At 48.8% G+C, this 57671-nt stretch carries 53 protein-coding genes and 2 pseudogenes (1 of these 55 running past the window's edge); 28 read left to right on the top strand and 27 right to left on the bottom strand.

From position 1 onward, the window contains the following. The 3 genes in view from BZJ17_RS00270 to BZJ17_RS00260 are tightly spaced (at most 60 nt apart) and all read right to left on the bottom strand, a layout consistent with a single transcriptional unit that may run on beyond the window. Positions 1-397, bottom strand: the 5' portion of a protein-coding gene (locus BZJ17_RS00270; protein WP_077639403.1) for an arylamine N-acetyltransferase. The gene continues 419 nt to the left of window position 1, outside the view; 397 of the gene's 816 nt are visible here — the first part of the coding sequence; it begins with the start codon at positions 395-397; the stop codon falls past the left edge of the window. Between the two features lie 60 nt (positions 398-457). Further along, a complete protein-coding gene (locus BZJ17_RS00265) occupies positions 458-1099 on the bottom strand; it encodes a LysE family translocator (protein WP_077639402.1) in 642 nt (213 codons plus the stop codon). Between the two features lie 27 nt (positions 1100-1126). Further along, positions 1127-1591 carry a GNAT family N-acetyltransferase gene (locus tag BZJ17_RS00260; RefSeq protein WP_077639401.1) on the bottom strand — a complete coding sequence of 155 codons (465 nt, stop codon included), beginning with the start codon at positions 1589-1591 and terminating at the stop codon, positions 1127-1129. Positions 1592-2075: 484 nt separating this feature from the next. Here BZJ17_RS00260 and BZJ17_RS17330 point away from each other — a divergent pair. Next, positions 2076-2183, top strand: a pseudogene (locus BZJ17_RS17330) (IS110 family transposase); the annotation flags it as partial. A gap of 279 nt (positions 2184-2462) precedes the next feature. Here the strand turns inward: BZJ17_RS17330 and BZJ17_RS00250 are convergent. From BZJ17_RS00250 to BZJ17_RS00240, 3 genes are read right to left on the bottom strand one after another with little or no spacing between them, the layout of a single operon-like run. Next, positions 2463-3374, bottom strand: a complete 912-nt coding sequence (locus tag BZJ17_RS00250) for a hypothetical protein (RefSeq protein WP_241836729.1) — start codon at positions 3372-3374, stop codon at positions 2463-2465. A 28-nt stretch (positions 3375-3402) separates the two neighbouring features. After that, positions 3403-4941, bottom strand: coding sequence for a hypothetical protein (locus BZJ17_RS00245; protein ID WP_077639399.1), 1539 nt, complete (start codon positions 4939-4941; stop codon positions 3403-3405). Positions 4942-4997: 56 nt separating this feature from the next. Beyond that, positions 4998-6272 carry a PIN-like domain-containing protein gene (locus tag BZJ17_RS00240; protein ID WP_077639398.1) on the bottom strand — a complete coding sequence of 425 codons (1275 nt, stop codon included), beginning with the start codon at positions 6270-6272 and terminating at the stop codon, positions 4998-5000. A gap of 637 nt (positions 6273-6909) precedes the next feature. On the opposite strand from BZJ17_RS00240, the gene BZJ17_RS00235 reads away from it, so the two are divergent. The 3 genes from BZJ17_RS00235 (at position 6910) to BZJ17_RS00225 (ending at position 10605) form a co-directional block, all read left to right on the top strand. Then, positions 6910-8589 carry an aspartate:alanine antiporter gene (locus BZJ17_RS00235; protein WP_069587238.1) on the top strand — a complete coding sequence of 560 codons (1680 nt, stop codon included), beginning with the start codon at positions 6910-6912 and terminating at the stop codon, positions 8587-8589. Positions 8590-8689: 100 nt separating this feature from the next. Further along, entirely contained in the window at positions 8690-9364 is a 675-nt protein-coding gene (locus BZJ17_RS00230; RefSeq protein WP_069587235.1) for a response regulator, read from the top strand. Positions 9365-9507: 143 nt separating this feature from the next. Continuing rightward, on the top strand, positions 9508-10605 hold the full coding sequence (locus BZJ17_RS00225) for an ATP-binding protein (protein ID WP_077639397.1): 1098 nt from the start codon (positions 9508-9510) through the stop codon (positions 10603-10605). A 144-nt stretch (positions 10606-10749) separates the two neighbouring features. Here BZJ17_RS00225 and pgsA read toward each other — a convergent pair whose 3' ends face one another. From pgsA to BZJ17_RS00205, 4 genes are all read right to left on the bottom strand, one after another. After that, positions 10750-11310 carry a CDP-diacylglycerol--glycerol-3-phosphate 3-phosphatidyltransferase gene (pgsA, locus tag BZJ17_RS00220; protein ID WP_069591012.1) on the bottom strand — a complete coding sequence of 187 codons (561 nt, stop codon included), beginning with the start codon at positions 11308-11310 and terminating at the stop codon, positions 10750-10752. Positions 11311-11359: 49 nt separating this feature from the next. After that, complete coding sequence (gene uvrC, locus BZJ17_RS00215) at positions 11360-13192, bottom strand: excinuclease ABC subunit UvrC (RefSeq protein ID WP_077639396.1); 1833 nt, start codon at positions 13190-13192, stop codon at positions 11360-11362. Continuing rightward, positions 13192-13836 (bottom strand): UvrY/SirA/GacA family response regulator transcription factor, encoded by a 645-nt coding sequence (uvrY, locus tag BZJ17_RS00210; protein WP_069591014.1) that lies wholly within the window; start codon positions 13834-13836, stop codon positions 13192-13194. The genes uvrC and uvrY overlap by 1 nt, the downstream gene beginning before the upstream one ends. Positions 13837-14141: 305 nt before the next feature. Then, entirely contained in the window at positions 14142-15590 is a 1449-nt protein-coding gene (locus BZJ17_RS00205; RefSeq protein WP_077639395.1) for an NAD-dependent succinate-semialdehyde dehydrogenase, read from the bottom strand. 214 nt (positions 15591-15804) lie between these two features. Between BZJ17_RS00205 and BZJ17_RS00200 the strand changes: the two genes are divergently transcribed. After that, positions 15805-16941, top strand: a complete 1137-nt coding sequence (locus BZJ17_RS00200) for a M14-type cytosolic carboxypeptidase (RefSeq protein WP_077479711.1) — start codon at positions 15805-15807, stop codon at positions 16939-16941. Between the two features lie 136 nt (positions 16942-17077). After that, positions 17078-17509, top strand: coding sequence for a thioredoxin TrxC (gene trxC / locus BZJ17_RS00195; RefSeq protein ID WP_069591020.1), 432 nt, complete (start codon positions 17078-17080; stop codon positions 17507-17509). Positions 17510-17550: 41 nt separating this feature from the next. Here the strand turns inward: trxC and BZJ17_RS00190 are convergent, their stop codons facing one another. Then, positions 17551-18000, bottom strand: a complete 450-nt coding sequence (locus BZJ17_RS00190; RefSeq protein WP_077479712.1) for an Lrp/AsnC family transcriptional regulator — start codon at positions 17998-18000, stop codon at positions 17551-17553. Between the two features lie 147 nt (positions 18001-18147). On the opposite strand from BZJ17_RS00190, the gene BZJ17_RS00185 reads away from it, so the two are divergent. Next, positions 18148-19071, top strand: coding sequence for a DMT family transporter (locus tag BZJ17_RS00185; protein WP_077639394.1), 924 nt, complete (start codon positions 18148-18150; stop codon positions 19069-19071). Positions 19072-19099: 28 nt separating this feature from the next. Here the strand turns inward: BZJ17_RS00185 and htpX are convergent, their stop codons facing one another. After that, positions 19100-19978: a protease HtpX gene (gene htpX, locus BZJ17_RS00180; RefSeq protein WP_077479714.1), complete on the bottom strand. Its 879-nt coding sequence runs from the start codon at positions 19976-19978 to the stop codon at positions 19100-19102. A 483-nt stretch (positions 19979-20461) separates the two neighbouring features. Between htpX and BZJ17_RS17260 the strand changes: the two genes are divergently transcribed. Then, positions 20462-20635: a hypothetical protein gene (locus tag BZJ17_RS17260; protein ID WP_167314491.1), complete on the top strand. Its 174-nt coding sequence runs from the start codon at positions 20462-20464 to the stop codon at positions 20633-20635. A 105-nt stretch (positions 20636-20740) separates the two neighbouring features. On the opposite strand, the gene bioD is transcribed toward BZJ17_RS17260, so the two are convergent. From bioD to bioB, 4 genes are read right to left on the bottom strand one after another with little or no spacing between them, the layout of a single operon-like run. Next, positions 20741-21424, bottom strand: coding sequence for a dethiobiotin synthase (gene bioD, locus BZJ17_RS00175; protein ID WP_077639393.1), 684 nt, complete (start codon positions 21422-21424; stop codon positions 20741-20743). After that, the gene (gene bioC, locus BZJ17_RS00170) at positions 21417-22211 is read right to left on the bottom strand and encodes a malonyl-ACP O-methyltransferase BioC (protein WP_077639392.1); all 795 of its coding nucleotides are present in this window, start codon (positions 22209-22211) and stop codon (positions 21417-21419) included. The genes bioD and bioC overlap by 8 nt, the downstream gene beginning before the upstream one ends. Further along, positions 22208-23422, bottom strand: a complete 1215-nt coding sequence (locus tag BZJ17_RS00165) for an 8-amino-7-oxononanoate synthase (protein ID WP_077639391.1) — start codon at positions 23420-23422, stop codon at positions 22208-22210. The genes bioC and BZJ17_RS00165 overlap by 4 nt, the downstream gene beginning before the upstream one ends. Before the next feature lie 5 nt (positions 23423-23427). Next, positions 23428-24468, bottom strand: a complete 1041-nt coding sequence (bioB, locus tag BZJ17_RS00160) for a biotin synthase BioB (protein ID WP_077639390.1) — start codon at positions 24466-24468, stop codon at positions 23428-23430. A gap of 108 nt (positions 24469-24576) precedes the next feature. Between bioB and bioA the strand changes: the two genes are divergently transcribed. The 4 genes from bioA to BZJ17_RS17325 all read left to right on the top strand — a co-directional run bounded on the left by bioA (position 24577) and on the right by BZJ17_RS17325 (position 30808). Beyond that, positions 24577-25851: an adenosylmethionine--8-amino-7-oxononanoate transaminase gene (bioA, locus tag BZJ17_RS00155; RefSeq protein WP_198534052.1), complete on the top strand. Its 1275-nt coding sequence runs from the start codon at positions 24577-24579 to the stop codon at positions 25849-25851. Between the two features lie 224 nt (positions 25852-26075). Then, positions 26076-29021 (top strand): DUF2235 domain-containing protein, encoded by a 2946-nt coding sequence (locus BZJ17_RS00150; protein WP_108743758.1) that lies wholly within the window; start codon positions 26076-26078, stop codon positions 29019-29021. After that, positions 29014-29649, top strand: a complete 636-nt coding sequence (locus BZJ17_RS00145; RefSeq protein ID WP_077639387.1) for a hypothetical protein — start codon at positions 29014-29016, stop codon at positions 29647-29649. The genes BZJ17_RS00150 and BZJ17_RS00145 overlap by 8 nt, the downstream gene beginning before the upstream one ends. 808 nt (positions 29650-30457) lie before the next feature. Further along, positions 30458-30808 carry a hypothetical protein gene (locus BZJ17_RS17325; protein WP_108743757.1) on the top strand — a complete coding sequence of 117 codons (351 nt, stop codon included), beginning with the start codon at positions 30458-30460 and terminating at the stop codon, positions 30806-30808. A gap of 85 nt (positions 30809-30893) precedes the next feature. On the opposite strand, the gene BZJ17_RS00130 is transcribed toward BZJ17_RS17325, so the two are convergent. The 4 genes from BZJ17_RS00130 to BZJ17_RS00115 all read right to left on the bottom strand — a co-directional run bounded on the left by BZJ17_RS00130 (position 30894) and on the right by BZJ17_RS00115 (position 34050). Then, positions 30894-31319 (bottom strand): VOC family protein, encoded by a 426-nt coding sequence (locus BZJ17_RS00130; RefSeq protein ID WP_241836728.1) that lies wholly within the window; start codon positions 31317-31319, stop codon positions 30894-30896. Positions 31320-31448: 129 nt separating this feature from the next. Beyond that, positions 31449-31991 carry a GNAT family N-acetyltransferase gene (locus tag BZJ17_RS00125; RefSeq protein ID WP_077639384.1) on the bottom strand — a complete coding sequence of 181 codons (543 nt, stop codon included), beginning with the start codon at positions 31989-31991 and terminating at the stop codon, positions 31449-31451. Further along, positions 31988-33202, bottom strand: a complete 1215-nt coding sequence (locus tag BZJ17_RS00120; RefSeq protein ID WP_077639383.1) for a multidrug effflux MFS transporter — start codon at positions 33200-33202, stop codon at positions 31988-31990. The genes BZJ17_RS00125 and BZJ17_RS00120 overlap by 4 nt, the downstream gene beginning before the upstream one ends. Before the next feature lie 56 nt (positions 33203-33258). Next, on the bottom strand, positions 33259-34050 hold the full coding sequence (locus BZJ17_RS00115) for a MetQ/NlpA family ABC transporter substrate-binding protein (protein ID WP_077639382.1): 792 nt from the start codon (positions 34048-34050) through the stop codon (positions 33259-33261). Positions 34051-34209: 159 nt separating this feature from the next. On the opposite strand from BZJ17_RS00115, the gene BZJ17_RS00110 reads away from it, so the two are divergent. The 4 genes and pseudogenes from BZJ17_RS00110 to sstT all read left to right on the top strand — a co-directional run bounded on the left by BZJ17_RS00110 (position 34210) and on the right by sstT (position 37531). Continuing rightward, positions 34210-34779 (top strand): LON peptidase substrate-binding domain-containing protein, encoded by a 570-nt coding sequence (locus BZJ17_RS00110; RefSeq protein ID WP_069586847.1) that lies wholly within the window; start codon positions 34210-34212, stop codon positions 34777-34779. A 127-nt stretch (positions 34780-34906) separates the two neighbouring features. Next, positions 34907-35327: pseudogene (locus tag BZJ17_RS00105) on the top strand (sigma factor). Further along, a complete protein-coding gene (locus tag BZJ17_RS00100; protein WP_069586845.1) occupies positions 35320-36006 on the top strand; it encodes a ChrR family anti-sigma-E factor in 687 nt (228 codons plus the stop codon). The pseudogene BZJ17_RS00105 and the gene BZJ17_RS00100 overlap by 8 nt, the downstream one beginning before the upstream one ends. 307 nt (positions 36007-36313) lie before the next feature. Continuing rightward, on the top strand, positions 36314-37531 hold the full coding sequence (gene sstT, locus BZJ17_RS00095; RefSeq protein ID WP_069586844.1) for a serine/threonine transporter SstT: 1218 nt from the start codon (positions 36314-36316) through the stop codon (positions 37529-37531). 112 nt (positions 37532-37643) lie between these two features. On the opposite strand, the gene BZJ17_RS00090 is transcribed toward sstT, so the two are convergent. Next, a complete protein-coding gene (locus tag BZJ17_RS00090) occupies positions 37644-38858 on the bottom strand; it encodes an ROK family protein (RefSeq protein WP_077639381.1) in 1215 nt (404 codons plus the stop codon). A gap of 264 nt (positions 38859-39122) precedes the next feature. Here BZJ17_RS00090 and queE point away from each other — a divergent pair, with 264 nt between their 5' ends. Beyond that, positions 39123-39788: a 7-carboxy-7-deazaguanine synthase QueE gene (gene queE / locus BZJ17_RS00085; protein ID WP_077639463.1), complete on the top strand. Its 666-nt coding sequence runs from the start codon at positions 39123-39125 to the stop codon at positions 39786-39788. Positions 39789-39896: 108 nt separating this feature from the next. Here the strand turns inward: queE and queD are convergent, their stop codons facing one another. Further along, positions 39897-40259, bottom strand: a complete 363-nt coding sequence (gene queD, locus BZJ17_RS00080; RefSeq protein ID WP_069587130.1) for a 6-carboxytetrahydropterin synthase QueD — start codon at positions 40257-40259, stop codon at positions 39897-39899. 249 nt (positions 40260-40508) lie between these two features. On the opposite strand from queD, the gene BZJ17_RS00075 reads away from it, so the two are divergent. The 4 genes from BZJ17_RS00075 (at position 40509) to BZJ17_RS00060 (ending at position 46699) form a co-directional block, all read left to right on the top strand. After that, a complete protein-coding gene (locus BZJ17_RS00075; protein WP_077639380.1) occupies positions 40509-42128 on the top strand; it encodes a methyl-accepting chemotaxis protein in 1620 nt (539 codons plus the stop codon). Positions 42129-42229: 101 nt separating this feature from the next. Continuing rightward, entirely contained in the window at positions 42230-43630 is a 1401-nt protein-coding gene (gene asnS, locus BZJ17_RS00070; RefSeq protein ID WP_077639379.1) for an asparagine--tRNA ligase, read from the top strand. Positions 43631-43787: 157 nt separating this feature from the next. After that, positions 43788-44981, top strand: coding sequence for an amino acid aminotransferase (locus tag BZJ17_RS00065; RefSeq protein ID WP_077639378.1), 1194 nt, complete (start codon positions 43788-43790; stop codon positions 44979-44981). Between the two features lie 164 nt (positions 44982-45145). After that, entirely contained in the window at positions 45146-46699 is a 1554-nt protein-coding gene (locus BZJ17_RS00060) for a methyl-accepting chemotaxis protein (RefSeq protein ID WP_077639377.1), read from the top strand. A gap of 121 nt (positions 46700-46820) precedes the next feature. Here BZJ17_RS00060 and folE read toward each other — a convergent pair whose 3' ends face one another. Continuing rightward, complete coding sequence (folE, locus tag BZJ17_RS00055) at positions 46821-47477, bottom strand: GTP cyclohydrolase I FolE (RefSeq protein ID WP_077639376.1); 657 nt, start codon at positions 47475-47477, stop codon at positions 46821-46823. Positions 47478-47837: 360 nt separating this feature from the next. On the opposite strand from folE, the gene BZJ17_RS00050 reads away from it, so the two are divergent. The 5 genes from BZJ17_RS00050 (at position 47838) to BZJ17_RS00035 (ending at position 51821) form a co-directional block, all read left to right on the top strand. Continuing rightward, complete coding sequence (locus tag BZJ17_RS00050) at positions 47838-48659, top strand: phosphate ABC transporter substrate-binding protein (RefSeq protein WP_077479731.1); 822 nt, start codon at positions 47838-47840, stop codon at positions 48657-48659. A 77-nt stretch (positions 48660-48736) separates the two neighbouring features. Next, positions 48737-49648 (top strand): phosphate ABC transporter permease subunit PstC, encoded by a 912-nt coding sequence (gene pstC, locus BZJ17_RS00045; protein ID WP_077639375.1) that lies wholly within the window; start codon positions 48737-48739, stop codon positions 49646-49648. Positions 49649-49651: 3 nt separating this feature from the next. Beyond that, positions 49652-50497 (top strand): phosphate ABC transporter permease PstA, encoded by an 846-nt coding sequence (pstA, locus tag BZJ17_RS17015; RefSeq protein WP_077675417.1) that lies wholly within the window; start codon positions 49652-49654, stop codon positions 50495-50497. Between the two features lie 18 nt (positions 50498-50515). Next, on the top strand, positions 50516-51271 hold the full coding sequence (gene pstB, locus BZJ17_RS17010; protein WP_108743753.1) for a phosphate ABC transporter ATP-binding protein PstB: 756 nt from the start codon (positions 50516-50518) through the stop codon (positions 51269-51271). Positions 51272-51377: 106 nt separating this feature from the next. Further along, positions 51378-51821 carry an META domain-containing protein gene (locus BZJ17_RS00035; protein ID WP_347230972.1) on the top strand — a complete coding sequence of 148 codons (444 nt, stop codon included), beginning with the start codon at positions 51378-51380 and terminating at the stop codon, positions 51819-51821. A gap of 31 nt (positions 51822-51852) precedes the next feature. Here the strand turns inward: BZJ17_RS00035 and BZJ17_RS00030 are convergent, their stop codons facing one another. From BZJ17_RS00030 to BZJ17_RS00020, 3 genes are all read right to left on the bottom strand, one after another. Then, a complete protein-coding gene (locus BZJ17_RS00030) occupies positions 51853-53409 on the bottom strand; it encodes a diguanylate cyclase (protein ID WP_198534048.1) in 1557 nt (518 codons plus the stop codon). Between the two features lie 266 nt (positions 53410-53675). Further along, positions 53676-53870: a DUF4250 domain-containing protein gene (locus BZJ17_RS00025; protein WP_069587103.1), complete on the bottom strand. Its 195-nt coding sequence runs from the start codon at positions 53868-53870 to the stop codon at positions 53676-53678. Between the two features lie 85 nt (positions 53871-53955). Then, positions 53956-54627: a hypothetical protein gene (locus BZJ17_RS00020; RefSeq protein ID WP_077639372.1), complete on the bottom strand. Its 672-nt coding sequence runs from the start codon at positions 54625-54627 to the stop codon at positions 53956-53958. A gap of 236 nt (positions 54628-54863) precedes the next feature. On the opposite strand from BZJ17_RS00020, the gene BZJ17_RS00015 reads away from it, so the two are divergent. Then, entirely contained in the window at positions 54864-56072 is a 1209-nt protein-coding gene (locus BZJ17_RS00015; protein ID WP_241836727.1) for a GGDEF domain-containing protein, read from the top strand. Between the two features lie 5 nt (positions 56073-56077). On the opposite strand, the gene BZJ17_RS00010 is transcribed toward BZJ17_RS00015, so the two are convergent. Then, the gene (locus BZJ17_RS00010; RefSeq protein WP_077639371.1) at positions 56078-57298 is read right to left on the bottom strand and encodes an MFS transporter; all 1221 of its coding nucleotides are present in this window, start codon (positions 57296-57298) and stop codon (positions 56078-56080) included. 99 nt (positions 57299-57397) lie between these two features. Here BZJ17_RS00010 and BZJ17_RS00005 point away from each other — a divergent pair. After that, positions 57398-57671, top strand: a 274-nt coding sequence (locus BZJ17_RS00005; RefSeq protein ID WP_131826783.1) for a LysR family transcriptional regulator, incomplete at its 3' end; no start/stop codon positions are given.

The following is a 57671-nucleotide window of genomic DNA, read 5'->3' as shown; positions in this document are numbered from 1 at the left end:
GTAAGCCGCGCGGGGTTTTATTGCCAAAACCAACGTCTACTAGATAAGTCTCGCCATCGAGCTCAAGCACATTCATGCGGTGGGTGCGTGGATTGGTGGGTTTACCATTAAGCATCACCCGCGCTAGCACACTGCGCACCTTAAACCCCAAATGTTTCAGGGCAAGGTAGGCAATTTTATTGTGCTCAAAGCAATAGCCGCCTTGTTGGTTCACCACCAATCGCTCAAACAAGACATCCGTCTGTAAAGAAAGCGGCTGCCCCGCCAAAGCATTCAGGCTAGAAAACGCATACCGTGCCAAGTGCTTTTCAATAAGCTCAGTGACCAGTGCCTCGCCCGTCGCCTCAGTCAACGCGAGGCGATGTAAATACTCTTCAATCATGGGTGCTGATGTCATCGTCGACTCCTTATGTGAATGGCACCAGATTAATCCCTCAAGTTAGGTTGAGGTAAAGGCTCACGCAGGATTGCGGCTAAAAGCAGAGCGCAGCAATCCTAGTCCTGCCAGCGCAAAGATCCCAGATACGACGCGCTCAACCCAATGCGCTACTTTTTGGTAGACGTTCATCACGCCGTTGATTGAAAACAAGAAGGAGTACATCCCATTCACCAAAAAGCCGACCAGCATACAAGTCAGCACAGCAGCGACAAGAAATAGCCCATCACTGCTTGAACCCATCCCAACCGACAAAGCCGCCATCCAAGCCACCACGGTTTTAGGATTAGAGGAATTTAAAACCACGCCACGAACAAACCATTTTCGGTATCCCGCTTCTTGGCTATCGTTTGTAGAGACAGTCGCGGCGGCGTTAAAGGATGATTTAAAAGAAAGATAAGCCAGCCATAGAAGATAAACGCCACCCACGATTTTTAGCAGCATGAGTAAATACACCGACCCTTGTAGCACCACCCCCAAGCCACTGGCGGCGACAATGCCCCAAAACAGCAGCCCAATGGATAACCCTGCACCGTATACAAGGCTGACTTTTCGGCCCTTACTCATGGCGACGGTTGCATTGGAGATATTCGCCGGCCCCGGGGAGACCGCAACAACAAAGAATGCGAACCCTATTGAAACGAGTGATAAAACATCAGTCATCCTTACTCCTTGTTATCGACGTTGTGTTTAGAGTGGTTTTTCCATCGGCACGCAATCCAACCGGATCCCTTTTGGGGAGTGATACGTTGATACCTTATCGCCCACAAAGCCGCATGCACGATAAAAGGGCGCTGCATTGAGCGTGGATTCGAGCGTTAGCAATCGCAAGCCCTGCTCTTTCGCTAGGTGCTCTAAAAACTGGAGCATCTTTTTCGCCGCGCCCCTGCCACTGTAATCTGGCTCTACGAAGATGGCATCGACTAGACCAGTTTGTGTGTTGAGCTTACCGCTACCGATAACCTGCCCGTCTATTTCAGAGACGTAAAACGTATCAACCACGTCGGCAATAAAACGCTCAGAGACGTTACCCTGCGTCCAAAGTGAAAGCTGCTCTTCCGTATAGTGCGCCGAACACTTAGTTAAAATAGCTCGGTTTCTTAAATCAAAAATAGCCTGTGCGTCGTTTTGGTTGGCTTTTCTAATGGTGATCAAAACGTGTCCTTGTTTGAGTGGGGCGAGTGACTATGTATTAAGTCAAGAAGATAAATAGTTTGTATTCTTGTCTGGCTAAGCGGAGTAAGTCTAGTGTCATCTTGATACCTTTGCTATGTTTGTAGCTAATTGAGGCTCCTGACCGTTTAAAAACTACGTCTACTAGATGAGACAAACTTCCTCAACTTAGATGCTGTAACACTTCAATTTGAATGCTTCGTAACAAGCTTTGAGTATGTTCTGACTGTAAATCGAGTTCGCACCAACCGTCAGTTCCCATGTATTCGGCAGAAATATATCTAATACTTTTAAGATCAATTTCATCGTTGATGACTCCAGTTAGCCTGAAAATACCTGACTTTGTATGGATTCTGCTAATTTTGAAATTTTCCATAAACCTCCGAGAACATAACGAATGACATGGACTCCCCCTCATGAAGATCTGCCACACACTTAGGTGCGGTCTTTAATACCGGAGGTAACCATGTCTACTCAATTCTTTTGTGGCGTTGATCTCTCCAAGTACCACTTTTCTCTTCACGCGGTGAATGACCACGGAAAAGCCATTCTCCATAACACGATCCTACGTTCCTGCGTGGGAATGTATATGGATTTTGAATCCTAGGTAGGGTTCGCCAAAAGATCACCGAACTGTACTTGACCTCTGTTCTAACACTAGCGGACAGCGTCAGTACCTTTAGCAAGCTAGCCACTGTAATGCCCTAGGAGGAATAATATAACACTGGTTATGGTGCTTTTTGTGTTTGAATGATAGCAAGAGCTAGATATGCATTCCCACGCAAGAGCGTGGGAACGAGAAATTCTTTTTTGGTCACGCGGAGTAAGTCCAGAATCAATCTTAAATTGCTTGTTATTTTAATGATTTTCGACCAAACCTATCATAATCGTGACAAATAGCTTCAAAAAGCTTCGACCCAATCACTCTATCTGGATTATCTATCACATACTTTTCAATTTTAGCCAACTGATCTGCAGGGATTTTTTCGTATATTTCAGATATCTTGTTCGCTGCATCTATGATGTAGTCGTCAAAGCCATCAGGAAACACATATTCTCGAGGAGAAATAATCCCACCACTAATAGCAACCCGACTAGACCTCATTTCTCTTGATTGTTTACACTTAACAATACCAAGAACGATAAATGACGGAAGCTTCGTATAGATGTAAGTGTCTTGCGAGTTACTCACAATATCCATAGCAGTCGCACGAAGGAAGTATCTATTTATATTAGTTGGTAAGTTATCAAATGAAGTCGATGCTATAACATCGAGAGGATAAATATGCTGCTCAAATTCATAGAGATTAGTAGCTTTACCCAGTAGAAAGTCTGAGATCCCCTTTTCCGCGTCTGCTAACATATCTAAATACTCTTGAGAATGAGTTTCCTCGCTATTTTTGCTCAGAACATAAGTTAGAGTACGCCAAGACAATGAAGCAGAAAACTTAGCTAGCCAGTCACCATAAGAGGTGGTCAAACTAGAATCTTCTATATATGGGTAGAATATTTTCAGAGCGAATAAACGCTCCCATGTAGAAAACAAATCTTCGCACGAGCCGCATAGCCAGTATTCTTTAGGAAGATCTTGACGTCGCTTACTAACCTGATTTCCTTCTCGTAGGTATCCGGTTATCGCTGTTTTCTTTAGCCATTTACCAATGAACTTAGGAATGAAGTGGCTTAATTCAATTTCAGCTTCTTTTTTGCACAGTTTACAAACGCCATGCATACGATACTTATCTCCATTAAGATAACGCCGCATTCACCGGCTTGTCCAGTAAAATGCATTATTACACCTCATCGTTGTCCTGTGCTACAATGTCCAACCACCTTTCGTCACCTATTGATCTTGTAACTGGGTGTACAGGAATCACAGTTATTAGATCACGATGCTCGGGAGCTATACGTAAACGTTTTACCAAAGCTCTTTTCTGAGATTCTGGTGAACCGTCTTTATCCAAACAGACCCAAACCATTGGTTTTCCAGCTTCTTCAATAAGTTTCCTGAAAAGGCCATTGATATGGCTATCGTCAATATTAAACCCATATCCCACAACAACTAAACGATCACACAAAACGTATTCATCGTATAACCCAACATACCTTCGAGACATATCTACAGACGTTAACGGCTTTAATCCGCTTTGGGTAAGAATAAAAGGAACATGTATCTGATCCTCGGGAACCTGTTCGGGATCATCTTCTGAAATTACTGAATTCTTGTATGGGTTATAGTAATCATTTACACCGCCATTCAAATGGTGCACTGCAGGTATTTCGAAATCAAGGTCCTGTGATATCTTTTCAACCAAGCTGTTATAGTTCGATGTTCCAATAGCGGAAATTTCAAGCCCAAGATCTTCACAGTTTTCAAGGTCGTGATAATAACCGCTTTCTGGAAGGTCACCAAGTTCAGCTAATTGCTTAACGATATAATCTCGGGTTGCTCTAAGGAAAATTACCATTTTAGAAAACTTTGCCCATTCTGTTCTGGGCGAAAATAGATATCTAAAATGGCTATCTATTAACGACTGATAGTCTAGAACCGTGGTAAATATATTCTCCAATACCTGCTGAGAAACAGCACATAAGACTTCAGAGATATTACCATTTTCAAGATCATAATCACGGCGTTTTTCAAGAAGTAGCTCTAAAGCTGTTAGCCCAGCCCGGCTGAACTCAAGCTTAAACATGCCTGTAACGTCATCAAAAATCGGAATATCATCTGGAGCGGCCTCAAACAGCTCTTGATTTAGCCGCTGTACTAAGTGCTGACCATGTGCCCCAACAAGTAGCTGAAGAAAAGCTCCTGCGTAACGCTGAAGATCAGCAGAATTCTGCCCATCGCTAATGACACTTAAAATTGCGGAATATGATTCACTCCCAAAAAGCCTGACTTCATTGGCGAGGATTGGGTTCATTCTTATTGCGGTTGAATACAAATGTTCGCCGAAGCCAGTATCCATCTGTTCATTAAATTTATCAATTAGAGCATCCTTTTCTATGCCCAATTGAGAAAGAGCGTGTTCGACTTCTTCATCAAAGGCATTAAGCCTGCGTATGATTTCGTTTTTTCTGTATTCAATGGAGGATTCAATTAACGCCGTAAATTCATTTTTCCCGAAGGCATGAATGCGTTGTGTGGCATAGCTATCTGGAAGCCAACTAGTTGCGTAATTGGTTCTTGGGTCAATTTGACCAAGCTGCTCACGCAGCTTTTTCTTATGCTCACTCACATCCTGTCGAAAGAGGTCGATGGCGAATTTCCCTCCACTTGGAAGTCCATAACCGATCTCAGCCCCTGCTCCGAAGAAAAATCCTACTTTCATTCAACCTCCAAGTGCTTGTATCTAATTTAGATGTAACGCAAAAATTAGCGGCGAGTTTACGAGTCCGCTGGATTGTCTTGTTCAATGATTTTCATTCGATGGGCGACTTCTTTTTCAAGCTCCATCATGTGGAGTTGAATTTCGTTACACCTCATAGATGAATCTTCAAGGTTACTTCTAACTTTCGAGTATTCTTCAGATAGAGCAGTATAGTGATCCATGAAAGGTTCAAAGTCGGGGTTATCTATACCCTCCCTTAACAGATGCTCTTGATGGTGCCGCATGTCAGTTCTTACTGACTCCAACTCTTTCATACGCTGCTGCAACATTCTGCGTTCTTCTTCATATGCCATCATTCTACTCTTACTTCGTTCTAGCTCTTGAAACAAATGGCTCATATCATTTTTTCGCCGCTTTATGAGTTCCATTTCTATCATTCGCTTTTGAGCCAGCTTGTCCCTTCTCCTAACTTCCCGAATCTCTTCAACGATTTCATCACTAACTTGCTCATCTAGATTTTCTCGAGCCAACTCAAGAAAGCGGTCAGCTTGATACATGTGAAAAGTATTATTGGCACGATCTTTGAATTCTTTTACCAACTCGGGGCGCGGCCCAACAGTCTTACCTTTAAACTTTTCCCACCAGTCTTCTTTTTTATCATCAGTTACTAAAACCACACCTTTTCCGGAAGCTGCTGCTTGATCGATTACTTGTGTCCAAACAATTAGATCTCCATACTTCCTGCACTTCTCTGCAAATATATCGCTGTCACCGGATTTAGCGCCATCCTTAAAGCCAGGCGGTATTTTTTGCTTATATCTTTCTTCTCCATCGGCAATTAATTCAACAAGCTTTTCCTTATCATATGGCTGTCCGACTCTATTCTCAAATATCTCAGAAACCGACAATTTTATTTCGTCATTTGATATTCTATTGGTATGAACCGACCGGTTCTTATCTAGCTCTTCGCAAAGCTCATCAAATACTTTGTTTACTTTAGACATGGTTCGGTTGCTGACAAAGGGATGCTGGCGTGCATTCTCAAGATCGCTTCGTAGCGACTGAATCGACTTTTTTGTCTCATCGTACGATCTTTCTTGCTGATCTATAACAGAAAGTCGATTGTTCAAATACTCATCAGCTGCTCTATGAGGAAGCCAAACTCGATCTTTAATCTTCTCCAGAATTCTTAGAAATTCTTTGCGAGTAGTATCAGAATAACGATATAGATTAAGAAGGATATTCGCATCAAAAACAAACAATGAGGTATCCCAAACTTCGCGAAGCTTTCCTTCACTTTCTTTAAAATGGCCTGGAAACAAATCCTTCATTCTATCTCCTCATTGAACACTGTATTAGCACGCACGCTAACTTCCCCAAAACCGTTGCACGCGCCTTTTTTTTCTTAACTGCCTGTTATTTAAAAACTTACAATTCTTTATGATTGTCTCACTCTCGAGAAATTGGACAAACAAGCCTACCTTTGAAGACAAGACCAGTTGCCCACGCTACCGCCCATCGATTATCCGCATCCGGTAAGCGATTCATCTCCTTGATTACTTTTTAGCCTACCAAATATCTAAATACCTTTTCATGCGCTAATGTCCAAAATGTTAGCTAGCGCTTGTTCTGTGATATTCGCTCCAAAAAATTACTTTGCGGTCGGTTACAGGAATCGCGTTTGGCGGGTGTAGGCTGGGAAAAATAGCAGGTGTAAAAGTGTCGTCTTAGCGGTGTTTGGGGGAGGCAGAACGCCACAATAGCTGGGTGCTAGCGGAGGTGACAGCAGGCGTCTAGAAACTCGGCGGTGGTGAATTCTTTGGTTTAATTTGACCAAACGCGGTTAATTGGTCCTTTTTTACGCAAAATTAATGATTATTTCACTAAATTTGTACAACAAATTGTGATTTAGGTTGGTATAATTTTCACCACTTTAACCTCCTCCGCACGCTGTTGGATATTTGTGCTGTGAATATAGACGTCAATAACCTCCTGCTCCAAAACGATATTTTGCTCCTTTTTGTGGTACTTGCCATGGGCCTTGCGGTTGGAAAGGTCAAAATTGGTAATGTGCAATTGGGTGGATCCATCGGTGTACTGTTTACCGCGATCATTTTCGGTAACGCTGGGTTCACCTTCTCGCCTGATGCGCTCAGCATCGGTTTTATGCTGTTTATCTACTGTGTAGGTATTGAGGCAGGCCCGAACTTTTTTGGCGTTTTCTTCCGCGATGGTAAATCGTATTTGCTACTGGCGCTCACCGTGCTGCTCAGTGCCATTGGCTTAACCTTGTTTTTCCAAGAGCAATTGGGGCTGGATATCAGTATTGCCACCGGCATGATGGCAGGTGCACTGACTGCCACGCCGGTACTGGTGGGCGCGAAAGATGCCCTAAATTCCGGACTCACGGGTGTTGAGGGTGAGCAACTGGGCATGATGATCGATAACCTCAGTGTCGGTTATGCCATGGCGTACTTAACCGGTTTGGTGAGCTTGATTGTGCTGGCGAAATTGATGCCGAAGTTACAGCGCCACAACTTAGAGCACTCTGCGCAGCAAATCGCGATTGAACGCGGCTTGGGGAGTGAGTCGCAGCGTAAAGTCTATTTACCCATTATTCGCGCCTATCGGGTAGGCCCTGAACTAATTCAGTGGATCGATGGCCGCAATCTGCGCGAGCTGGGCATTTATCGTCAAACTGGCTGTTACATCGAGCGCATTCGTCGTAATGGCATTTTGGCGAACCCAGATGGTGATGCGATTTTGCAAGAAGGCGATGAAATTGCACTGGTGGGCTATCCCGATAGCCATGCTCGCCTCGACCCCAGTTTCCGTAACGGGAAAGAAGTGTTTGATCGCGATCTGCTCGACTTGCGCATTGTTGAAGAAGAAATCGTGGTAAAAAATGACAGCGTCGCGCAGAAGAAGCTATCCGATCTGAATCTGTCAGAATATGGCTGTTTCTTAAACCGTGTGGTGCGCGCACAGGTGGAAATGCCGATGGACCAAGGGATTATTCTCAATAAAGGTGATGTGCTGCAGATCAGCGGTGAGAAAAGCCGTGTGAAAGGTCTGGCTGAGCGCATTGGTTTTATCTCGATTCACAGCCAAATGGCCGATCTGCTCGCGTTCTGCTGTTTCTTTATTCTCGGCCTTGGGCTGGGGATGATCACCATGACCTTCGGCCAAGTGACCTTTGGTTTGGGTAATGCCGCTGGTTTGTTGTTGGCGGGAATTAGCTTGGGCTACTTGCGCGCCAATCACCCCACGTTTGGTTATGTGCCGCAAGGGGCGCTGAACATGGTCAAAGAGCTCGGGTTGATGACATTTATGGCTGGCATTGGATTAAGCGCCGGTGGTCGCTTATTTGAATACATCGCCGATATGGGCTTTTCAGTGATCATTGCCAGTATCTTTATCAGCGTGATCCCTGTGATTATCGCCTATTTGATTGGCGCCTATGTGTTGAAAATGAACCGCGCGTTACTGTTTGGTGCCATTGTCGGTGCGCGTACCTGTGCGCCTGCAATGGATATGATTAACGAGCATGCCCGCAGCACCATTCCGGCGCTGGGTTATGCAGGCACCTATGCGATTGCCAACGTGATCCTCACCTTGGCCGGTACTCTGTTGATCATTCTGGTGTGATTTATTGGCTAACCTTCTATTCGGTCAGCAATAATTCAGCGACTATGCATATAATGAAAGCGTCCAATTTGGGCGCTTTTTTGCTCACAAGGGGTTACGCATGCAGGTGCTTATTATCGAAGATGATTCGATTCTCAGTCATCACGTGAAAACGGAGCTGACTGAGCTGGGTCATCATGTGCGCTGTGCCAGCACAGCCAGCGAGGGGCTGTATTACGCCGATCAATTTCCAAATGACATTGCAATCATTGACTTAGGCTTGCCTGATCAAGATGGTATTAGTTTAATTCGCGACATTCGTGCCAAGGGGCTGCGTTTGCCTATTTTGGTGCTAACTGCCCGGGCGAATTGGCAGGATAAAGTCACCGGGCTGGATGCCGGCGCGGACGATTATTTAGTGAAGCCGTTTCAAAAGCCTGAATTGGTGGCACGGCTGAATGCCTTGGTGCGACGAAGTGCCGGTTTTGTGAAGCCCACCATTACCGCAGGCGATATCGAGCTCGATTTGCTGGCCAAATCCGTCTCGGTAAAAGGTCAGCCTTTAGAGCTGACCGCCTTTGAGTATGATCTGTTTGAGTACTTGATTCGCCACAGCCGCGAAGTGATCTCCAAACAACGCTTACTCGATGTGCTGTATCACGACCAAGACGGCGATCCGAATACCATCGAGGTGATGATTAGCCGTTTACGCAAAAAACTGGTACAAAGCGGTCATGAAAACCCGATTTCCACCGTGCGTGGTCAAGGGTATCTTTTTGAAATTCAAGCTGAGTAATTCATGAAATTAGGCCAATTCGCTTTGTGTCGTTGCCGCACGCGGTTGCGAACTCGTGTGCTAGCTACCTCGATCGGTATTATTTTACTGTTTTCGATTGCACCGCGTGGATCCAATCGCTTGATCCATCGAGCTCGGATTATATGTCGGTACTCTGCACCCCAGAAAATCACACCTTATGGACATCTCGAGATGTCAAAGCCTTTGAGGTGGATGACATTTGTGCCCTCTTCCCCTCGCAAGCTACCACGCCACAGTATCTCTCGATTGCCGGGTTTAACGTGGTGGCCCAACGGCTATCTTCTGATAAGCAGCCAAGCGATAGTCCTAATCATTTGTATGTGCTGCGTAATGTGGGGCAAGAAAAGCAACAGCTCGCCAATTTGGAAACAGAGACATGGTTTTACATCAGTTTGCTGTTCTTTTCTGCTTCTGCGCTGGTTGTAGCGGCCTGCCATTGGAGTTTTTCGCCACTGCGCCGCTTGGCGAGAGAGCTGATTGCGATCACCGAATCGCGCCAACAAACCTTAGACAGTGATTACCCTGATGAGCTGCAAGATCTCACCCAAGCACTCAACCAGATGATCACGCAGCGGGAAAAGCAAAAAGTGCGTTATCGTCACGCTATGGACGACTTGGCACATAGCCTTAAAACACGCTTAGCAGCCACCAACGCCCTACTCGATGATAACAGCCTGAATCGCGAGCAATTGAACAAGCGTATTTTGGAGCAAGTCAGCCAAATGGATGACATGGTTCAGTACCAGCTTAAACGGGCTTTGGTGGGGCAACGCGGCCTAAAGCGTGACGACAGCTCGCTAACCATTCCTGTCGATAGTCTGACTGGCATGTTAGATAAAGCCTATCGAGATAAACCAGTGACGGTGATCCGCGGCTTTGCTGACGATGCCACCCTCCCGCTTCATCGCAGCGATCTTATGGAACTGCTGGGAAATTTACTCGAGAACGCGTACCGCTTTTGTCTGGAGCAGGTGCTGATCCGATTGGAAGATAAAGGGGATGCGTGGCAGCTTTCTATCGAGGATGACGGCCCCGGCGTGCCGGAGTGCTATCGCGAGAGTATTTTTCAGCGCGGCGTGCGTGCCGATCAGCTAAATCCGGGCACGGGGATTGGCTTGGCGGTGTGCGATGAAATTATTGCTAGCTATGATGGCACCATTCAAGTCGCCCAATCCTCATTACAAGGCGCTGCGTTTGTTCTCACCCTGCCTAAACGCTAGCTAACACCGTGTTTGATGCCAACAAAAAACGCAGCCATTTGGGCTGCGTTTTTCATTAAGCTGCATTTTTACTGGGCTGCGGGTATGTCGGACTCGGCGAGGCTGCGCATCTCCCACTCGCTAAGACCGAGACACCAACGCGAGCTAATCGCTGTCTGGGTCTGCTAACAAATCGTCCTTGGCAGCCATCATATATTGGTACATCGACCAATAGGTTAAGCCGGTTGCGGCATAGAGCGCGACATAACCCAGCCATTCAATCCAAGGCGCGGCATGCCAAAGCAGCATCGTCAGAGCAAACATTTGTGAAGCCGTTTTAAATTTCCCCACCCAAGAGACAGCAACGCTGGCGCGTTTACCAATTTCCGCCATCCACTCGCGCAGGGCGGAAATAATCACTTCTCGCGCGATCATGGTCGCAGCGGGAATCGTGACCCAAATGGAGTAGTAATGCTCGACAATCAGCACCATGGCAATTGCCACCATCACCTTATCGGCAACAGGATCGAGAAAGGCGCCAAACCGGGTCGATTGTTTTAAACGGCGAGCTAAATACCCATCCAACCAATCAGTAACACCGGCAATCACGAAAACGAGTGCCGCGGCAAACGGAGCCCATTCGTAGGGCAAATAATAGGCGATGACAAAGACCGGAATTAGCGCAAGGCGCAAAAAGGTCAAAATGGTGGGTATATTAAGGCGCATGCTCAGCTTTTTATTGTTGGATTGACTACGTTATGTTGCCCCATTGCCTCTAACCTTGCAATGAGGAATGAATTTTCTCTGCCAGTGTTCGGCTGATCCCGGGGACTTTGGCGATTTCTTCGACACTGGCGTTGCGCAACTCTTGGATCCCACCAAGATATTTCAGCAAAGCTTGGCGACGTTTTGGGCCAATACCTTCGATTTGGGTCAGCACACTTTGTTTGCGCGCTTTTCCACGTGCGGCACGGTGTCCAGCAATAGCGTGATCATGGCTTTCATCGCGGATGTGTTGAATCAGGTGCAACGCCGGTGAGTCGGCTGGCAACGAGAATTGCTCGCCAGAGACTTTGATCAGTGTCTCTAGACCCGGTTTACGGCTGGTCCCTTTGGCAACACCCAAAATAAGCGGATGAATGGGCCAATCGGCGATCAGGGGTTTCAGTACCTCCCACGCGCGATTGAGCTGCCCTTTACCCCCATCAATCACGATAATGTCGGGGATTTTTTCTGGCTCGAGCTGTTTGCTGTAACGACGGGTCAGCACTTGGGCCATTGCGGCGTAATCGTCGCCGCCGGTGATCCCTTCAATGTTGTAACGGCGATACTCTTTTTTTAGCGGGCCATCTTGGTTAAACACCACACACGACGCCACGGTTTTTTCGCCCATGGTGTGGCTGATATCAAAACATTCCATGCGCTTGACGGGGTTTAACCCTAGCGTTTCTTGCAGGACCTTGTAGCGGTGCTGGATGGTCATGCGATGGTTTATCTTGCTGGTTAACGCCGTACGCGCATTGGTGTTAGCTAGCTTTAAGAAGCGTGCCCGCGCGCCGCGTGGTTTGCTTTGCAATTGCACTCGCCGCCCGGCGATTTCACTCAAGGTATCTGACAGCCAGGTAAGATCGTCGCCGATGTCATCAGAAATCAAAATGTGGCTAGGAATGGTGCGCCCTTCTGCTTGGGCCAAATAAAACTGGCTGACAAAGCTAGACACCACCTCGGCAGGTTCTGTCTCCGCCGGCATTTTGGGGAAGTAGCTGCGGCTACCTAACACCTTACCTTGGCGTAAAAACAGCACATGAATACAGGCCACACCGTTCTCAAGTCCAAACCCGATCACATCTAGATCTTCGTCGCTATCTTGCGAGACAAACTGCTGCTCTTGCACGCGACGCAAGGCTTGGATTTGATCGCGGTATTCAGCGGCTTTTTCGAATTGAAGCTGCTGACTGGCGGTTTCCATTTTTTCCACCAGCGAATCGATCACTTGGCGATTTTTGCCCTGCAAGAATAACCGCGCAAAATTCACCTGCTCGGCGTACTCCTCATCACTGACCAATCCGGGTACACAAGGCCCCGCACACCGACCAATTTGGTACATCAAACAGGGACGACTGCGGTTGGCGTAAACGGAGTCCTCACATTGGCGAACGGGGAATATTTTCTGCAGCAGGTGCAGGCTTTGTCTTACTGCGCTCGCATCCGGAAACGGGCCGAAGTATTCGCCCTTTTTCTTTTTCGCACCGCGATGAACTGCCAAGCGAGGATGGGTATGGCCGCTTAGATAAATGTAGGGGTAGGATTTATCATCGCGCAGCAACACATTGTATTTAGGCAGGAATTGCTTGATGAGGTTGTGTTCAAGGATCAGCGCTTCCGTTTCCGTGTGAGTGACGGTGACTTCCACATTGGCGATGTTACGTACCAAGGCTTTGGTTTTTTCGCTGGAAACTTGCACACGAAAGTAGCTGGCAAGACGCTTGCTCAGATCTTTCGCCTTACCCACATAAATGATCTCACCCGAGGCGTCCATCATGCGATAAACGCCCGGTTGGTGAGGCACCGTTTTTAAAAAGCTTTTTGAATCGAATGTGTCTGGCACTACAGAGTCTCGGTATCTAACATCCCGTGACGAATGGCGAGGTGAGTCAACTCCACATCCCCGTTAATGCCTAGCTTGCTAAACAAGCGATAGCGGTAACTATTAACGGTTTTGGGGCTTAAACTGAGCTGCTCGGAAATGTCCGTGACTTTTTGCCCTTTGGTGATCATCAGCATGATCTGCAATTCACGCTCAGACAGCTCCTTGAAAGGGTTGTCAGAAGAAGCGGAGAACTGACTAAGCGCCATTTGCTGGGCAATATCCGGGGAAATGTACCGTTGGCCACTATTGACCATACGAATCGCATTCACCACTTCGTCTGCGCCCGCCCCTTTGGTGAGATAGCCCGCGGCACCCGCTTGCATCACCTTGGTTGGGAATGGGTTCTCAGTGTGAATCGTGAGTACGATGATCTTGGCATCCGGCGAGTAGCGAAGCAACTTACGTGTGGCTTCCAAACCCCCGATGCCCGGCATGTTCATGTCCATCAGGACAATATCGGCGTGATTTTGCCGACACCACTTGAGTGCGGCTTCACCGCTGTCGGCTTCCCCTACCACTTTAATTCCACGGACGTCTTCTAATAGACGTCGAATCCCTGTGCGAACCAGCTCGTGATCATCTACAAGGAAAACAGTGATCAATCTTGTATCTCCACTTGGTTTGGTTCGCCAACTTGTTGCTTCACCGCAACGGTTGGACGTGTCTTAACGCATATTACTTGAGTTTTACCACGGATGAAAAGGCAACAACAGGGGCGATGTGCCGAATCGCAAATTTTCATACACCAAGCTGTCAAAAAACAGTCAACCCGTCTAAATTATGGCCAACACGATGATATTTGCACCAAGTTGCTGACCATAAACAGAGTAACGTCATGTTGACATGTCAGCATTTTTGAACACATCGCCCCCCTGCCCGTGATTACGAGAGGGCTTAACCCCTTAGGCTATAGCGCCAAACACAGATACTTCATTTCGAGGTATTCATCCAAGCCCCATTGTGACCCTTCTCGGCCTAAGCCTGATTGTTTCACCCCACCAAAGGGCGCCACCGCGGTTGAAATAAGGCCAGTGTTAATCCCCACCATGCCGTACTCTAAGGCTTCTGCGACACGATGCACGCGGCTAATGTCTCGCGCATAAAAGTACGACGCCAGACCAAACTCGGTATCGTTCGCCATTGCGATAGCTTCAGCTTCATCATTAAAGGCAAACAAGGGCGCAACCGGACCAAAGGTTTCTTCTTTAGCAATCCGCATCGCCGGTGTCGCGTGTTTGATGACCGCAGGCTGAGTAAAGTTTTCCCCTAACTCTGGGCAATCGCCGCCAAGCAGGATCTCGCCGCCGTGTTGCTTGGCATCGTCCAAATGTGCTTTCACTTTGTCGATCGCACCACGATTAATCAGCGGGCCAATGTCCACCTTATCATCGGTGCCAAGACCGACGCGTAATTGACTAACCGCTTGTGTGAATTTTTCTGCAAAGGCGTCATAAATACTCGATTGCACATAGATTCGGTTCACACAAACGCATGTTTGTCCCGCATTGCGATATTTAGCCGCAATAGCACCTTCAACCGCTGCATCGATATCCGCATCATCAAAAACAATAAACGGCGCATTGCCCCCCAACTCCAGCGACAACTTTTTAATGCTTGGCGCGCATTTTTCCATCAGTTGTGCGCCAATTTCTGTCGAGCCGGTGAATGAAAGCTTGCGCACTCTATCATCGCTGCAAAGCGTATCGGCAATCGGCCCAGCTGTACCGGTGACGATGCTTAGTACCCCGGCAGGCACACCCGCGCGCAGTGCCAGCTCTCCAAGCGCCAACGCCGACAACGGTGTGTCACTGGCCGGCTTCACCACCATAGTACAACCTGCCGCCAGTGCTGCCGCGGCTTTGCGGGTGATCATCGCGGCTGGAAAATTCCAAGGCGTAATCGCTGCCGTTACGCCAATCGGTTGCTTGATCACAGAGATGCGTTTGTCGGCCTGCTCAGCAGGAATAGTCGCGCCATACACCCGCTTTGCTTCTTCAGCAAACCACTGTAAAAATGACGCCGCGTATTGGATCTCTCCCGCGGCTTCTTTCAGCGGTTTGCCTTGCTCAGCGGTCATGATCGCCGCTAAGTCGTCTTTGTGTTCAAGCATCAGCTCGTACCAGCGGTACAATACATCGGCACGGGCTTTCGCCGTTAGCGATCGCCACTCGGGCAAGGCCGCATCGGCGGCATCAATCGCTTGTCGTGTTTCCTCGGCGCCCATATTGGGTACGTTTGCCAAACACGCGCCATTGGCAGGATTGGTCACCGGGCGTGTTTTTTGGTTGTGGGCATCTTTCCATTGACCGTTAATCAGTGCTTGTGTCTTAAGCAGCGTCATGTCCTGCAATTGCATAATGGCTCCTTTTTTGTTCAAAGGCGTCGCGCGTTCACCCAAATCATACTGGCACCTTGCCAGCTCACGAATAGCACGGCAAGATATTCGCTGAGATCAACGACTATAAGCCAGCAAATGCACAATGTCTGCCCAAGTAGACAGCAAATAACCACAACGGCTTATAGATACCGGCGCAAACACAGCTGGCCCTTCAACAGAAAAAGGATGCTCTATGCGTATTTTTAGCCAGTTCGATAGCGGGAATATCCGCGTTCTGAATGACGACGACATCAACAATATTCAGCTTGCCATTCACCAAGACAATCAATCTGAGTTTTATCAGTGGTTCCACTTTCGCCTTGAAGCTGAGGTCAATCAGGCCCATACGCTCCATATTCAGCAGCTTGCAGGCTCAGCCTACCCTGAAGGCTGGAAAGACTACCAAGCGGTTGCCTCATACGACCGTGATACCTGGTTCCGTGTCCCTACTGAATTCGACGGCGATACCTTGACCATTAAGGTGACGCCGCAACACGGCTCGATGTACTTTGCGTATTTCGCACCGTATAGCTATGAGCGCCACTTGGATTTGATTCATCAAGCACAAACCTACCCACAGTGCCAATTAGAAACGCTTGGCCAAACCCTAGATGGTCGCGATATTAGCCTCTTGAAAATTCGCGCTGATTTAGGGGAATCCGCTCAACCGAAAACGCCCATTTGGCTAATTGCCCGCCAGCATCCCGGCGAGACCATGGCGGAATGGTTTATGGAAGGTTTACTCGACCGATTGCTTGACGACACGGACACTACCGCCCGTGCGCTGTTGGAAAAAGCGGACTTTTACATCGTTCCTAACATGAATCCCGACGGCAGCGTACGCGGCCACTTGCGCACCAATGCCGTCGGCGCCAACTTAAACCGCGAATGGGAAACACCAAGCCTTGAGCGTAGCCCTGAGGTGTATCATGTTCGTGCCCGTATGGAACAAACTGGGGTGAAAATGTGCCTTGATATTCACGGTGATGAGGCCATTCCGTATAACTTTGTTGCCGGTTGCGAGGGGATCCCATCTTACGATGAACGTATGGCTGACCTCGAAAACCGCTTCAAACGTGCGCTGCTTACCGTAACGCCGGAGTTTCAAGACGAGCATGGCTATGAAAAAGATGCGCCCGGTAAAGCCAATTTAACCGTAGGATCAAACTGGATTGGCGAGCGCTTTAAGTGTTTGTCGTACACGGTTGAAATGCCGTTTAAAGATCACAACGACCAACCGGACCCAGATTTTGGCTGGTCACCGGCGCGCAGCCAAGCCTTTGGTCGCGATATGCTCAGTGCCATCCTCGCGGTGGTGGATACACTGTAACGCACCCAATGTGCGCGAGACGCAAAAGCCGATGACGCGTCATCGGCTTTTTCTATGTCTGTCATAGATTATTTCTGTTTTCGCTCCTCGGCAAAGGCTCGTAAACTAGCCACAAATCATTCGACGAGGAACAATAATGACAACCCTAACCTCACGTTGCCCTCACTGCCAAGCGATGAACCGTATTCCAAGCGAACGCGTGAACGACGCGCCCAAGTGTGGCAAATGTCAATCAGCGCTATTAGAAGGAAAGCCCATTGAAGGCACGAGCGATAACTTTGCTGCTTTACTTAACAGCGACAAGCCCGTGGTGGTAGATTTTTGGGCCCCTTGGTGTGGACCATGCCAAAGTTTTGCGCCTGCTTTTGAGGCCGTCGCCGAGCAGGAAGAGGGGCGTGCGCTGTTTGTGAAAATTGACACTGAAGCGCAGCAAGCGCTGGCAGCACAATATCGCATTCGCAGCATTCCGACGCTAATGGTGTTTAAAAACGGCGAGCGCGTTGACATGATGAATGGCGCCCTGCCTCAAAATGCCTTTAGTGACTGGCTAAGCCAGCACCTTAGCTAATCGCTATTCGCTAACCTTCCTTTCATGATGATCACGCGGCGCTACACTTTTAGCGCCGCGCCTTGTTTGACCGCGCGGATCGCCACATTGGTATTGATGTCTTTGACCATCGCCAAAGTCTGTAACTGGCGCATAAAGGCTTCATAGTGCGGTAAATCGCGCGTCACCACTTCCAGTAAATAATCATAAGTGCCAGAAATGACGTGGCCGTTGATCACTTCATCCATTTCCACCAGCGCGTTTTCAAAGGTGACAATCGCCTCTTCTCGGTGATTGCTCAAACTCACGTTAACGAAAAAGGTCATGTTTAGCCCAATCCGCTGGCGATTTAACGTGACCTGATAGGACGCTATCACTCCATCGGCTTCCAGCTTTTTGATTCGTCTTGCACACGGTGAAAACGACAGCCCAACCGCATCAGCGATTTCCGCGGTGGTACGCCGCGCATCGTCTTGCAATAGCGCCAAAATGGCTTTGTCTTTACTGTCCAAATCGCTTCCTTGGTGATTTTCAACAACAAAAATATAATTAAAGATGATAAACGCTAACATGATGGCAAATCACTCTTTAATTTGCCACCAATCCCTCCTTTGACGATGCCACACTAACTCTATTGTTGAACAAGGAAGTGACCCACCATGCCTGCCACCTCTCAACGTGTATTAGGCCTCGCCGCTATGCTTGTCACCGTCACCATTTGGGCGAGCCTGTTTATCTCATTGCGTCAGGCCAGCCAATCGGTGTTAACCAGTGGCGATATTGCCCTACTGCGCTTTTTGCCTGCCGCCCTACTATTTGGTTGGCTGAGCCGTCATCGGATCCGTCATATTATCTCTGTGCCCAAACGTTATCTGTTTGCGATTGCCTTTGGCGCAGGCTTACCGTTTTATCTGCTCGCTGCCACAGGTATGCAGTTTGCCCCTGTCGCCGATGGCGCCTCGTTAATTCCTGGGATCTTGCCGCTGTTTGTCTCTGCGATTGCTTGGGGCGTTTATGGTGAATCGCTCTCAGTGGGACGGCGATTAGGCATTGGGCTTATCGTCACCGGCATTGGTGCGTTTTTATGGCATTCGCTGTTCTTCTCACCGTGGAGCGTCACGCAAGGCCATTTGATTTTGCTTGCAGCCAGCATCAGCTGGGCATGGTTTACCATTGGCGTACGTGTGACAGGATTGAATGCCGCAGAAGCCGGCGCGGTATTAGCGATTTCGGCCGTCTTGTTGCTACCGGTGGGCGCGATGAGCGGACTTGTCTCCTTTAACCTGCTCCAAGCCCCTCTTGGCGAGCTTGGCTACCATGTGCTGGCGCAAGGTTTAGGCGTGGGGATCATTGCCAATTACAGCTATGCATTTGCGATTCGCCGCTTAGGGGCGGAAATGAGTGCCGCAATAGGCGCATTCACGCCTGTAGTGGCTGCGCTAATCGCCATTCCTGTGTTCTCAGAAACCGTCAGTCTGCTCACCGTCGTGGCGATGGCGTTGATTGTATTCGGTGCGGTGCTCGCCAGTGAGGGGATAAAGTGGCGACGCACACAAACAAAAAGCGGCCCGCAGGCCGCTTAATTTATGACTCGACGTAAACGCTATCCGGTTATAGATAGTCGCCACGACGCAAGGCATCGATACGTTTTTCTAGCGGTGGGTGAGTCATAAACAACTCACTCAGCGTTTTCTTACCGTTGATGCCAAATGCCATCATTGAGCCTTCCAGTTTCGGCTCGTGGCTGACTTTTAAACGCTCCAGTGCTGCAATCATTTTCTGTTTGCCCACCAGCTGCGCTGAGCCTGCATCGGCGCGGAATTCGCGATGACGGCTAAACCACATGGTGAGAATGCTAGCCAAAATACCAAACACGATTTCTAGCACTGACGACACCAGGAAGTACATCATCCAGTTGCCGCCGCCTTCGCCTTCTTCGTCGTTGTTCATACCACTGACCGCGCCAGCAATGACACGAGAGATAAAGATCACGAAGGTGTTCACTACCCCTTGCATCAAGGTCATGGTGACCATGTCGCCGTTGGCAATGTGACTGACTTCATGCGCCAGTACCGCTTCCGCTTCATCACGGGTCATGTTTTGTAGTAAACCCGTTGATACCGCGACCACGGAGTCGTCACGTTTTGCGCCGGTGGCAAACGCGTTGATATCGGGCGAGTTATAGATCGCCACCGTTGGCATGCCAATGCCAGCACGCTGAGCCTGTTGACTGACCGTGTTCATCAACCAGTGTTCGGTTTCATTACGTGGATGCTCAATCACTTGCGCCCCTACAGAGCGAAGTGCCATGGATTTTGACATCAGCAACGAGATAATTGAGCCGCCAAAACCGAATACAGCCGCCAGTACCAGCAACCCAGACAAGCTGCCCGGCTGCATGCCTGTGACCGCGTAGATGATGTTCAGCACAATGCTGAATACGATCAGTACCGCGAGGTTGGTAGCAAGAAATAATCCTATGCGTTTCATCGTGTGTCTCCGTCGCTTAAACCCAGTGTTTAGCGCTTACTTGTTGTAATGGTAAAAATAGTATGGGCATTCAAGATAAAAACAATCCTTTGATGCAATTTGTTACGAATAAAATGATTGAATCCGCCCATCGATACAGACAGCCGCACCACTCCGCTGACCAGTTAGTGTGGCACGYTATTCCCATCTGATATAGATAAAATGTGAGCTAGGCCGATTGATAAAATCTCACAACCAATTCAGTAATTTAAAAATAAACCTAACACATAGAGCCAGCATTTTAGACAAATCCAAGCTACTATAGACTTTAGTCGAGTTGTAATTGCGTTAAGAGGGCGCTAATTTGGCTGCAGCTGTTTAAAACTAGATAACATTTTCTCACTCATTGTTCACATCGCGATGAAGCGTCAATGAGATGAGACAAAGTGTGAAGCCCTGAACAAGAGCCGCGTTAAAACAACGCGTTATCAATGGAGTGAAACCATGGCAGAAAAAGAAAACTACCGTGTCGCTATCGACATCTTATGCTGTCATCTCGGCATGAGCTTCGACGAAGCCTGCTCAGAACTTGGGTTAGCATCGGATGACGCCAGTGCAGCGCGACAAATTGCAGAAGTCCAGCAAGGTCTGATGGGATTACTGGACGATCAAAAGTAAGCGGTCGTTGTCAGTCATTCCTGTTACAAGGCCGATTCTACATTAGCAAAAAGCCAGTTTTCACTGGCTTTTTTTGTGTCCGGCATGACTCAATGCGCCCACCGTTTAAGGCGCTAAAAGCGCACGGATATCCAGCGTTGACGCCCGTTGTGCTGGCGAGGCATCGGCAGCAAACGGCAAGTGCCCCAGACAAGGCGCATCTAAATGCGCATCAAGATAGCGCACCATTTCGTCACTGTGCTGCGCCTTGGGATCCACGGCGTTTGCCACCCATCCAGCTAACGTAAGCCCGCGTGCACGTATGGCCTCTGCGGTGAGTAAAGCATGGTTTAAACAGCCAAGCTTTATTCCCACCACCATGATCACTGGCAGTTGATGGGCAACCACCCAATCGGCAAGCGTTTCAGTCTCACTCAGTGGCACTTGCCAGCCGCCAGCCCCTTCTACCAATACTGGGCTGGCCTGCTGTTTTAAATGCGCGAGCCCATCGCTCAACATCTGGGTATCGATGGGCTTGTTGGCTAACACGGCCGCCCAGTGCGGCGAGCATGGCGTTTCTAACAACACTGGGTTGATAGCGGCATACGGCAATGCAATCGCACTGGCGCGCTGTAAAGTGACAGCGTCACTATTGAGTTGGTAGTCTGGCGCTAAATCGGCACCAGCGGCGACAGGCTTGTAGCCCACCGCTTGATAACCTTGTTTGATAAAAGCGTGCAACAGTGCCGCCGTGGTATAGGTTTTCCCCACTTCGGTGTCGGTGCCGGTAATAAAGTAACTGTCATGCATGATGGTGAATCACTATGTAGCCAATTTGATAGGTCGCCGGCAAGGTGTTGGCGGCAAGTGCAAAACGCTGATACGCCTTTTCTACCGCACTAAACTGCGCTCTTGTCGCCAGCCCTTGCTGCCCCGCCCCTTGCGGGCGATATGTCGCGCCAATGCCTTTTAAGCTTTTCATCACCGCATGGGCATTAGCAAACGTCAGCTGTTCGCTTTCTTGCAACACGGTTACGTGCATCAGCCCGGCGTGTTGGGTCGCCTGTTGTAACTCAGATAATGTGATAAAGCGGTTCACCCGTGACGTGCCGCATGCTTGTTGCCACGCGCTGTCGAGTTCACACAAGGATCCGGTGAGCAGTGTCGAAACAAGAATTTGCCCACCGGGTTTGACGACCCGACGCAGCTCCGCCAACGGCACGTGCAAATCGTCGCACCATTGCAGCGCTAACGAACTAAACGCCAGATCGACACTGTTATCAGCCAGCGGTAAATGCTCCGCATCTGCTTGTACGCCTAGCATGGCGTCGCCGCAGCGCGCTTTTGCCGTTGCAAGCATAGGAGCGCTGAGATCCAGTCCAATCACTGTTTTAGCGTGAGTCATCCACTGCTGGGTGAAATAGCCGGTGCCACAACCGACATCTAAGACGGTACTGAGATGGATAGCTTTTTGCTCTGACTCAGCCAATGCCATTAACCGATGGCCGACACGGCGCTGCAGCGTCGCACTGTCGTCATAATGGGGCGCGGCTCGGCCAAACGCTCGAGCAATCGCTTGTTTATCGGCGACGGTCATGCTGTCACCCTACACGCTTTGTCGCCCGCTAATACCGGCTTAAGCGCCTCAATCAATGCGGTGATATCTGTTTTTTGATGCTGGGCGGACAGGCTGATCCGCAGACGTGCGGTGTTGGTAGGCACCGTCGGTGGCCGAATCGCTCCCACCCGAATATGGGCTTTCATCAAAGCGTGATTCACCTGCTGTAACGCTGCCAAATCACCGATAATCAGTGGCTTGATCGGGCTAGGCGTCGTAAGTAGTCGCGGTAAAGGCTGCCGATTACCAGCGCGCGGTTCGAAAACAGACGTCGTCTCTAACCAATCGTGGAGCCCTTGCGCTAGCTGTTCAGCATGGGCGCTGAGTGTTTCTCGCCGCCAGTGCTCTGTTCGTGCCAGCCTAATCGCATCCTCGATGAGCGCCGCTTGCGCGGGTGGCATAGCCGTCGAGTACACATAATGGCGAGCGAACTGGCGTAAATAGTCAATAATGGTGGGAGAAGCCAGCACTGCCGCGCCGGCGACGCCCAGGGCTTTTCCAAACGTCACGATTAAAATATCCGGCCGCGCGCCACGACTGATACTGCCCTCGCCTTCTTGCCCTAACACGCCAATCCCATGCGCGTCATCCAGAGCCCAGAGCGCCCCCGATTGGTTGGCAATCGCGGCAAGGCTGTCGGTTGGCGACACATCGCCATCCATGCTAAATACCCCTTCCGAGACAATCAGCGATGCGGAAGGCTGGGTTTGCTTCGCGAGCAGTTGGCGAAGGTGTGCCATGTCGTTATGACGAAAACGCCGCTGCGTGGCAGGGCTCAATAAGCCGGCCTCAATCAAGGAGGCGTGGTTGAGTTTATCTTGAAACAAGACATCGTCTTTACCTAACAGCGTAAACAGCAACGCCTGATTGGCGGCAAAACCACTGTTAAACAGTATCGCTTGCGGGTAACCCAGCCAGTCACACAGCTGATCACAAAGGGATTGATGCGCGGCGGTAAAACCAGATACCACCGGCGAGGCCGTCGCGCCCACACCCCAGCGTTCAAGATGCTGCTGCGCCTTTTTGACCAGCCGCGGGTCTTGCGCGAGGCCTAAGTAATCATTACCCGCAAAGTTGCGCCATGACTCGGCGACGGCATTGTCTCCACTTTGCCGCCATAGGTCTTGTTGCTGGCGTGCGACCAGTTCGCCTTGGTAACGACGGATAAGCGCTGATGTTGTGTCAGTCATGGTGCTTAGACACTGGCGTCGTAGAACAGATCGCCTTCTTGCGGGCGCGATGCCACTTGCTCAAGTAAGTCATGCTCAGTGACTTGATCGGGCTTTTGGCTGACCGCTTCGCGATTGATACCCAGCTTTTTAAATAGCTGCATGTCCGCGTCTTCGTCAGGGTTTGGTGTGGTCAACAGCTTACAGCCGTAGAATATCGAGTTGGCGCCCGCCATAAAGCACAAGGTTTGCATTTGCTCGTTCATGTCTTCGCGCCCAGCAGACAGCCGCACTGCCGATTTGGGCATCATGATCCGCGCCACCGCGATAATGCGGACAAAATCGAACGGATCAACGTCATCGACGTTCTCAAGCGGTGTGCCTTTTACTTTGACCAGCATGTTAATCGGCACGCTTTCTGGGTGAGCCGGCATATTGGCCAGCTCGACCAGCAAACCAGCGCGATCGCGGGCACTTTCACCCAACCCAATAATGCCACCGGAACACACCTTCATTCCCGCGTCTCGCACGTTAGATAAGGTATCAAGGCGTTCTTGATACGTCCGCGTGGTGATGATGTTGCCGTAAAACTCGGGCGAGGTATCGAGATTGTGGTTGTAGTAATCCAAACCCGCCTCCGACAAGGTCTTGGCTTGCTCCGCATCCAACATGCCCAATGTCATGCAGGTTTCCAACCCTAATCCTTTGACGCCTTGGATCATATCGAGCAAATATGGCATATCGCGTTGCTTGGGGTTTTTCCACGCCGCCCCCATGCAAAAGCGCGTCGCGCCTGAGGCTTTGGCTTTTTCCGCCGCTTCGAGCACGCGTTCCACTTCCATTAAGCGCTCTTTCTCAACATCGGTGCGATACCGCGCACTTTGCGGGCAATATTTGCAATCTTCTGGACACGCGCCGGTTTTGATCGATAACAGCGTGCTAACTTGCACTTGGTTGGCAGGATGATATTCACGATGCACCTGCTGCGCTTCAAACAGCAAATCCATGAAGGGTTTATCGAACAATGCTTGCACTTCCTGTGCGGTCCAGTTGTGTCTTATTTCCACGCGGTTTTCCCCGTTGTTGTCGTTTTAATGCTTGGCTAGTCTACCCACAGACGTTAACCTGTCAACACAACAAGATCACACTGGTTTACATCTGATTTATTTATGAGCATCAACACCCATTTTGACCGTGAACATATCTGGCATCCCTACACCTCAACGCTCGACCCTTTGCCTTGCTTACCTGTCTCACGCGCAAGCGGCGCCGAGCTACACCTTGAAGATGGCACTGTTCTGATTGATGGCATGTCGTCATGGTGGGCAGCCATTCACGGCTACAACCACCCTGCTTTGAACGCCGCGGCGCATCAGCAAATCGATAAAATGTCGCATGTGATGTTTGGCGGTCTCACCCACCAGCCCGCGGTATCGCTTTGTGAGCGCTTGGTCGCGCATTCACCTGCGCCGCTCACGCAAGTCTTTTTGGCCGATTCAGGCTCTGTATCAGTAGAAGTAGCGCTTAAAATGGCGATGCAATATTGGCAGGGACGCGGCGAGTCACGCGCACAGTTTTTGACCTTGCGTCATGGCTATCATGGCGACACGTTCGCCGCCATGTCGGTGACGGATCCTGATAATTCGATGCACAAACTCTACAAAGGGTTTCTGCCCCAGCATCATTTTGTGCCGTCGCCACAAAGCCGCTTTGACGGTGAGTGGAACCCTAACGACATACAGCCCATGCGCGAAGCACTCGCCGCGCATCACGGCCAACTGGCCGCGGTGATCTTAGAGCCGATTGTGCAAGGCGCAGGCGGTATGCGCTTTTATCATCCCGAATACCTGCGTCAAGTGCGCGCTTTGTGCGATGAATTTGATGTACTGCTGATTGTGGATGAAATTGCCACCGGATTTGGCCGCACCGGTAAACTATTTGCCTGCGACCACGCGGGGATCAGCCCAGATATACTCTGCGTCGGTAAAGCACTGACCGGCGGCTACATGACCTTGGCCGCCACGCTCACTACCCGCCATGTGGCCGATACCGTCTGCAGCGGTGATGCAGGCTGTTTTATGCACGGTCCTACCTTTATGGGCAACCCTCTCGCCTGCGCCGTGGCCTGCGCCAGCATTGATACCTTGCTAGAAAGTGACTGGCCGCAGACCATCGCGCACATCGAGCAGCAGCTGAAAACTGGCTTAGCGCCTGCTCGCGCATTGGAATGTGTGGCGGACGTGCGTGTGCTTGGCGCAATTGGCGTGATAGAGTTGACCGACCCGGTGAACCTGGCCGATATTCAGCCTTTAATGACCGCCCAAGGCATTTGGGTTCGTCCGTTCGGAAAATTGGTTTATGTGATGCCACCCTATTGCATCCGCGACGACCAACTCCACCAACTCACCCAAGGGATGATCACCGCAATTAAGCAGTTTTTTGGTGAGTAGAGAGTCCATGACGCACACACCGCCCCGTTGAAGATGGGGCGGCATCTGATCCCATGTATACTGGCACGAATTTCTTCGTTTGATTCAAGAAAACGTCAACCAAAGTTCTTGCACACACTTCACAAATTAGCCATAGCTAACGTAACCATGACAACAACCCTATCCATATTTCTGGCCTGTTGCGTAGAATGCTGCGTCATGATCATTTACTGGCGGACAGAAAGGTGACTTACAAATTAGTGCAATTGACTGAGCTTATGGCGTATGAGTTTAGTCAAGTAGAGGGCGATATCAGCTCGCTGAGCGAGCGCGATGTCAGCAGTATCATCCCTGATGGCGTGAGCTTTTCTCAGTTTAAGGAAAAGCTTGATAGCGGTGAGTATGTATTACTGACCGATGCGCCGAAGCAATCAGCGATGGTGCATGATAGCGTTAACAAGATATGGTCCGTTGCTCCGAGCACTAACACAACGCTTTCGCCACAAGCCCAATCGGCTCTTTCTGCTAGAGCGAATCAATCTGGGAATGTTGCAGCGGGAGCGACTGGTTCGGGTAGCGCGAATGACAGCTCGCAAGCTGCGACAACAAATATCGAAGATACCTATGTCCCTGAGCCAGTAAAGCCTGACCGTTCAGACGTGCCGCCAGCCTTGAAATATGAGTACTGCTTTGAGATTGCAGCCTCTGACGACACCTTTCGTAAGGCCGTAGGCTGTACTTTCCAATTAGCGAAAACTGAGCAAGAAGGCATGATTGGCCAGTGGCAAACTAAGCCTACCGAACACGGTACTAAGTACACCGCTTACGCCGCATTTGATGAGCCTAAAAAGCTAGTGGCTAAAATCTCTGCCGACACCATGGGTGTGAGTGTTCCTGACCACGTAGTGATGAAGCCTGAAGGTTCCGCTGTGGTCAGAGAAGCCTTTATTCCGGTGACGCCCTCTATTCAGTTGGGCGAACGACTCGGTTTACCCACAGAGGGATATTATTATCACTTCAACCAAAAGCGCCTTGTTCAAGAATATAAGCTGTTAGGCAATGGCAAGTGGCAGTTTTATGCCACGCGTTCTACCCATGAAAAACTCAATCATGACCAAGGCCTTAACAAGCACCAGAGTGCTATCTTGGTTTATTGGAAATTGGGTGGAAAAAACGTCGAGGACCAACACCTCGTCTATCTCAAAGAAGCAATTACCCGTGAAGAGCTCGATAATTTAGATGATGAATGGCTAGCAGAAAACGGCGTAAAGCTATCTATCAGCGATTTGCTCGCCGCCCCTAAGCAAGCCGTTGCGAATCGAGACGACTCACCGGCAGAGTCGGATAGCGATAAAACTGGTGACTCAGCGCAACCATTAACCCATACCGTTAAGTTTGATCCGACTACCCGCCAACGTGAATCATGGCCTGCTATTGCCGCTCAATATGGCTTGTCCGCTAAGCAGCTGTTGGAGTTGAACCCACAGTATCACGCTGAACCGATGTCGTTGGCCGTGGGTGATAGCCTAACGGTTAGTCAGCCGACGGAGAAAAAGCAAACTCAAACCGCTTCTTACGGCTTTCCACCCATATCGCCAGATTGGTTCAATCATCCATTAAATACGTTTTACGACTACAGCGAGCGTTGTTTACTTAATTCTGCGGTTAAAGCAATCAGCGACGAAAAAACCGTCGAAAAAGAGCTTCCAGTCGTCAACCTAAAACGCGAACGGACACTGCGTATTGGGGTTTTCTTTGATGGTACAGGGCAAAATAGCCCTAATGATGAATACAAAGAGACGTACGGCAATAAGTCGCGTACCAATATTGCTCGCCTATTTGAGGCGTACCCAGAACAAGATGGCCAATCAGCTAAAATTTATGTCTCTGGGGTAGGCACAGTGGATGATATTCCCATTATCCCCGGAGAGCGTAACCCAATCATTGATGCGGGTGGTGATGAGAAGCTCTTCCCTGGACAAGCTTTTGGCGTGTTTGATGACACCGGTGGATTGTGGAAGTGGCAAACACTGTTAAAAGAAGTTAACGGTATTATTCGCCGACTTGGAACCGAATATCATAAAATCAATCACATTCAGTTTGATGTGTTTGGATTCAGCCGCGGTGCCGCATTGGCAAGGCATTTTGTCAATGCACTAGAGGCCGGTTTTCCTGACTATAGCAATCCCGAAAGAAGCAAAAACCCGAGCGAGATTTATCCAAACTTGCTGGGCAATGAGAGCTATAAGCGGTTTGATTCCCTATCCGATGAATTTTATGCGGCAGATACACAGCGCCGTATTTCTGTTCGTTTTGTGGGCCTTTTTGATACCGTAGGCTCATTTTATATGCCCGGTAACAATGACGAAGGGGAATATAAGCTTGGCCTCAAACCAAATGCGGCAGAAAAAGTATTCCAGATTTGTGCACAGCATGAGTACCGTGAGAACTTTCCATTAACCTCGTTAGGGAAAGGCCACACCGAAGCGGTTGCCTTTAGTGACGGTATTTTCTGTCAAGAAGTATTCCCCGGCTGTCACACTGATATTGGCGGTGGCTACCCATCTAAAAACCAATATGGCAGGACAGACCTACCAGCGCGCCTCAACCAACCTGTAGACTCTACTTATCATAGAAAACTTACCCATAAAACATCACTTTATGATAAGTATCAATCTGATATTCAAAAGTTTAAATCAGCCCATGAACTTGCCGCCTATGCTCAACAGAAGCTTGCGCAAGAGAATCTAGCTTGGCAACAACAAACGCGAGAAGAGCACGACATCCATGGTGAAGTCAAGCTCGTCAACGGTGAGCTACATTACTACCATTTTGTCCCAACCAGCAATGCACTGGCAGGGCTCACTTTTGAGCGGATGAAACAGCAAGCCGAAAAGCAAGGAATTCGGTGGCTCCCAAATGTTATTGAAGCGCAGAAAAATCTCTCTTCGATTGACTACAATAACGACACGTTTATTGAAAGCCTTTGGGAGGAAATCAAAAGTATTTCAACCGGTTCTGTCAGTACTCAGTGGAGAAATAAAGAACCAAAATTACAGCAACGATACATTCATCGCCCCCATGATTCCTTGATCAATCCTGGCTACGAAAGTGTAATTGATAGGTCCGTTAACGCATTGAGCATCGACAGTAATAATCAACCAAAACGTCAGGTATTCGGCAATGATTAAATGGAAAGCCTTTTTACCACTACTCTTATCGTTGGCTATTTTTGGCTGTGAACCTGAGCCTTATACTGCTGTAGTTGGTTTTACGAATGGTAGTTCCACAGGTAGGCACTCTGTCTATAAAATGACAATTACAACCGTGTCTGGCGGTAAAGCCAACTTTGCCATGGGTGGAGTGAGCGGTTACCCCGGCGCTCACTCCTCAGGTGGGCGTATAGACGCTCCCGCATACATTGAAGGCGAATGGGAAGAAGGATGGGGGTTTGCAGACGATGACATCAGCTCTACACCTCATCACCGCATATCTGCTCCCATTCCAGATAATGCCGAAGCCAAAATGAAAACAATGGATAATTATTACCAAAATTTCGACCGTGACTATGGTTCGATGGAGGTGATTGTTGATGGCCCTAGAGTACGGGTCTTCTACTCAAAATCGTGCGTTGATATGTACGATGACTGCACGCCTAAACAGGGAGCAGACCCAAACGGATGGGTCGTTCGTTCACCTAAAAATCAGACAGATGTGGTCGTTCTCTTTGATGGCAAAGGCGAATCTTCTCCAACTCCTTTTCCTTCAGCTGACGCTGCGACATCACAACAATTGGAAAAGGCAAACTCTCCGCAATAGATCTAGCTGTCAATTGATGCCAACCCAAACGTCAGGTATTCGGCAATGATTAAATGGACAGCCTTTTATCTCTTTTACTAAGGATTCTCTTAAGCGGGTGTGAGCCTGAACCCTATACGGCTGAGGTCGGGTTTACTAATGGCTTTTGTTGTAGGTGGTGTCACTGGTGCTACTATAGGAAAGAATGTCGGTGATATTATTTATATTGCTTATCAGTGGGGGCAATAGCAACTCTAAGTCATTCAGGAAAGTTTTTGATGATCACTCTTAAATTAGTTTTAGCCTTATTGTCAATAGTCATATTTTGGTACTTTGTCATTTGGTGTGTAGTAGGTGCTATATCGGGAGCCGTATTGAGCTTAGGAGATCCTCAACGCATTGTTTTTATGGATAAACAGTTAGCAAAAGATGTTGATAAACTTCACTCTGATTATCAGAATATGATGTCTTATAATATCTTGACAAGATTCATGGTGTATTGCTTAAAGTACCCTTTTATACGTTATAGGGCGAAAGTTTATTCTTGGAAGTTTAATGCATTTATGTGGTTGAATTGCATTGGATTTTGGTTGTTTTTTTTAACATTATGTATAACGATTATAGCAAAATTATTGTAGCCCTAGGTTAATGAAAAATAGCCATGTAAATTCGGGTAGGAATGGCTTTAGCCGCCATTCCTGTAACATGAGGCTTATCGATAGCTTTGGTTGCAGAATATCCTTTATGAAAAGGTTATCGACCTTAAAGAGCTGAGTGAATACTTTGTAGAGGATTGGCTTTGAATAACTTTTTTGGGCACGCTTATACTATTATTACAGGAATATTTGCTGCATATGTGATCATATGGTCTGTTCCTGCAGTAATTATGAGCGCAATGGTCTCGCTAGGAAGCATTGAAAGAATTGTTTTCATCGATAAGCAGTTAGCCAAGAATCTAGATAAATACTATGACGAAAAAGGCTATATTAGATGGAACTATCAAATGTCCTATTCTATTGGGACTAGATTATTTGGCTACTGGCTAGCCTACCCGTTCATAAGACATCGAGTGACAACTAAATCTAAAAAGTTTAGGTTGTTTATGTGGGTCAACTGCATCGGAATCTGGGGATGGTTTCTTGTTCCTAGCCTCTCTCTTATAGAAAAAGCTATGATGTAATAAAGCTGGGATAAACACACACCGCCCCGTTGTATATGAGGCGGTGTGTTTCTATCTGGGAAAGCGAGCAGTGCAGCTTTTTGCGTTACTCGTAGAGATATCTTTCTTCCGCTTTGTCGGATGAGTAAGCGACCAATTCCCACTCAAAACCGGCTTTATCATAGAAGTACATTCGCTTGCGGTGGGTTTCGTGCGCCATTGAACCATTGGGTTGATAACCTTTTTCAAGTAGGCGTTCGCGGATGGTATCGATGTCATCAATGATCAGGCCAATATGGTTCACGCCTTGAGATTTATAGGCACTGCGTGGCTGTATGCTGGGCTCTGAACTTGGGTTGGGCTCTTGCAGTGCAAAGTAGCAGTGTTCATTGCCCACATGTACCCAACGATATCCTTTTGGCGATTGGGCATCTTGGCGAATTTTAAAATCGGGGACAGCCACCGCCAAAAACGCCAACGCCGCATCCATGTCCACCACAGTAATATTGACGTGTTCGATTGTTGTCATCATTCATTCCCTTTATCCGTGCTATCAAAACTGAGCTTGGAAAGCTAAACATCGAGAGTAAGGATAAAACCTCAAGATAACTTGAGGTCAACGAACAAAAACAAAATCAGTGGTCTGCGGGAAACACGTAAATCACACTGCGGTGTAGGTGTAGATCCAGTCGTCGTAACAAACACCGCCAATTGCAAAAGCATCAGGATCAATACGGCTGAGTTGAAACCCGACCTTTTCTAGCACGCGCGCAGAGGAAAGATTACCGGCGGTTACCGTCGCGTTGATGATTCGCGCATCACCATGATGGATGGCAAAATCGGTGACAGCCTGCAAAGACTCAGTCCCATAGCCTCGCCCGTGATAAGGCGGCAACAGTAAATAGCCGACTTCAGCGACATCCTGCTCAAGCAAAAAGCCGGTGACGCCGATTGGCGTTTGCGTCGCCGTCTCTACAATCACCAAACACAACCAGTGCTTAGCGTCAGGAGACCAGGGTGTGAGCCGTTGCTCAAATCGGGCTTCAATCTCATCCAGTGGCATAGGATCAAAACATTGCGCAATGACGGCGTTGTCGGTGTGTAGGCGGTGGAACAACGGCCAGTCTGCTTTGATCATTGGCCGCATGCTTAGGCGCGGAGTTATCAATGGAAGCATGCCCTTTTCGAATTGTGACTTTGTCATGATGCCTCACTCGGGGTACTGGCGACGTTAACTTTCGGAGCCGCAAACCCGCGAAAGATATTATGAACAGAAAGCAGCGCAAACACGCCCACCACCACACCAAGGTGCCAGGCTTCGCTAACGCCCAAACTCAATAACGCCATACTCATCAACGCGGAAATAATCATCTGTCCACCACCGGAGAGCGCAGCGACGGTGCCGGCTTGGTTAGAGTAAGGTTGCATCACCTGAGACTGAGCGCACGGCAGCGCAATCCCGTTGCCAAACACCATAAAGAACTGCCCTATCATCAGCAGTAAAGGATCCATCGGAGTCAGCCATAACCAAACCGCAGAGATGAGCTGCATCACGGGTGCCATTAGTAGCATACGCTTGGTACCCAAACGCGGCCGAATGCGCGAAACCAGCGCACTACCCAGCAATAAACCACATGTCGGAATAAGCGCCCACAGCGCATATTGATCCGAGGTCATACCGATGCGCTCTTGCATTAAAAATGGCATCAGCGACACCGTGGTAATCACCAAGGTAAAATTCACCCAGCTAATACTGGCGAAATAGAGAAAATACGGTGTTTTTAGCAATGCGCCATAGCGACCGAGGATCACCTTCACATTAGGCAACGGCGAACGAGCGAGCATGCTTTCTTTGAACAGGAAAAACAACACGCACCACACCAAGCTGGTGTACACCATTAACAAAATAAAAATCGCCAGCCAGCCTAGATTGTGGTTAACGAACCCGCCAATCACAGGAGCCACAATAGGCGTAAATGAGGCGACCATGATTAGATATGACATGGCTTGCGGAAGCTGATCCCCCGAATACGAGTCACGGGTAAAGGCACGTGAGAGCACAGCGCAGCAACCGGTGCCCATTCCTTGAATGCAGCGGCCAATGACCAAACCGGTGAAACTGGCGCTAAAGCTCACCATCACGGTTAAACCAATCAAGGAGAGCAATACCCCAGCCAATAACACGCGGCGACGGCCAAGTGCATCCGAGATCGGCCCGTAGATAAACTGTGATGGCCCAAAGCCGAGTAGATAGGCAGAGATCAGCAGCTGGACATCATCCATACTGAGGCTAAAGTCTCGGGCTATCCACGGCAAAGACGGGAAGACCAATCCCATACTGAACTGCCCAATGCTGACGGTTAAGCATGCCAGCAATACGGGCGACCAATTAAATGGACGAGTAGCCGATTGCATCCAATTTCCTACGGTTTCACGAATCGGGCATCTTAATTATTGAGCGCGACGCGCATTTAAAAAGCGGGTTCAATCGTGCCTTTAAATGTCTTTTCAAGAAAGTCACGGGTTTGTTGAGACTGAAACAGCGCTACCAAACGTTGTAGGTCGGGGTTGTCTTTATCTTCTTCGCGGGCGGCCACAACCATCACCGCCAAGGGAGCATTTTTCGACTCCAAGAAAATACCTTGCTCACTCGGGCTTAATCCCGATGACATCACATAGTTCATGGTGATCGCCGCCGCATCGACATCCTGCAAGCTGCGTGGCAGTTGTGCCGCCTCAACCTCAACAAATTCGAGTTGTTTAGGATTGGCGATGATATCTTGCAAGGTAGCTTTAAAGCCGACACTGTCGGCTAAGGTAATTAACCCCGCCTCTTGCAGCAATAGCAATGCGCGTCCCGCGTTGGTAGGATCGTTGGGAATCGCAATTTGTGCGCCATTCGGCAGCGCATCAACATGCTCAACGCGATCAGAGTAGATCCCCATCCGCATCAAAATGGAACGTCCCATCGATACCAACTGGCTACCGTTGTTTTGGTTATAGTTATCCAAAAACGGCTGATGTTGGTAACTGTTTAGATCTAAGCTGCCATCCGCCAAGCCAGCATTGGGGGAAATATAGTCGGAAAATTCGACTACCTCGACCGCAATCCCCTCAGCTTTTGCTTGCTCAGCAACCGCTTCAACCACCTGTGCATGCGGCCCCACTGTGGCGCCAATTTTGATCACCTTATCGTGTGATTCTGAACAGCCAACCAGCGTGAGTCCGAGTATGAGAATAAAAGAAGCACGTAGAGATTTCATCAATCGGTAATCCTTTCCGAAAAGCCATTTAGACATCCATACTGCCAAATAAGAAGAATATGTCAATCATTGTTTATGCGATTCTCTGGACGCTTGATCGCTTGTCGCTAAGGGCGCGTATTAGTCAGCATGTTCAATCGATTATCAGGAGGCGCGGATATGACCAAGCTGTTTCCTTTGCCCCTCTTTTTGTTACCGGGTGGCAGAGCAAAACTACGTATTTTTGAACCCCGCTATTTACGGTTGGTACGCGAATGTACCGCCAACGGAGAAGGGTTTGTCCTTGCAATGATGCAAGGTCAGCGGCTTTATAAATACGGTACTTTGGTCGATATCGTTGATTTCGAGACGCTTCCCGATGGATTGCTGGGCATAACCATTGCGGGCCGACAACGGGTGGAAATTATGTCAACCGAACAAGCGCCCGACAAATTGTGGTTGGGTGAAATACGTACCCTGCATGATTGGCCACACGATGATTATGTCGATAATACGGACGATGAGGTGCAAGCGCGCATTGCCACCAGCCTCAAGCACATATTTGCTGCTCATCCTGACCACGCCGAGCAGTATGAACAGCCTCATTTCGAGGATGTCACCTGGGCGTGTCAGCGTTGGTTAGAGATTCTGCCCCTCACGAGTGCGCAAAAACAATGGTTTATCGCACAAGACTCTGCCGATGAGGCCAAGCAATTCATTCACCAACTGCTTGAAGAACACGTCGAGTGATCCAAATGATTTGTGGTGCGTATTGGGGTGTCAGATGGACGGCACTGACAGATAGGACTCAACTATGACTGCGCCTCAAACCATGTATACTGAAGCTTCAACCTCGAGACGGAATACACGCACCACAATGACTGACGTGACGAAGGAAGAGTTGTCGGAGCTATTATTACGCGTTGCGGAACAGCGAGACCGTGTCGCCTTTGAGCGTTTGTTTCGCTTTTTTGGCCCGAAGATCCGATCTTATGGAACCAAACATCTGCGCGCGGACGGACAGGCGATGGAGCTGGTCCAAGAGACCATGTTGGTGGTGTGGCGAAAAGCCCATCTTTACAACGCGGAGAAGGGGGCGGCAACGACCTGGGTGTTTACCATCATGCGTAACATCAGCTTCGATATGCTTCGTAAGGTGCAATCGAAGTGTGTACTTAAAGCAACTCACTCACCAAGAGCTATCGGACCAACTTAATGTTCCATTAGGGACCGTGAAGTCGCGTTTGCGACTCGGGCTCGAGAAGCTGCGCAATCATCTGGAGGTCAACAATGATTAAATATCATCCTTCTTCCGAACTGCTGGATGCCTTTGCAGCCGGCCAATTACCGACATCCATGGCGATTGCTCTCTCTGCACACGTTGAATTATGTCAACAATGCCGTGAGCATGTGAGTGCGAAAGAAGAAGCGCTAGCATTAGCCGCGTTTGAAGAGGCTGAGACCGAGCACGAGTTCGCAGCAGGCACTCTGCCTTGGGACGATGATCTAGAAGCGGACATGATGAGTGCGATTTTCGACGCCCCTGAACAAGACGAGGCATCACGCATTCAAGTCGCTCGCTCTAACGAGATTCGGGTTGGAGACAAAACCTACACACTACCACGCGCACTGCAGCGTTTTAGTGATTCGAATTGGTTATCATTCGGCAAGGTGCAACGCGCAAGGCTGAATCTTGAAGAAGGCGCCACACGTGCGAGTTTCTTACATATCGACGAAGGCGGCTCGGTTCCAGCCCATACACACAAAGGCTATGAGCTGACGCTGTTACTCGATGGCACCTTTGAAGATGAAAGCGGGCAATACTCGCCGGGTGACTTTATTTTGTTGGATAGTCGACATCATCACACCCCCTCCACCAAAGACGGGTGTCTGTGTTACACGGTCGCGAATGCGCCACTGCACTTCACTAAGGGCGTGAGTAAACTACTTAATACCGTGGGTCATGCGATTTACTAAAAATCCTTGTGCTAGTTGTTATCCTATCTTTGGCGGCGAAAGCCGCCTTTTTTTATGCTGTTCAAGACAATAAATGCGTACAAATGCTCGGCGCATTAAAACGATTTCCTCACATCTAGCGCCGTGATAACAGAATAATTACACTAAAGAAACTTTCATTTAATGCCAACTGACTGACAGAATCCCACCTAACTAGTGCAAACTATCAATTTTCACTTTACATAGGGTGAATCAAACTGGTTTAATTCCCCACTTCTAACGATTCATTAACAGCCATTGATAAAAAACACAGTGAAGTGAGACACACATGAGTCAAACACAACTCGCCAGTATCAGCCGAGGTCACTCGTTGGTACTTCAAATCGTTATAGGTATTCTTGCTGGGGGCGTACTCGCCTATCTGTCGCCTGAGTTGGCGAGCACAGCAGGTTTGCTTGGTAAGCTTTTTGTTAGCGCACTGAAAGCAGTTGCACCCATTTTGGTCTTCGTTTTGGTTGCTGCCTCTATCGCTAACCAAAAGAAAGGTCAGCGCGCCAACATGCGCCCGATTATTTTCCTCTACCTGCTCGGCACGCTGGCGGCATCCTTGACCGCGGTTACCATGAGCTTTTTGTTTCCGACGACCTTACAGTTTGCCGCAACCGATGCAGCTGTCGCGCCACCGGAAGGCATTACCCAAGTACTAAACACCTTGCTGTTTAATATTGTCGATAACCCAGTCAACGCTCTGATGTCCGGTAACTATATCGGTATTCTCGCGTGGGCGATTGGTTTGGGCATTGCCTTACACCATGCATCAAGCGAGACCAAACGCGTCTTCTCTGACGTGTCTGAAGGCGTGTCTATGATTGTGCGCTTCGTGATCCGTTTTGCGCCCATCGGTATTTTTGGCCTTGTCGCCAACACCTTGGCACAAAGTGGTTTTGATGCGCTGCTTGGCTACATTCATTTGCTTGGCGTGCTCCTTGGCAGTATGGCAACGATCGCGTTGATCGTTAACCCACTGATCGTGTTTTATAAAACGCGCCAAAATCCGTATCCACTGGTTTTCCGCTGCCTACGTGAAAGTGGCCTTACCGCCTTCTTTACCCGTAGCTCAGCCGCGAACATCCCTGTGAATATGCAGTTGTGCCGTAAGCTAAAACTTGATGAAGATACTTACTCTGTCTCGATTCCACTCGGGGCAACGATCAACATGGGTGGCGCGGCAATCACCATCACGGTTCTTACACTCGCCGCTGTACATACCTTGGGAATTGAAGTGGATATTGCCACTGCAATTCTGCTTAGCATTGTTGCCGCAGTGTCTGCGTGCGGTGCCTCAGGCGTTGCAGGCGGCTCGCTCTTGCTGATCCCACTGGCGTGTAACTTGTTTGGTATCCCGCACGAAATTGCCATGGAAGTGGTCGGTGTTGGCTTTACCATTGGTGTGTTGCAAGATTCGGCAGAAACGGGGCTTAATAGCTCAACAGACGTAGTCTTTACTGCTGCAGCCTGTATGGGTGAAGAGCGTAAAAACGGATAAGCCGATAAAGGGCGTTTTATCGGCATAAGGCGGATAGCGCTCCCATTCAGGCTTGATACAAAAAGCAGGTGCTTGGCACCTGCTTTTTTCGTTTATAGCCTCGTTCCTAGCCTTAGCCTTCCAGTACCTTCATGAGTAGTTTGCCGTCGTACATGGCTTGTTTCACCATCGCAGCGCCCGGCATAGTCGCTTGCGTGTAGAAATAACTTTCTTCCAGCAGTAAGTTTTGGCTGTATAAGGGGATGGTTTGCGTCTTTAAGCATTCCATGATTGCTGGATAGAGCACCGATTTAGCCCGGTTAAACTCGCCGCCGAATAATATTTTTTCCGGATTAAATAAATTCACCACGATGGCGATCGCTGTCCCTAGGTGATGACCAAGCTCTGTAATCACGCGTTGCGCCAACGCGTCACCGGCGACGGCGGCATCACAAATCACGTCGATAGTGAGGGTTTTACCGCGCAATTGACTAGGGTGCCCCTCTGCGAGCAAGGTTTCTACCTGCTCAATGACCGCGGCCAAACTTGCAACGGTTTCCAAGCAACCATAGTTGCCACAAAAGCATCGCTTACCAAATGGCTTCACTTGAATATGACCCAGCTCACCCACATTCCCCACGCGCCCTTGGAGTACTTTTCCTTCTAGGATGATCCCAGCCCCAACACCATTATGAACGGCAATCAGCACCGCGCTATCTGATTCTTTTGCGTTACCAAATAACTTTTCAGCCAGCGCCCACGAGCGGGTATCATTACCCACAAAAACGGGTAATCCTGTTTCTCGATGCAGGACGGGCCCCAATGGCATATGGCTAACCTCAAAGTGCGGCATTTGAATGACCGTTCCTTGCGCACTATTCACTAAGCCTGGCAAAGACACCGCGATACTTGTCACGCGGTCCACCACTTCATGATGACGCGAAAAGAAGGCTTTAACGTACTCGACAACGGTCGCTAGCAAGGCCTCTTGAGGCATAACCGCCAACTCATGGCGCTCTTGTATCAGAATTTCACTGCTTAACGAGTGCAAAGCCATCGTTAGGTAGCCGCGGCCTAAACGCATCGATAAGAATTGCCACCCGTCATTGTCCAGCATCAACCCAACGGCGGGCCGACCACGCATACTGGTTTCTTGAATTTGTGTTTCTTTGACAAGGTGTGCGTCCATTAGCTCACGGACAATTTTAGTAATGCTGGCAGGTGCCAGCTGGCTGCGTTTGGAAAGCTCGATGCGCGAGATAGGCCCAAAGCGGTCGATCAAGTTGTAAACTGTGCCGGCATTTTTGCGCTTGATATGATCAATATGCCCCGGCTGCCCAATAATCATGCCCTGTCCTATTACTGCTGGGATCTGGCGATCCTATTCATGATGATGCGTATAATTGAATTTTTTTACTTTGCGAACTAATTGTGAAGCACAATTAGGTCGCCGCGTGATATCTATCACTTTCAGGTGTGAAAATCGCGTTTAGCCTCACGAAACCATACGATTTAGTAACTATGGTAAAAATCCAATCAATCGTGAAAAAGCAAGATCTGCAGAGGATAAATTGGCATAATGCGCCGTCGAATCGAACCGCCAGAAAGCATGATGTACCGAGTAAACGAAATTTTTGAAACTATTCAGGGAGAAGGCACATTTACTGGCGTGCCCTCCGTCTTTGTCCGCTTGCAAGGTTGCCCTGTCGGCTGCGCTTGGTGCGATACCAAGCAAACATGGGAAACCGATGATAACGATCAGCAAGACAAGATATTTATTATCGATAAGTCAGAAGACTCGCCTGCTTGGTGCTGGCTGAGTGCGAAAGATATTGCGACAGAAATCACCCAACGCTATCAGGCTAAACACATTGTGATTACTGGGGGAGAGCCGTGCCTATACGACTTGGAACTCTTAACCAACGCGCTAGAAGCGGTTGGGTGTCAGTGCCAAATTGAAACCAGTGGTACGTACGAGGTTAAAGCCAGTCCGCAGACTTGGGTCACGGTATCACCTAAAATCAATATGCGCGGCAAATTACCGGTACTGGCCAGTGCGATGGCGCGCGCGAACGAAATCAAACATCCTGTGGGCACCGAGAAAGACATTGCACAGTTAGATACCCTACTTGAGCACTGCCCACCGTCACCAAAGGCAACCATTGCGCTACAACCGGTCAGTCAAAAGCCGCGCGCCACTAAGCTGTGTATTGATATCTGTATTGCGCGCGGCTGGCGCTTGTCGATACAAACGCATAAATATTTAAACATTGCCTAGCACAAATAGATAAAAACTCGGGTGTCGGCCGACACTTCGCGGGCGAGTTCGACCGCACGACATGAAGAATATCGATCAAAAAGCCGAGTGCTATCACTCGGCTTTTGTTTATTCGCCGCGATAGGTGCAGCCTGCGGTACAGGTTTCTTTCACCATTACCTTACTTAATAAAGGCAGGTTTGGCTTAACCTGTTGCCATATCCAACGCGCCAACACTTCGCTGGTTGGGTTTTCCAGCCCTTCAATCTCATTGAGATAGTAGTGGTCAAGGCGATCATAGATAGGCTTGAAAGCGGCTTTAATGTCAGCGAAGTCGATCACCCAGCCTGTGTGTGGGTCAACATCCCCTTCTACATACAAGCGCACCATAAACGAGTGACCATGTAAGCGCCCACATTTGTGCCCTTCTGGCACATTCGGTAAGTGGTGTGCAGCCTCAAAAGTAAATTCTTTAAACAGTTCAGTTGTCATACTGCCAAATCCCATCAACAACAAGATGGCGCATGCTACTCAACTTCCTGCATCGACACAATCTCTATCCCCAGATGCTCAGCATTATTGAAAGCGACAAACCGTTACCCGTCGCAAAGGTGCGACAATTTACGTCGATGAAATCACACATTTTATACGGGATTAGCAGCATCCCTTATCACACGGTTTAACATAGTGGCTACAGACTTCAATTGATAAACTTATAAGTTAATAACAAACGGTTGACTCATGCGCATGACTCTAGCGAGCAAACTTCTTCTCTCCCTCTTCCTCGTCTTCGCTCTGGTGCTTGTGACTTCGTTGGCCTATCAATCGCATCAGCAAAAAGCGCTGATGACGTCGATAGTCAGCGAGCAGACGCTCGACAAAGCATCCAACTATTTCGATAGCCTGAATATGTTGATGCTGACCGGTACGATTAGCCAACGAAATACACTGCGCGATAAAATGCTTTCCCACAAAGGAATAGAAGAAGCGCGTGTTATCCGCTCAGAGGCAATCACCCGCTTTTTCGGTCCAGGCAACCCTGAACAAGCACCAAAAGATAATATTGACCAACGTGCACTTGATGGCGAGACCATTGTTGAAACCTTTGACTCTGAATCAGGCAAGGGGCTGGTCGTGGCACTGCCGATGAAAGCCAGTAGAGATTACCGCGGTACTAATTGCCTGCAATGCCATGTTGCCGAAGAGGGAACCGTGTTGGGCGTTATTCGACTCGAATATGACTTACAGCCGCTCTATGGCACCATTGATAAAGAAATGCTGATCACTGCCGGGATCATGGGCAGTATCGCGGTATTGGGTTTTCTGATCTCACTGACTGTGATCCGTCGTTGGGTGGTGTCACCCCTCAAGCATGTATCGGCCTTTATGAAGCGAACCAGTCGCGACAAAAACTTGGCTGAGCGCTTGAATGACACACGCAATGACGAAATTGGCGAGCTATGTAATAGCTGTGACCAATTACTCGATAATTTCTCTGCGAGCTTACAACAGGTGCAACGTACCTCAGAGACACTGTCGTCTGAAGCGTTAAACCTCATTCGCGTCTCTGGGCATACCGACCAACTTGCCGATAGCCAACGTCATGAAACCAATGAAATGTCTGTGGCCATCAATGATGTTCAGCAACATCAACATGACATTCAAAGCCGTACGAGCGAGGCTGCACAATTGAGCGAGTCTGCTGCCGGTAGCGCCAATCAAGGCAGTGAACTGGCCAACGTCGCCGCCAATGATATCCGTAAACTGATGGATGATATTGGTCAAGTACGCAGCCAGATTTTGGATGTGAACCAACAAAGCCAACAAGTGACAACTATTTTGGGCGTGATCCGCGAAATCGCTGAACAGACCAACTTACTCGCACTGAATGCGGCGATAGAAGCCGCACGCGCCGGTGAGCAAGGTCGTGGCTTCGCCGTAGTCGCCGAAGAAGTACGTAACTTGGCCAGCCGAAGCCATGATGCAACCGGTGAAATCCAAACCATTATTGAAAATTTGTGTTCAGGCAGTGAAGCCTCCGCTCAAGCGGTCGAAGCCACCACAGAAAGCGCGAATCAACGTGCCGAGACGGTGATGCAGCTCTCTGACGCCTTGGCCGATATTGCTGAGCAAGTCACCACCGTGAACAATAATACCGATGACATTAGCCAACAAAGCCAACATCAAGCACAAATGACTGACGCCTTACTCGAGCAAGTCGGCCGGATTCAAAATCACGCTAACGATACCGCCAATAATGCGAATGAAGTAAAAGCAATCAGTGCAAATCTCGAACAACTGGTTGAACAGTTGGAAGGATTAATTGGACAATTTCAACTTTCAGACCGCCTCAAGCCTTGAAGCTACACAAGATACAGGTAAACTTGCTAGTCTAACTTGCAAATCCACTTTCTCGGTGGCATTGACCACCGAGTTGCCCTAAACGGAGATAGAAGCGAATTATGACATACGCGCCTGTAGTAGACGTCCTGCGCGGCAAGGCGGCAGTCGACACTGAAGTGACTGTTCGCGGTTGGGTTCGGTCTCGCCGAGATTCCAAAGCCGGTATTTCTTTCCTCGCCATTTATGATGGCTCTTGTTTCGACCCTATTCAGGCCGTGGTCCCCAATGAGCTGGAGAATTATCAGCAAGACGTTCTGCGTTTAACAGCAGGCTGTTCTGTTGAAGTCACCGGTAATGTGGTGGAATCACCAGGGAAAGGTCAAGCGTATGAGCTACAAGCCACTGCCGTGAAGGTAGTCGGTTGGGTTGACGATCCAGACACTTATCCGATGGCCAAAACGCGTCACTCAATTGAGTACTTGCGCGAAGTGGCTCATTTACGCCCTCGCTCTAACGTGATTGGTGCGGTTGCTCGTGTGCGTCATACCCTTTCTCAAGCTATTCATCGTTTCTTCCACGAGCAAGGCTACTACTGGATGTCTGCCCCGCTGATCACTGCATCAGACTGTGAAGGCGCCGGTGAAATGTTCCGCGTATCGACACTGGATATGGCCAATGTGCCAAAAACAGAGCAAGGCGATGTCGACTTCGACCAAGACTTTTTCGGCAAAGAAGCTTTCTTGACCGTATCCGGTCAATTAAACGCTGAAACCTATGCTTGTGCGCTGAGTAAAGTTTATACCTTTGGCCCAACCTTCCGTGCTGAAAACTCTAACACCAGCCGTCACTTGGCCGAGTTTTGGATGGTAGAGCCTGAAGTGGCCTTTGCCGATCTTGATGATGCTGCAGCGCTAGCAGAAGCCATGCTGAAATACGTCTTCAAGGCCGTGTTGGAAGAGCGCCGTGACGACATGCAGTTCTTCGAGCAACGCATCAACAAAGAGGTGATCACGCGCCTTGAGAAATTTGTTGAAGCTGATTTTGCCCAAGTTGACTACACTGACGCGATCACTATCTTGGAAAACTGCGGTAAGACGTTCGAGTTCCCTGTCGAATGGGGTATTGATCTCGCCTCCGAACATGAGCGCTATCTAGCAGAAGAACACTTCAACGCACCTGTTGTGGTGAAGAACTATCCAAAAGATATTAAAGCCTTCTACATGCGTATGAACGATGATGGCAAAACCGTTGCTGCAATGGACGTATTAGCGCCTGGCATTGGTGAGATTATCGGTGGTTCACAGCGTGAAGAGCGTCTTGACGTGCTGGATCAGCGCCTTGAAGAAATGGGCCTCGAGAAAGAAGATTTCTGGTGGTATCGCGACTTGCGCCGTTACGGCACCGTGCCTCACTCCGGCTACGGCCTCGGATTTGAGCGTTTGGTATCTTACGTTACCGGTATGAGCAACATCCGCGACGTGATCCCATTCCCTCGTTCGCCACGTAACGCGAGCTTCTAAGTAAAAGACCATTCAAAGGCTGCGAGTACGCAGCCTTTTTCTTGCCTATTGGTACGCTTGGTATCTCTGGGCATGGCTGGTGGTTTCTATCCAAGAAAACAAGTGGTATAACGATCCCAGCCTGAGTTTCATTCATCATTAACCATGGACGACACCAATGTTTGAGAAAATTTCTGCCGCTCCCGCCGATCCCATTTTAGGACTGACTGAAGAATTTAAAGCGGATCCTCGTGAAACGAAGATCAACTTAGGGGTCGGCGTATACAAAAACGAGCACGGTGAAACACCTGTGCTTAAAACCGTTAAAAAAGCCGAAGCATTACTGCTCGAAAAAGAGAGCACCAAATCCTATCTAAGCATCCCAGGCACTGCGGAATACGGCCTTGCCGTTCAGCAGCTTCTATTCGGTGAACAGGCTGCAGTTATCAAAGATAAACGCGCTCAAACTGCACATGCGCCGGGTGGCACCGGGGCGTTACGCCTTGCTGGGGAATTTATTAAGCGCCACCTCGGTGATGTCACAGTGTGGATCAGTAACCCAACGTGGGCCAACCACAAGGGCGTGTTTACTGCCGCAGGCCTACCTCTAGCTGAATACACCTACTACGATGCCGCGAAGAATGACAAAGATTTTTCTGGCATGGTCGCGGATCTTGAAAAAGCAAACAGTGGTGATGTGGTCTTGCTACATGGCTGTTGTCACAACCCAACTGGTATCGATCCGACCGATGCGGAATGGAAAATCTTGGCTGAGCTATGTCAGCGCAAAGGCTTACTGCCGATGTTCGACTTTGCCTATCAAGGCTTTGCGCAAGGTGTTGAAGAAGACGCATCTGGTCTACGTATTTTTACGCAAACCTGCCCAGAACTGTTGATCGCCAGCTCTTTCTCGAAAAACTTTGGCTTGTATAACGAGCGTGTGGGTGCCTTTACTCTGGTTGCACAAGATCAGCAACAAGCCACAACCGCCTTTAGCCAAGTGAAAGCTATCGCGCGCGTGATCTACTCTAACCCACCAGCCCACGGCGCAGGTATTGTGACAGAGATCCTCAATAACCCCACGCTAAAAGCAGAGTGGCATCAAGAGCTTGCTGATATGCGCGATCGCATTAAAACTATGCGCACCGAGTTTGTAGCAACCCTAAAAGAAAAAGGCGTTAATCGCGACTTTAGCTTTATCGAGCAACAAAACGGGATGTTTTCTTTCTCTGGTTTGAACAAAACTCAAGTAGATGCACTGAAAGCAGAACACGGTGTCTATATCGTCGGCTCAGGCCGCCTCAATGTGGCGGGTATGACGCACACGAATATGGGGCCACTTTGCACTGCCATCGCAAAGGTTTTAGACTAAGCGCCACTGTCATCGAAATGTCATAAAGGGCCGACAGGCCCTTTTTTTTGTCGATGCGCCAATTGAAGCAACATTATATTAACAAAAATATCATTAATAAGCCCATAGCCGCTAGACTAAAACTAATAAGGCTCTTATGAACTGTGACCAGAAAGATAAATACTATGAGTGGTAATGAAGTTATATTTGGTGACGATGAACGCCTCGTCTCGACCACCGATAAACGCGGCGTTATCACCTACTGTAATCCGGAATTTATTCGTATTGCTGGCTACAGCGGTGACGAACTTTTGGGGGCGCCCCATAATATCATTCGTCATGCTGATATGCCCAARGCTGCTTTTGCGGACATGTGGCGGAACCTCAAAGCCAATCAACCGTGGCGAGGCATCGTTAAAAACCGCTGTAAAAACGGCGATTATTACTGGGTTGATGCCTACGTGACTCCCATCTATGAACAAGGTCAGGTAACAGGCTATCAGTCCGTGCGGGTCAAGCCAGATCCCGCAGTGAAACACCGTGCTGCACAGATCTACAACAAGCTATGTGCCGCAGAAAAAGGAGGCAAATCACTGGGAGGGCTCTCAATTGAAAGCATTCCCGGCGCCGCTAAATTGGCACTGCTTGTCGCCGGCCTCGCTGTTGCGCCACTCTCCCTTGCGTTTGATCCCAGTATCAATGGGTGGGATATCGCCAGCGCTGTCGCTATGCCTGCTATCTTGGGCATCCTTTTCCGTGATGAGCTGTTGACTCTGCCAGCCTTGGTTCGTGGTTATCAAGCCGACTATGACAGTATTAGCCGTTACGTATACGCGGGAACGGGTTTAAGCTCCGTCGCAGACTACAAACTTAAAATGCTGCAAGCACGGATTCGGACCATCCTCGGCCGTATGTTGGATGCCTCCTTGTCTCTCAATCACTTTTCTGATGACTTGAGTGCCCTTTCGCAGCGTGTTTCTCAGGCGATCAATACCCAAAGCCATCAAATTTCCTCGGTGGCCAACAATATTGATCATGCGTCTGATTCTGCGAACAAGGTATCTGAGAATGCACAGCAAAGTGTTGAACTGCTGCAATCGGTACAACAACAAAGCCAAGAGACACAAGCACTGCTTCACCAAACCGGCGAGCAGCTTCAGGCCCTGGCACAACAGTCTGAAAGCTCGTTATCTGCCACACAGCAGCTTTCTGTGACGGCAGAGCGGGTCACCGATGCGATGAGTGAAATCAGTGGTATTGCTGAACAAACCAATTTGTTGGCTTTAAATGCCGCGATTGAGGCTGCGCGTGCTGGTGAACAAGGTCGCGGCTTCGCGGTTGTCGCTGAGGAAGTCCGCGCCCTCTCTAGCCGCACGCAAGGCGCTACGGAACAAATTCAGCAGTCAATCCAAGAGATGCACGATACCATTAAACAATGGCAAGCGCAGATCGATGTCAGTCACAAGCAAACCCAACAATGTGTCGATACCACAGATCATAGTATCGCAAGCTTAAACGCGGTGACGACAGCAATTGACGATGTGGTATCGCGTACACGTGAAACACACCATTCTGCTCAAGCGCAACTGCAAACGTTTAATGATATCAGCCGCGATATTCATGATATTGAGTCTGTATCCCAACAGAATCTCAATGAAGTGAACGATGTCTCGCAAGCAAGTGCAGAGCTGCGCGACAAAGTCCGTCAGTTTCACGATATTGCCAAACAGTTTGAATAGCCACGCCTTGGCCATGCCATAATTGGTCAAGAGTAAGCTCGGTTCTGACTGTCATAAAAAACGCCCCCATCTCGCGATGGGGGCGTTTTTATATCGTTTCGCTTACTAAGCGTCTCGCTTCCTAATTGATACCGTGCAAAAATTCAGCGCGCGTCGCAGCATTCTTTTTAAACTGACCACCTAAAGCTGTGGTGGTTGTCTCACTGTTCGCATCCATCACCCCACGCGATTTCACACAATAGTGTGTTGCTTCGATACGAACGGCGACATTGTCGGTTTCAAGTAAGGTTTGCAATGCCACCAACACCTGACGCGTTAAGCGCTCTTGTACTTGGGGGCGTTGAGCGAAAAAGCGAACAATGCGATTGATCTTGGATAGCCCAATCACTTTCTTATCCGGTAAATAAGCGACCGTTGCACGCCCATCAATGGTCACCAAGTGGTGCTCGCAGGTACTGGTGACTGAAATATCCTTCACACGTACCATTTCGTCGCAACCCATCTTGTTTTCAATCATGGTTACTTTAGGGAACTGCGTGTAATCCAAGCCCGAGAAGATCTCGTCCACATACATCTTTGCGATTCTTGCTGGCGTCTCCGCCAAGCTGTCGTCAGTAAGGTCAAGATCAATTGCCTGAAGAACTTCACGCATGTGAAATTCAATTTTTTCTTTTCGTTCTGCCGCAGACAACGCTGACTTTGCTGTCATCGGTGTCTCAATACCACGAGCAACCAGCGCTTCCTGAACTTTTTTTGCAGCATCGCTCAATGCCATGATGGATTCCTTTTAGGTCTGGCCTAAGTTGTTCTTTTCAGTACACACATTGCCCGCTAACGGATCAGTGCTGTCATCTAATAGAAGAATAACGTTAATCATTTAAAAATACACCTTGTGAATACTATGGCTTTTACTACTTGCCCTATAAATGCGCATCCAAGTGTCAAGCCAAGTGAACACGGGAGGTTTGCATGTCTGATTCATTCCACAAGGTCTGTTTTTTTCTTTTCGATGTGGCGTCAAATCGGTTGGCCGTCATCAAGGCTTCAAGTTAATGAAACATAGTTGTCATGTTTATTTCCTAAAGTGCCTCTCGTTCGAAACAACAAACCGCGACTCATCGCAAATAAGGGATACGATATGAAATCTAAGGTCTTTGGCGCCATCATGATGGCAGGTGCTATGTTCTCTGCCTCAGCAAGTGCACAAGAAACTGTTTCAATCTCTGGCTCAACGTCAGTAACCGAAGTCATGGAAGTGTTGGCTGAAACCTATCATCAGCAACACCAAGACACCTACATCGAAGTACAAGGCACAGGTTCGTCAGCAGGTATCAAAGCCGCTAAAAACGGCACTAGCTATTTTGGCATGGCTTCACGCGAGCTGAAAGCTTCTGAAAAAGAGTCTTCACTAAAAGAAACAGTAATTGCCCGTGATGGCATCGCTGTTGTTGTCAATAACGCCAATGGCGTCAAAAACCTCACTGCAGACCAAATCGCTAAAATCTACCGTGGCGAAATCACCAACTGGTCAAATGTAGGTGGCGAAAACAAACCTATCGTTCTGGTGACACGTGACACGGCCTCAGGCACGCGTGGTGCATTTGAAAGCATCATGGGTCTGAAACGTAAAGTGAACGGCATGAAAGTGTCAGCGATTTCACAAAAGGCACAAGTCGCAAATGGGAACGGTGTTGTGAAGACCATTGTCGCCAACAACCCACTCGCGATTGGTTACATCTCTCTAGGCTCTGTGGATGATTCCCTAAAAGCACTGAGTGTAGACGGTCATGCACCTACCACTGAAGCCGTGGCAGCAGGTGACTACAAAGTTGCACGTCCTTTCTTAGTTCTCCATAAAGAAGGCACTACCTCAGCAGCGGCGGATGACTTCCTCAACTGGGTACTGTCTGCAGATGGCCAGAAGATTGTTGCAAACCAAGGTTATATCGCTGTTAAGTAAATAGAATTTTGGCCCAGCAAATGGCTGGGCCCTCTTTTGTTACATCCTTAGCCATTCATTGGCATGGAGTTGTTATCATGACCATCGCATCCGAACAGGTAAATAATGCCTCGGACTCGAGTCTCACTAAACGCACTCGAGTTGACTGGCGAGAAAAGATTTTTCACGCCTTGTTTTTATTCAGTGCCATTGTAGGCGTGTTATCACTCGCCACCATTGGCTACTTCATTTTCCGCGAGAGTATTCCTGCACTCTCTGCCGCCGGCTTCACCGATATTGTCTTTGGTAGCGAGTGGCTTCCGCCCGCGCTCTACGGCATTGCGCCCATGATTGTGGCGTCATTGGCCTCCACCGCAGGGGCTGTCCTTTTGGGTGTGCCTGTCGCTGTGCTGACCGCTGTCTTTATCGCGGAAGTCGCACCGAAATGGCTCGCCAATATCATCCGCCCGGCGGTTGAGCTCCTCGCAGGCATTCCATCGGTGGTTTATGGCTTCTTTGGTCTGGTCATCATCGTTCCGTTGATCCAAGACATCTTTAATGTTCCAGCGGGCAACACCCTGCTTGCCGGTGTCATCGTGTTGGCCGTCATGATCCTACCAACGGTTATTACGGTGTCTGAAACCTCACTACGCGCCGTACCTCGAGCCTATAAAGAAGGCTCTCTCGCACTTGGCGCATCATCGATGTTTACGATTTTTAAGCTGCTTGTGCCTGCTGCTCGCTCCGGGATCATGACGGGTGTGATTTTAGGGATCGCACGTGCGTTGGGCGAAACCATGGCGATCATTATGGTGATGGGTAATGCCCCAGCGATGCCAGAAGGGATTCTCGATTCCGCGCGTACTCTTACCGCCAATATCGCATTAGAAATGTCTTATGCCACGGGTGTGCATGCCAGTGCCCTGTACGCGACCGGTGTCGTCTTGTTGATTTTCATTATGTTACTCAACGGCGCGCTGCTTTACCTGAACCGCGAGAAAGCGAGATAAGTTATGTTGTCACGTCAATTACAAGATAAATTAGCTTTAGGGTTTATTTGGACAGCAGCAGGTTTAACCGTCGGCTTTCTGTTCTGGATAATCTGGTACATTCTGAGCAACGGCCTGCAGTATGTGGACTGGTCATTCATTTCCAGCGACTACACGCGCATTGGTGAGTCATCCGGGATTTGGCCGATGATTGTCTCCACCATCTATATGGTACTGGCCTCGATTGCCATTGCGGCGCCACTGGGGATCATGACCGCCATTTACCTCACCGAATATGCGAAAGTGGGCAGTAAGCTAGTCAAAGTCATCCGCTTTTGTACCGAGTCACTGGCTGGCATTCCTTCGATTATCTTTGGTCTGTTTGGCCTCACATTCTTTGTGGCGGTATTGGGGCTCGGCTTTTCGATTCTCTCCGGTGCCTTGACGCTCAGTATTTTGATCCTTCCGGTAATTATCCGTACCACTGAGGAAGCTTTAATGGCTGTTCCTCAAACCTATCGCGAGGGGTCGTACGGACTCGGGGCGTCCAAAATCTACACCATTTGGAAGTTAATCCTGCCCAGCGCGATGCCAGGGATTATCACCTCAATCATTCTGAGTGTGGGGCGCGTGATTGGCGAGTCTGCACCTGTTTTCCTCACTGCCGGTATGGTGGCGCGTATCCCTGATACATTGCTTGATTCAGGACGCACGCTTACGGTGCATTTGTACAAGCTCACGCAAGAGCTTTACACCGTCCATGAGTGGCACCAAGCCTACGCCACTGCCACCGTACTGATTGTTGTCGTGCTGGTTATCAACATGCTAACCAAACTCATTGCACGCCGATTCAATAAAGCGACTTATTAACGCATTCTGAGGCCCGACATGAACAAATTTGAAATCAATGATTTAAATCTTTATTACGGTAACGGTGAAAACCACGCGCTTAAAAGCATCAACTTGCCCATTCCTGCTAAGCGTGTCACTTCGCTAATTGGCCCTTCAGGTTGTGGTAAATCAACACTTTTGCGCTGCTTGAATCGCATGAACGATTTAATTGAAGGTGTCCAAATTGACGGTCGACTCACCATGGATGATCAAGACATCTAWGGCAATATCGACGTTGCCGGCCTACGGATTAAAGTGGGCATGGTGTTTCAAAAACCTAACCCCTTCCCGATGAGCATTTACGACAATGTCGCTTATGGCTTACGTGCTCAAGGCATTAAAGATAAAAAGCACCTAGATGCCGTGGTTGAAAAATCACTGCGTGGCGCAGCATTGTGGGATGAAGTGAAAGATCGTCTCAAGGCCCATGCTTTTGGGCTTTCTGGCGGTCAGCAACAGCGCCTATGTATTGCTCGCACGATTGCGATGGAGCCAGAAGTGATTTTGATGGATGAACCCACCTCTGCCCTCGATCCTATCGCGACGAAAAAAATTGAAGACTTAATGGAGTCATTAAAACAAGACTACACCATTGTCATTGTGACGCACTCCATGCAGCAAGCCCGTCGTATTTCCGACCGCACTGCGTTCTTTTTGATGGGAGAGCTGGTGGAGCATGATGAAACTGCCACGCTCTTTGCACAGCCACAAGATGATCGAACACGAGGCTATGTGAACGGTGATTTCGGTTAAATACATCGCTGCCAACAAAGTGTCATAGAGTTGTGATTAACTAACTAGGCACTCGTTTGCATCGGTTCCTAACTCCAAACATAACGATAATAATTCACGCGATGGTATATCTTGGCCCCTCTACCGGGGCCTTTTTTTTGCGCGGAACAAAAATAGACAAGAAATTGACATTGATACATCACTTCATTGCCACAATAAGGCGATCACCGTTGAGAATAGCGCTCAAAAGTGGCAGTTGGCGATGGTCGATGACCAAGCCATTAATGCGGAAGGGGCACCAACCCTTACCGTTAATACTGATATGGTCGCGAGTGGTTATAGCGGTTGCAACCGCTATTTCGGTAATGCCCAGCTCGAAAATAGCCGTTTTCGTATCGACCGGATGGCGAGCACACGTATGGCATGTGCCTCTCAAGCGATGGATATGGAATTCACAGTCAGTGACGTACTCAGCGACTGGAGTCAAATCAACATAACCGACAACCAGCTAACACTTGCTAACCATAAGACGACACTGACGTTTAAAACCGTGCAAAACAACACGCCGTAGATAAACCGAACGGCGCCCTTCGGGTGCCGTTTTATTCTATCTCCATCCAATGCCAGCGTTCTGGTTCGTCAGCTTTCGCGCGAGCTAGCGCTATCTCCCCGTAAGAGCACATTCTCGCCACCGTCATTTGCTCGTGATCGCTGAGCGTTACCCCACCGACATAAACGTCTACTAACATGGCCCCCTCTTCTCGTTCAAACGGTAACTGTAAGCGTTTTACCGTCAGTAAGCACTCTTCAGCCAGTCGCTGGGCGCCCTCTGTGCGCGGTAGTATTGCGACAAATTGGCTGCCACTGTATCGGCATAACAAATCACCAGGGCGCTTCAGCATATTATCTAACGCTTCTGACAGGCGGCGAAGCACTTGATCGCCGGATAAACGGCCATACTTGAGGTTGTAATCCGATAAACGCTCAACTTCCACAATCATCAAACTCAGCGGAGTTTCTTCTCGCAGTGCTCGCTGAATTTCACGCTCTAACTCCGCTTCAAAATGGCTGCGATTGTACAGTCCGGTTAAACCATCACACTTCGTCATCGACTCGAGCTTGGTGTTTGCGTCTCGTAATGCACGGGTTTTCTGATCAACCTGTGCCTGTACGGTTAAGGTTCTCAGTTGTAGTCGATAGAGCAGATAGCTGATGATGATAAAAATGATGGTGCCTGCCGCGAACACCCAATAGGGCATGTAGGACTGGCGTGCTGCTACATACTCAGCGGTTGGATATCCTTCAACTTGCCACTCTCTGCCTGCGAAAAATACCGGGAGTGACTGCTGGGTTAACGTCTTGTTCACCGGTGAACTGAGAGTGGCTATTTCGCTATGCAAAAGCTGAGGGTTTCGCTCATTGGTAATATCATTAAGCGAGAAGTTAATCCCATCATTAATCACCGTATTAATCGCGAGATTAACGAGCTCTCCAATATCAATGACCGCGACTAAAAAGCCGCGAAGGTCACTCGTCTCTTCGCCACTTAACTGTTCTGGGTCACGGAGAATCGGCATAATCAGCAAAAAGCCCTGTACGCTGCCATACGCCCTTTTGACCGTTGTCGCAGGTGTTGCAACAGGCACTCCGGTGTTGAAACTGGTTTTAAGCGCTTGGCGAGTCACAGCAGTCGAACCCATATCATATCCAATCACCGACTGATTACTGCTCGCGCTAGACGTAAAACGGATAGGAAAGTACATATCTCGCCGTTGAGCGGGGATCAATGCCCCTGTCTCATCAAACTCAACAATATCGGTTCCCTGTTGCGAGCCCTCTTGCATCGCATCTTGGACATAGTGCCGTCGTTGATGATGCATCACTATATCCACCCACTCAATTGACTTAAAACTTAGGTGACGCTCCAACACGCCTGATGTCATCGGCTGGAAATTGCGAGCACTAAGGCGATGACCCGCATCAAAATGATTTTTCACCGCGTACAGAAGCTCTAAACCAAGGTTGACTTCCCTGCCCAGTGCCATGGCAGCATTATTGACATCTTTTTGGACTTCTTTGCGAATCGCATTTTGCTCCGACTGGAACAGCAAATGGCCAGTCAGAGCAGAGAAACCTACCCCAACGAGGACTGTTATCACAATAATGCTCCAAGCGCGTCGCGGCATTCCAAACGTCCTTCTGTCTGTGTCGTGTTACCGAGAATTCGGCCGCTTTTATATAAAATTTCGCCACATTAAGCGTAGTGCTTCATAGTGCGGATGATCAATTTTTTAACAAAAACAAAATAGTTGTCACGAATAAGGCCAGCGCGTTCTACGCAGAACACTAATCAAGAAAAACAGAAAAGGCTCACTCCAAGTCTGGGTGAGCCTTCGCTAAAACGGTGTGTGGATAGAACGACAGGTTATTTCAATTTCAGTTGGTTAGTTAGCGGATCGTACTCACAACCAATGTCGTTAAATTTGTCTCGGATTTGCTCATCATCTAGATCGAAATGGGCCATCAATGATTCAAGGCTATCGCACTCTAAACGCAAACGTTCATTAGCAATACTGAAAAATATTGCCCCATCCAAACGATGGATATTGTTGATATCCATAGCGCTCTCTCCTTGTTTCGGCGGATACTGTTGGGTCAACAAAGCTCTCCCTACAGTATAGAAACACTCGAGAGCACTCGCCAAATCACCCCATAACAATGGTGTTCAGGCTGACACTGGCTGCGAACAAAAAGCCAAACCCAATCAATAAACGCCACCACGTTGGTTTGGTTTGTTTGAGCAAATGCCAAATGGATGCAGCAATACCCAACAAGCCTAATCCAGCCCCCGCAAATAAGGCATTAATATTCACTGCATTAAGTGTTGATAGCGATGCCACCACGGCGACGAGTAACACCATTGCCATCAACGCCAGCACGCTCGCCAGAGGCAATAAGTTATCAAACGCTTGTAAGCGTGATTTGGCTCTAACTAAAAGGCCGTGTCCGGCACTGGCTCCCAGAAGTACCACTTGCAGCAAGCCAAATACAGCGACCATCCAGCCCTGACTCGCCGTAATGATTAACCATGCAACAAATGCCGTTAAGTTTGCGACATGAAGCAAAGGAATGGGACCGGAATGACGGGTTTTTCCAGTTTTTGATCGAAACGCAAATAAGCCTAAAAACAGAAAGGGTATAGTGGCTAAAAAGCTAGATGGAACCAATATCACCCATGCGAACACCAGTACCCAATACGCACGATGGAAGCGGCCCCGCTGGCCCGGACAAATTTCACCTTTGAGCAACGCCAAAGATAAGACAAGTTGCGCACCTAAAACGGCAGACACAAGAGAAGGAGCAACTAACGCGTACATAGCAAACAAAAAACCTTATGGCGATCAATAAAAAACCCGCAACAAAGACTACTTTCTACGGTAAACAATTTGCGGGATCACAATGGGCCTAACAACTACTGTAAATGCGTACAACATACTGGAAAGTTTGCACGCTAATACCAACACTTATGACAACAAAAAACGATTTAGCATCACGTTGCGATCATAACAAAAATGGACGTACCACCGGAACCTTTGTACACGCGGGAGCAGACATGAGTGCAATGACTGAAAACATGAGTCATGTTGTCTACAAGCTTCAAATCTCTTTTCTCGAGCTTTGGAGCGCAAAAAAGCATGCCAATAGCTTTAACAATACCCGCAGTACGTATTTACGTAGCCGCTTGTGTGTGCTTTGTTATGTTTGGGCGGCGCTTACCATCGCTTGGTCACCCGCTGATTTTCTATTTTTAGCGGATAAAGCCGTTGCCGCGCAGCTTTCTCTAGAGCGCTTGATGCTTGCCGTCACCTTGATCACCATTGGCTTTTCAGTCAACAAAGTGAACAACCTCAAAGCCGCCAAGCTGGGCTTGATGGCAATGGTCTGTGTCACAAACCTTTTTTACTTCTCAGCCAGCCATACACTAGGTTTTCCATCTGAAAATACCGCATTCTCATACAGCTACACGTTATTGCCCATTATCCAGATAGTGATGCTGACGATTTTCCCGCTCACCATGAAAGAGAGCTTAACGCTGATGAGCGTCACCCTCGCCTGTCACTTGTGGGTGGACTCGTTTAGCGGTGTATTGCTCAATCCGGATAATATTTCGTCCTACTGGCTACAAACAGTGATTGCCATGATGGTGTTATGGTCACAGCTTTCACAGTTGCATATGATTCTCAGGTTGTATCGCCAAGCCACGCTGGATCCGCTGACCGGTATTTATAACCGCCGAATGCTTCTGCAACTAGCGATGCGCGCCTTAGCGATCAGTGAAGACAGGCACTCTCCTTTCTCGGTCCTATTGCTGGATTTGGATAAATTTAAACGTATCAATGATAAATGGGGGCACTACGCAGGCGATGTGGTTTTGCAATCTTTCACACGTGCCGTGCAAGAGCGACTGCGAAAGTCAGATATTTTTGGTCGCTTTGGCGGTGAAGAGTTCATCGTTTTTCTTCCCAAATGCAATGTCGACAGCGCACAACAGATTGCAGACCGATTGCTGAATGAAATTCGTGCGATGGATGTCTTTATTGACGAACGAGATACTCCACTGAAAGTGACAGCATCAATTGGCATTTCCAGCTATCAAACTGGTGATACATTGTCGTCACTGATAGAGCGCGCAGACAGCGCGCTCTATCAAGCGAAGGCAGAAGGTCGCAACTGTACGCGTCAATATCAAGTCGGTAAGCACTGTCCCAACGATGCCAGAGAAACGGCAAGCTATATCAATAGCGCCCTAGAAACCAGCTAGTGCCATTAATGGCTCAACGCCGTTTCTGATGAAGAGGCGGCGGGTTTGCTTTTTCCCGTTGACTTGTAAAGCGCAAATACAAGTCCCAGCACAGCAAAACCCAAGCTGCACGCAGCGACCACCACACCTTCCCAAGCATAGTGTTGCCAAGCGGCAATCAGGTAAAAGCCACCTAAGCTACCACCAGTGTAGTAATGCACCAGATACAAGGCCGTTGCCGTCGCTTTACCCTGATTGGCTTGTCGGCTTACCCAACCATAAGCGAGAGAGTGAGTGAAAAATGCCCCGCCACTAACCACCAGTAATCCAACAATCATCCAAGTGATGTCATGGTGTAAGGTCACTAATACGCCCAACATGGCAACAATGGTGCCAAATGCCATGCCACGAATCGCACCGAACCTAAGTACCCAGCGTCCACTCAATCGTGATGTAACGGTGCCCGCGAGATAACAGATAAAGACCGACGAAACCAAACTCACCGGCAATTGATAAGGCGGCGCCACCAGCCGGAACGCCATTACCGAAAACAAATTGACGAATAACGCAAAGTTAATACCGCCAATTAACATAGCTAGCCACAACCTTGCGGTACGAAGATGAGATAGCACGCCTCGCGAGTGAGTCAATAACGAGGTATTCCCCTGGGTAAAGTATTGCTGACGCGGCAATAATTTCGTCACCAAAGCGACGCCCAACAAACTCAATACGGCCATCCCTAGCACCGCCCCTTGCCAGCCCCACCAATCGGTCATCATTCCCCCCGCAACACGTCCGGATATCCCGCCAAGAGAGTTGGCACTGATATAGCTGCCTACCGCGATCGCAAACGCTTTAGCAGAGAATTCTTCAGCCATATACGCGACCGCAACCGCGGCAAAGCCACCTAATGCTGCGCCCATCAACGCCCGTAACCCAACAATCAACCAAAAGCTGTTGGTTGCTGCCATCAGAAGCCCGATCGCAGGGAGCATCCAGAGGCTGACTAGCATAATCGGACGGCGTCCGAGTCGTTCGGACAATACCGCCCACGGGACGAGTGAGAAGGCAAGACCTAAGGTCGCGGCAGCCAGCAACCAGTTGGCACGGGTTTCACTGATCCCATCGTTGCTCGCAAATACTGGCAACATCGGCTGAAAGAGATATAAGTTGCAAAAAATAAGGAAGGAGCCGAATGCCAGAGCAAAGGCCGTTAATCGGTAACGCGATGAGCCAAGCTCAATCATGACAACCTCATCATCTCATTAAGTTGTGATCATGCTAGCAACGGCAATGTGATTAATAAAATATATTAAATTTATATTATCCATATCTATTATTTATACATGGACATTAAACAGCTGCGTTACTTTATTGCTGTCGCGGAGGCGGGGAGCTTCACCCACGCCGCACAGCAGCTTCACATTGCACAACCTGCGTTGAGTATCGCTATCAAAAAGCTTGAACACCATCTTTCTATGCCTCTTTTCGTACGTAGCGAGAAGCGGATTCAGCTAACGCAAGAAGGCCAAGTGCTGCTTACTCATGCGCATCGTGTGGTGCAACAGATGCGCGATACGTCTACCGCAATGGATGAGCTGAAAGGGTTGCAAAAGGGCG

The organism is Salinivibrio sp. IB574 (assembly GCF_001996205.1).
Lineage (GTDB): Bacteria > Pseudomonadota > Gammaproteobacteria > Enterobacterales > Vibrionaceae > Salinivibrio > Salinivibrio proteolyticus.
The sequence above is the reverse complement of the archived record's forward strand: the minus strand, read 5'-3'. Positions and strand labels throughout refer to the sequence as shown.

Bases quoted from the DNA above. Each gene is read 5' to 3' on its own strand.
- BZJ17_RS00100 (WP_069586845.1), top strand. From the start codon at position 35,320: ATGATTAAATATCATCCTTCTTCCGAACTGCTGGATGCCTTTGCAGCC.
- BZJ17_RS00205 (WP_077639395.1), bottom strand. From the start codon at position 15,590: ATGCAATTGCAGGACATGACGCTGCTTAAGACACAAGCACTGATTAAC.
- BZJ17_RS17260 (WP_167314491.1), top strand. From the start codon at position 20,462: ATGGCAGAAAAAGAAAACTACCGTGTCGCTATCGACATCTTATGCTGT.
- BZJ17_RS00145 (WP_077639387.1), top strand. From the start codon at position 29,014: ATGATTAAATGGAAAGCCTTTTTACCACTACTCTTATCGTTGGCTATT.
- BZJ17_RS00075 (WP_077639380.1), top strand. From the start codon at position 40,509: ATGCGCATGACTCTAGCGAGCAAACTTCTTCTCTCCCTCTTCCTCGTC.
- queE (WP_077639463.1), top strand. From the start codon at position 39,123: ATGTACCGAGTAAACGAAATTTTTGAAACTATTCAGGGAGAAGGCACA.
- BZJ17_RS00130 (WP_241836728.1), bottom strand. From the start codon at position 31,319: ATGATGACAACAATCGAACACGTCAATATTACTGTGGTGGACATGGAT.
- BZJ17_RS00185 (WP_077639394.1), top strand. From the start codon at position 18,148: ATGCCTGCCACCTCTCAACGTGTATTAGGCCTCGCCGCTATGCTTGTC.
- BZJ17_RS00110 (WP_069586847.1), top strand. From the start codon at position 34,210: ATGACCAAGCTGTTTCCTTTGCCCCTCTTTTTGTTACCGGGTGGCAGA.
- BZJ17_RS00165 (WP_077639391.1), bottom strand. From the start codon at position 23,422: ATGACTGACACAACATCAGCGCTTATCCGTCGTTACCAAGGCGAACTG.
- BZJ17_RS00120 (WP_077639383.1), bottom strand. From the start codon at position 33,202: ATGCAATCGGCTACTCGTCCATTTAATTGGTCGCCCGTATTGCTGGCA.
- BZJ17_RS00065 (WP_077639378.1), top strand. From the start codon at position 43,788: ATGTTTGAGAAAATTTCTGCCGCTCCCGCCGATCCCATTTTAGGACTG.
- asnS (WP_077639379.1), top strand. From the start codon at position 42,230: ATGACATACGCGCCTGTAGTAGACGTCCTGCGCGGCAAGGCGGCAGTC.
- BZJ17_RS00020 (WP_077639372.1), bottom strand. From the start codon at position 54,627: ATGTACGCGTTAGTTGCTCCTTCTCTTGTGTCTGCCGTTTTAGGTGCG.
- BZJ17_RS00265 (WP_077639402.1), bottom strand. From the start codon at position 1,099: ATGACTGATGTTTTATCACTCGTTTCAATAGGGTTCGCATTCTTTGTT.
- BZJ17_RS00245 (WP_077639399.1), bottom strand. From the start codon at position 4,941: ATGAAAGTAGGATTTTTCTTCGGAGCAGGGGCTGAGATCGGTTATGGA.
- BZJ17_RS00200 (WP_077479711.1), top strand. From the start codon at position 15,805: ATGCGTATTTTTAGCCAGTTCGATAGCGGGAATATCCGCGTTCTGAAT.
- BZJ17_RS00010 (WP_077639371.1), bottom strand. From the start codon at position 57,298: ATGATTGAGCTTGGCTCATCGCGTTACCGATTAACGGCCTTTGCTCTG.
- pstC (WP_077639375.1), top strand. From the start codon at position 48,737: ATGACCATCGCATCCGAACAGGTAAATAATGCCTCGGACTCGAGTCTC.
- BZJ17_RS00015 (WP_241836727.1), top strand. From the start codon at position 54,864: ATGAGTGCAATGACTGAAAACATGAGTCATGTTGTCTACAAGCTTCAA.
- pgsA (WP_069591012.1), bottom strand. From the start codon at position 11,310: ATGCGCCTTAATATACCCACCATTTTGACCTTTTTGCGCCTTGCGCTA.
- BZJ17_RS00240 (WP_077639398.1), bottom strand. From the start codon at position 6,272: ATGAAGGATTTGTTTCCAGGCCATTTTAAAGAAAGTGAAGGAAAGCTT.
- pstA (WP_077675417.1), top strand. From the start codon at position 49,652: ATGTTGTCACGTCAATTACAAGATAAATTAGCTTTAGGGTTTATTTGG.
- BZJ17_RS00225 (WP_077639397.1), top strand. From the start codon at position 9,508: ATGTCGGTACTCTGCACCCCAGAAAATCACACCTTATGGACATCTCGA.
- BZJ17_RS00250 (WP_241836729.1), bottom strand. From the start codon at position 3,374: ATGCGGCGTTATCTTAATGGAGATAAGTATCGTATGCATGGCGTTTGT.
- BZJ17_RS00125 (WP_077639384.1), bottom strand. From the start codon at position 31,991: ATGACAAAGTCACAATTCGAAAAGGGCATGCTTCCATTGATAACTCCG.
- BZJ17_RS00090 (WP_077639381.1), bottom strand. From the start codon at position 38,858: ATGATTATTGGGCAGCCGGGGCATATTGATCATATCAAGCGCAAAAAT.
- BZJ17_RS00230 (WP_069587235.1), top strand. From the start codon at position 8,690: ATGCAGGTGCTTATTATCGAAGATGATTCGATTCTCAGTCATCACGTG.
- sstT (WP_069586844.1), top strand. From the start codon at position 36,314: ATGAGTCAAACACAACTCGCCAGTATCAGCCGAGGTCACTCGTTGGTA.
- BZJ17_RS00025 (WP_069587103.1), bottom strand. From the start codon at position 53,870: ATGGATATCAACAATATCCATCGTTTGGATGGGGCAATATTTTTCAGT.
- queD (WP_069587130.1), bottom strand. From the start codon at position 40,259: ATGACAACTGAACTGTTTAAAGAATTTACTTTTGAGGCTGCACACCAC.
- BZJ17_RS00050 (WP_077479731.1), top strand. From the start codon at position 47,838: ATGAAATCTAAGGTCTTTGGCGCCATCATGATGGCAGGTGCTATGTTC.
- BZJ17_RS00115 (WP_077639382.1), bottom strand. From the start codon at position 34,050: ATGAAATCTCTACGTGCTTCTTTTATTCTCATACTCGGACTCACGCTG.
- htpX (WP_077479714.1), bottom strand. From the start codon at position 19,978: ATGAAACGCATAGGATTATTTCTTGCTACCAACCTCGCGGTACTGATC.
- bioC (WP_077639392.1), bottom strand. From the start codon at position 22,211: ATGACCGTCGCCGATAAACAAGCGATTGCTCGAGCGTTTGGCCGAGCC.
- trxC (WP_069591020.1), top strand. From the start codon at position 17,078: ATGACAACCCTAACCTCACGTTGCCCTCACTGCCAAGCGATGAACCGT.
- bioD (WP_077639393.1), bottom strand. From the start codon at position 21,424: ATGCATGACAGTTACTTTATTACCGGCACCGACACCGAAGTGGGGAAA.